This window comes from Halomonas sp. WWR20 (assembly GCF_054602495.1).
Genome location: NZ_JBTRHR010000002.1, coordinates 567,652 through 623,679 on the forward strand (window position 1 = coordinate 567,652; position 56,028 = coordinate 623,679).

Here is a 56,028-nt window from a genome sequence, read left to right on the forward strand (position 1 = left end):
CCGAACAGGACGTGAGTGAGGTCCACGCTACTGCCGCGCAGCGACACCAGCATGACCCCGGCGGCCAGCGAGATCAGATAGAAGCTGGCCATCGCCGAATCCTCGCGATGGCCGGTCATGCGTGACACGCTGCCCGCGAGTCCTGCCACCAGCAGCCCCGCGACCAACCCACCCAGGCTCATCGCCGGTAGCGAAAAACCGGCCAGTACGAAGCCCAGCGCCACGCCGGGGAGAATGGCGTGTGCCATCGCGTCGCCGACCAGACTCATGCCGCGCAGCATCAGGAATACGCCCAGCGGCGGAGCCGCCAGCGACAGCGCCAGGCCGGCGATCAGTGCGCGCCGCATGAAGCCGAAGTCGGTCAGCGGCGTGATCAGTAACTCGGTGAAGGGGAAACTCAATAGCTCGAACATGGCGGGACATCGCGAAGTTGCAGCGGAAGGAAAGGCGCATGCAGGTGCGGGCGTGCCGGGGCGTGGTGACGCGTCTCGATGGCGTCCGGCGTGGTCCACTGCGCGTGCCCCGAGGCCAGCACCAGCACGCAATCGGCGAGCCTGGCGACCTGTTCGACATCGTGCAGTACCACGATGATCGTCGCGCCCTGGTCGGCCATGTCGCGCAGCGTATCGCCGAGGATACCCACGGTGTGCGCGTCGACATTGGCGAACGGCTCGTCGAGCAGCAGCAGCTCCGCTTCCTGCATTAGCGTACGGCCGAGCAGGGCCCGCTGACGCTGACCCCCCGACAGCTCGCCGAGTGGACGGTGAGCCAGCCCGGATAATCCCAAGCGAGTCATCACCGACTGGACGCGGCGGTATTGCGGCGCGCCGTAGCGGCGGAAGGCGCCATGCGTGGGCCAGCAGCCGGTGAGGATCAACTCCTCGACGCTCATGGGAAAGGTCAGATCCAGTGCCAGTTGCTGGGGCAGCCAGGCGCGGCGCTCCTTGGGTACGCTGCAATGCACCTTGCCACGCAGTGGGGTGAGCAGGCCCATGATGGCCTGGATCAAGGTGCTTTTGCCTGCGCCGTTGGCACCGATCAGTGCAGTGATCGCGCCATCCTGGAAGGCGCCGTTGATATCCTCAAGCACTGTGCGCCGGCCCTGGGCCAGGGTCAGTTGCTCGAGTGTCAGCCGGGCTGTCATTGCCAGGCTCCCACCGCCCAGGCCACCGCCAGCCACAGTACGGCCAGGGGTGCCAGAGACAACAGCACACGCCGCCCGGCACCGAGCGACATCAGTGAAAAATGACAAGGCCCGTCGGGGCGATGACGGTGTGCCATGCGTAGCGATCCTCACGTTGCGGTTGAAAAGGTTATAACATAACAAAACAGATGGAGGCTACCGCTTCGTGAAAAGCGAGCCCCACTCGGTGGCCGGACATGATAGCCGCAGGGCGGGAGCGGGGAAACGTCCCTCTGGATATTGTCGTGCTTGCCAGGCAGGCCTCATGCAATCCCCGCGATTCCCTCTACGCTAATAGCCAAGAGTGGCGCGCCACGGATAAGCTTACCCCCACCCTGCTGTCTTTACCGGCTGGCGCGATGATGCGCGAGTGGGTTGCGCAGCGCCTGATCCTTCATCCGAACACTCAGGGACCGATATGAGCCCCCAGGACAATAACGACACCTCAACGCAGGACCGTCTCAATCCAGCGGTTTTCTACAGTTCGGTGGTTGGCATCGTCGCCTTTTCGCTGTGGACGATGCTGGCCACCGAGCAGGCCAATAGCGTGATCAATGCTATCCTGGGTTGGATTTCCCATACCTTCGGTTGGTACTACTTTCTGACCGTGGTGATCTATCTGGTATTCGTCATCGGCGTGGGGCTGTCGCGCTTTGGCAAGATCCGTCTCGGCCCCGAGCATTCGCGTCCCGATTTCAACATCTTCTCGTGGGCGGCGATGCTGTTCTCCGCGGGTATCGGCATCGGCGTGATCTTCTTCGCGCTGGCCGAGCCGGTGACCCAGTTCTACAACGCCCCCGAGGCGCCGGACGACCCCGTCGCCGCGGCACGTCACGCCATGCAACTGACCTTTCTGCACTGGGGTCTGTCCGGCTGGGGCATCTATACGCTGGTGGGCATGTCGCTGGCCTTCTTCAGCTATCGCTACAACCTGCCGCTGACCATCAGCAGTGCGCTGTACCCGATCTTCGGCAACAAGATCTACGGCCCGATCGGCCATGTCGTCGACACCGCAGCGGTGTTGGGCACGGTGTTCGGCATCGCCGCCAGCCTGGGCATCGGCATCATCCAGCTCAACTTCGGGCTGGAATACATGTTCGGAATTCCCGAGAGTGTCTGGACGCAGGCCGTCCTGGTACTGGCCATCGTCCTGTTCGCGACCATCTCGGCGGTGACCGGGGTCGAGCGCGGCATTCGCCGGCTGTCCGAGTTCAACATCCTGCTGGCCGTCGCGCTGCTGCTGTTCGTGCTGTTTGCCGGCAAGACCATCTTTCTGCTCAACGCGCTGGTCATGAACATCGGCGATTATCTCTCCGGTTTCGTGAGCATGTCGTTCAATACCTATGCTTTCGACCCGCCGACCGACTGGCTCAATGCCTGGACGCTATTCTTCTGGGCCTGGTGGGTCGCCTGGGGACCGTTCGTGGGGCTGTTTCTGGCCCGCATCTCGCGTGGGCGCACCATCCGCACCTTTGTCTTCGGTACTCTGACGCTGCCGATCATCTTCATGATGCTGTGGATGTCATTATTGGGAAACAGCGCCATCGACATGGCCATGAACGGGGCCACCGACTTCGGCACACAGATCATGGCCAACCCGCCATCGGGCATCTATCTGTTTCTCGAGCAGTATCCCGCGCCGATCTTCACCACCCTAGCGGTGAGCCTGTTGGCGGTGGTGTTCTTCGTCACCTCGGGGGATTCCGGCGCATTGGTGCTGTCGAACTTCACCTCGATTCTCAAGGACGTCAACAGCGATGCCCCGATCTGGATGCGGATCCTGTGGTCGGCGGTGATCGGTGTGCTGACACTGGCCCTGCTGCTGGCCGGCGGGCTGACCACGCTGCAGAGCGCGGTGGTCATCACCGGGTTGCCGTTCTCGATCGTGCTGTTCTTCATGATCGCCGGGCTCTACAAGGCGCTCAAGCTGGAGGCCTTTAAAGAGGACAGCCGTCGCGCCAGCCTGTCGGGACAGCTCTCGGGGCGCACCAACGCCAGCGGCGAGCGCGGCGATTTACGCAACTGGCAGCAGCGTCTCAAGCGTGCCATGAGCTTCCCCGATCGCAAGGCGGCGCGGCGGTTTTTGGAGCAAACCGGCAGGCCGGCGATGGAGTCCGTACGCGACTCGCTGCGGGAGGAGGGCGTCAATGTCGAGGTCCAGCAGGGCACCCAGAACGGTGATGATTACCTGTCGCTCAATGTCGATTTCGAGAACGAGCAGAACTTCACCTACCAGATCTGGAGCCAGGGCTTCACCACGCCGGGGTTTGCCCTGCACACGCCGCATGCTTCGGAGCGTTATTATCGCCTCGAGGTGTACCTGCTCGAGGGGAGCCAGGGCTATGATCTGATGGGGTATACCCGTGAGCAGGTGATCGGCGACATTCTCGACCAGTACGAACGTCATATGCACTTCCTGCATCTCAACCGGGTGGAGCCGGGCCATATCAGCATGCCCGACAGCCCCGAGCAGCCGCCGGCCTGAGTCGGTTAACCCGGGGCTGATTGAGATCCTCCCACGCCCCCGGTCGCGAATTGCGGCCGGGGGCGTTTCAAAACAGGCGATATCGATATTTGAGAATGATTGTCATTTATATTGACATGCCGGAAATCGCCTTCTAGAGTCTTTAATACGAATGATAATTTTTATCATATTTGGCGCATCCAGGAGGCTAGCATGTCTTACCGCATCAATACCGGACTTAAAGGGACCAACCCGACACTGCAGATCTTCGACGCTTCCTCCGGCTCGGTGAGGCTGGCCTGGGAATACCCCAGGCACGATCCCGCGCTAGCGGAGGAAGATCCGCACCTACTGGCTCTGAAGCGCGAAGCGGCGCTTCATCAACTGTTCAGCCGCCTGTTCCTGCTCACGACAGAACAATACCTCAAAGGCGAAATTACCGAGCCGGAGGAGGACGGTTTCTCATTATGCCATCATGGTTGAGCAGAGCGCCGGGAGCGGTGATAACGCTGTTCCCGGAGCAATGGGGCGCTTAATGCAATGCGCTAGCGAACCGCTGCGATGCTCAATGTGCCGTTCATAGTTTGTTCTCAAGGATGATACCCCTCTCACGCAGGCTTCATTAGTTTGTTAGCTGCCGCCCAGGCAGCTTAGAAGCGGCAATTATGAACCTACTGTCGTCTCCCCCTCAGTACGTCATCGTCAGCGAGACGGTCGCGCTGGGCACGATGGTGTCTCTGGCGAAGTCGGGTTCGGTAGCGCGCAGGTCATGATCACGCGCAAGGACATCCACCTGGCCGACGACACTCCAGTGGCCGTAGCGGGAGGGGACGAAGTTCAGCGGGGTGCTGGCCGAGACGCCGACATGTGCGTAGCCGGCCGTGCCGCTGCCGTCGCCGTAGTAGCCGTCGAAGCCCATGCCGATTTCCAGGGGGAAGGTGAGCGTGACCGGGCGGGTGCCGCCGAGCTCGGTTTGCGGCGAAAGGCCGGCGGAGGCGAAGACGCCGTGAGCGTCGTGGTTGGCGAAGGGCGCGGCCAGCTTGAATTGCGGGTTCAGGCTGCCGGCCAGGTTGTCGCCGGCGTATTGCGCGGCGATGGCGGCTTCGTGGCTGGCGTCGGAGCTGTCATCCGTCGGCACGGTATAGGCCGTATAGGTGAGACTGCCCAGCCAGTCGGCGCCCAGGCGACCGGCCAAGCCGGCGTACCAGTTGCTCTCGTACCAGTGGCCGTCCTCGTCGAGCGCGGGGCGTTCGTTGTCGCTGGCGAAGTTGTTGGCGGTGCCCAGGCTCAGGCTGAGGTCGGTGATCGGCCCCTGGCCGCCGCGCATCAGCTCGAGGGTAGTGCTCAGACCGGTGGTGAAGGCGATCGGGTCGAGTTCCTCTCGCACGTTATCATAGGCGCCACGGAAGTAATCGCTGGTGGTGATGCCGAGCGAGCCTTGAAAGTGTGCCCGGCCGGAACTGGCGGACGTGAAGGTGCCGACGCCGCCGGTCAGGGTGTTGGCAATGACGTCTCGCTGGGAGCTGCCTGTCTGGGCGAGTGCGGCGGAGGAGCACGCGGCCGTGGTCATCAGGAGCCAGGCCGCAGTAGTGCGATGATGGCGTTGCATGTGGTTCTTCCCCTGTCGTCTGCTTCTCCTGACAGACTAGACCAGAGACGGCGTTGTGCCTGCCGCGCGGGGGCGATTGTACGGATCGTGGCGCAGATACCGGCTCCGCTTGCCAGAAGCGGATTGGCGAGGTTGGCGAACCTGGGCGACCCTGAAGAGAAAACGTCTCAGTGGCCAATGGCTGGCCTGCACGAGGCGTGGCGGATCAACCGAGCGAGGTGTGGAGACACGGTATGAGAGACAGGGGAACACGCACGATGAAGACACTCCTTCCGATTCTCGGGCTGGTGATGCTGGGTGCCTGGCTATCGGGCTGCGCCGAGCCGCGCCCCCCGCAGGTAACGCAGACAGATCATGGCGAAGCGCTGCGCTAGTGGCCGGCGCCATCCGTCTTGCCCTTTGGGTCGGGAGGATAGTGAGGAGGCGATATGAACACGCCGGCGATGAATCTGCGCATCGGCACGATGGTCAAGGCCGAGACGCCGGACCTCAAGGGCTATGTGCAACGGCTCGCGGAGCATGGTTTCGAGAGTATTCAGCCATTCTTCTACCGTACGCTGGGGGATGCCGATCTGCCGCGCTTGGCGGATGAGCTTCACGAAGCGATCGGCACTTCGGGAATGCGCATTAGTGCGTTGGGGCTCTACGGCAATCCGCTCGAGAGCGGCGACCTGGATCGTCAGAGTCTGACCGGGCTGGAGGCGTTGATCGATCAGGCGCATCTGTTCGGGACGGATATCGTCTCGGCCTTCACCGGACGGCTGCGCGATCAACCCATCGAGGCGAGCCTGCCGTCTTTTCGCCAGGTGTGGGGCGAGATGGCGCGTCGTGCGGCGGACAAGGGGGTACGAATCGCCTTCGAAAACTGCCCGATGCACGGTAGCTGGCAGCGCGGCGACTGGAACATCGCCCACAATCCGGCGGCCTGGGAGCTGATGTTCAACGAGCTGCCCGACGACAACCTGGGGCTCGAATGGGAGCCGGCGCACCAGCTGTTCTATCTGATCGATCCGGTCGCACAGCTCCGGCAATGGACGCCGAAGATCTTTCACGTGCACGGCAAGGATGCCCAGGTGAACTGGGACGTGATCCGCACCCACGGCATTCATGGCCGCGAGACGTTCGCCTTCCACCGCTTCCCCGGGCTGGGCGACAGCGACTGGCGGCGCATCCTCGAGGCGCTGTGGCTGAACGGCTATCGCGGCGCGATCGAGATCGAGGGCTGGCATGACCCGGTCTACCGGGACGCGCTCGAGATGAGTGGTCAGGTCGGTGCGTTGCGGCATCTCCAGCGCTGCCGCGGACACTTCGTGGCCAACCCTGAGCCGATCTGAATCAGTCGTCCTGTTCCTGCGGCTCGAAGGAGCGCTTGTCATCCGGCAGACGCACGGTGTCGCCGAGTTCAAGCTTGCCGTGCTGCTTGAGGCGTTCGCCGCTATGCGGGTCGATCAGCGCGACCACTTCGCCGATGCTGACTCCCTCCTTGTAGGCTTCCACCTTGACTCGGGCGATCTTGCCCTGATGCCGGGCCGAAAGAACCAGCCCCGGATAGGGCGCGTTGTGATGTTTCTTGTCGTCAGAGTAGTACTGGCTGACGCTGGCCTGCCCGGGCGTGTCCCATTCGATATTGCGATGCATGCTGGCTCCTGTCGTGTTTGTTTCCTTGGGTTTGCCTCACAGCATAGACGCAACCGATTGATAACGCTGCCGGCGTAAACGCTGACCGGCGTGCTGCTGGGTCACATCGCTTATCGGCTCGTGACATTCACGTCGCGAGCCGCGTGGGGCCTCAGGCGGTCTGCCGCTTGAGCTGCGGGTGAGTCCAGTTCTCCAGGCAGTGGACGATGCGCTCGTAGGCCTTGCCGTCGCCCTGAAAATCGTTGGCCTGGGCCAGCTGCTGGTAAGCGCTCTGGTCGCTGAGCAGATATTCCACTTCGGCGATGGCTCGTTCGCGGTCGTCTTCGATCTGCTGTAGCGGCGTGTTGTCGAGGATGACCTGCGGCTCGGGGATGTTGCGCAACACCAGCAGTGGCTTGCCCAGCGATGGCGTTTCCTCGTGGAGGGTATCGCTATCCGAGAGGATCAACGTGGCCCGATCCAGCAGGTAGACGAATTCCGCGTAATCCAGCGGGGGGAGTAGCTGTACGTTGGCGCGGCCGGCAAGGTGCTGGAATATCGGGCCGCGCACGTCGGAATTCAGCGGCACGGGGTAGGCGATACGCAGTTCAGGGTGACGGTCCGCCAGGTGGGCCAGGGTCTGGCAGAGGCGCAGGGTGCCTTCATCGAAACTGCAGCGCGGCGTATTGACCAGCAGCAGCGGGCCACCGACCGGGCGGCGCGCGGCCAGAGCGGAAGTTTCCGGCGGTTGCCAGTGATTGTTACGCAGACGCTGACGTGCCCACTGCAGGGCGTCGCTGAGGATATTGCCGGTGAGCACGATCCGCTCTGCTTGGATACCTTCGTCGATCAGGGCATCGCGGGCTGCGGCGTTGGGAGCGAAATGTACGCTGGCTAGGCTTCTCGCCAAGCGCCGGTTGGCCTCTTCCGAACGTGACAGGGGTGGGAGCGTGGACCGCGTTCCGGCTTCCAGATGAGCGACCGGAATCTGACGATGAAAGGCTGCAAGGGTCGTGACCAGGCAATTGGCCGAGTCGCCATGCACCATGACCATGTCCGGGGCTTCATCGGAGAGTACCTCGTCGAGGCGCGGTAGCAGCGTTGCGGTGTGCTGATTAAGCGACTGGGGCTGACGGGCCAGTGTCAGATGATGCTCCGTCTCGAGATCGAACGGGTCCAAGGCATGGTCGAGCATCTGCTGCTGTTGGCCGACGGCGAACACGCGCGCCTCGATCTGCGGATGCTGGCGCAGCGCGCAGATCAGCGGTGCGGTTTTGATGGCTTCGGCACGTGAGCCGAAGGTCAGCATGATTCTGTATGCAGACATTCCCTTGTTCTCCTTATCCGTTCTGATCCGCCCTTACGTAAGGGGGCTGGGGCTTCGAGTTTTTTTATGTAATTTATTTGATCCTTGCGTTATCAGTTTGACGCAGAAAAGCGCCGAGGCGGGATGGTTGTTATCCTGATTGAGGTGGGAATTTTTCCGCTATCGAGACAGAGTCGAAGGATGACGCGCATGGTCCTTTATAGGCAATATAGTCTCGACTGACGTTAAGCGCAGTGACGGGAAACAGGACGGTACACAGCGAAAAAGCCCGCCAATGGCGGGCTTTGTAGTGCTACGAGCAGCTTGGCCTCAGTTCTTGCTGGCGCGCTTACGCTCGTTCTCGGTCAGGTGCTTCTTGCGCAGACGGATAAAGCTGGGAGTGATTTCCACCAGTTCGTCATCGTCGAGGAACTCGATTGCCTGCTCGAGGCTGAAGCGTACCGGGGGCGTAAGAACGATGTTCTCATCGTTGCCCGAGGCGCGCATGTTGTCGAGCTTCTTGCCCTTGGTCGGGTTGACCACCATGTCGTTGGCGCGATTGTTGATGCCTATCAGCATGCCTTCGTAGACTTCGGTGCCGTGATCGATGATCAGCTTGCCGCGCTCTTGCAGGGCATACAGCGCGTAGGCCAGCGCCTTGCCGGGAACCATCGATACCAGTACGCCGTTACGCCGTTCGATGGCGGCATCCGGCTTGAGCGGGCCGTAATGGTCGAAGCGGCTGGTGAGGATGCCGGTACCCGAGGTCAGCGTCAGGAACTGACCGCGGAAGCCGATCAGTCCGCGTGCGGGGATGATGAAGTCCAGACGCACACGGCCTTTGCCGTCGGGGTTCATGTTGGTCAGCTCGCCCTTGCGGTAACCGAGCTCTTCCATCACCGCGCCCTGGTGCTGCTCCTCGACGTCGATGATGACCTCTTCGTAAGGCTCCTGCTTGACGCCGTCGATCTCCTTGATGATGACCTCGGGGCGGCCCACGGCCAGCTCGAAGCCTTCACGGCGCATGGTCTCGATCAGCACCGACAGGTGCAGCTCGCCACGCCCGGAGACCTTGAACTTCTCGGGCGATTCGCCCTGCTCGACACGCAGTGCCACGTTGTGGATCAGCTCCTGTTCGAGGCGATCCTTGATGTTGCGGCTGGTGACGTATTTGCCGTCCTTGCCGGCGAACGGCGAGTCGTTGACCTGGAAGGTCATCGACACGGTGGGCTCGTCGACCGACAGCGGTGGCAGCGCTTCGGGAGCGGCCGGGTCGCAGATGGTGTCGGAGATGCCCAGGTCGTCGATCCCGGTGATACAGATGATATCCCCGGCGTCGGCCTGGTCGGTCTGCACACGCTCAAGGCCCATATGGGTCATGACCTGGCCGATCTTACCCTTGCGGGTGGTGCCGTCGACGTCGATGATCGTGACCTGCTGGTTGGGTTTGACGCTGCCGCGCTTGATGCGGCCCAGGCCGATGACGCCGACGTAGCTGTTGTAGTCCAGCGCGGAGATCTGCATCTGGAACGGACCGTCGAGTTCGACGTTGGGCGGCTCGACGATGTCGACGATGGACTGGAACATGGGGTCCATGTTGTCGGCCATGTCATCCGGGTCCATGCCGGCGATGCCGTTGAGCGCCGAGCAGTAGATGATCGGAAAATCGAGCTGCTCGTCGGTGGCGCCGAGGTTATCGAACAGGTCGAAGATCTGATCGACGACCCAGTCGGGACGCGCGCCGGGACGGTCGATCTTGTTGACCACGACGATCGGCTTGAGGCCCTGGGCGAAAGCCTTCTGGGTCACGAAGCGAGTCTGCGGCATCGGGCCGTCGACGGCATCGACCAGCAGCAGTACCGAATCGACCATCGACATGACGCGCTCGACCTCGCCGCCGAAGTCGGCGTGCCCTGGGGTGTCGACGATGTTGATGTGATAGACCTGATCGGTGTCGGGAGCCTGCCAGCGAATCGCCGTGTTCTTGGCCAGGATGGTGATGCCACGCTCCTTTTCCTGGTCATTGGAGTCCATGATGCGCTCCTGCCCCTCGGCCTTGCGGTCCAGCGTGCCGGACTGGCTCAGGAGTTTGTCGACCAGGGTGGTTTTACCGTGGTCAACGTGGGCGATGATGGCGATGTTGCGAAGTTTCTCGATCACGACGGGATCCTGCTAGGAAAATTGGGGCGCATTATAGGGGCGGGCCATGACAGCTTCCACCACTGGCGGCGCGGATTGGCGAAATCACACCCAGGCCTGGCGCCGGTTCCGACGAGGAGGCGGGTTTCGCTAAATTCAATGATTACTACGATATCAAGAGGATAGCGGGGTGCGGCGGAAGCATGGGGGACTAAACCGCCACCGGCGCAGGCACAAAAAAATAAATGTCAAAGGCGGTTGAATGACTCGATTGCGATGCAGATTTCTGATATCAGGACGCGCAACAGCACTCTATAAATGGCCGATCAGCCAATCATACAGGCGTCCGGGGCTGTTGGCGATAGGCTGCGAGATAGGAATGCGTGGCAGGGCCAACGGGGCATCCTGGGGCGATATCCAGCCGATGCCGCTACTCAGGGCTTCGCGCACGCCACATTCCTGGGCTATGCGCTGCACGCGCGGCGACGCAATGCTGTCGCCATAGGCGAAAGTGGCCAGAGGGTCGCGGCATACGGCCGCGAGTTCACGCCGGGAATTGCGGATCTGCTGGCGAATGGCGGCATCCTCCAGGGCTTCAAGAGGCTGTCCGAGCACGCCGTGAGCACCGAAGCGGATCAGCCCTCCGGATTCGAGACGCCGAATGCTGAAGGCGTCCAGGGCATGCGCCAGGTCGAGCCGGGCATGCAATTCGGCGGTGACGTCGAGCAGGACTCGGGGCGGGGACTGACGCAGCATCTCCAGATAGCTCAGCAGGACTCGGCTGTAAGCCTTGTCTGGCAAGGCGGGGGGCATCGGCGGAGTGGGCAGGCCGGCGTCGCCCAGCACATCACGCACGCGTGCAGGGCTGCGCTGCTGCCATAGGGCGTCGCCGATCACTGCCCACCAAAAACCGCACGGCTGACCGAGCTGGCCGGGGGGCAGGAAAATACTGGCGGGTAGCGCCAGATGATCGAGAATGGGGGTGGCAACTTCGGCGCTGTCGCGCCAGCCACCGTCGAAGGTCAGCGCGATACGTGGCACCGGGTCGCGATGCAGCCGACGAGCCTGGCGCAGGCTGGTGATATGGGTATGTTCGGCGAGGCTCTTGATCAACTGGCGAAAGCTGTCAGGCCCCAAGCAATAAGGGGCGTTATGCGGCAGGCGCGCGCTGTCTTCGTCGGGCAGTATGCGATGCAGCACCAGAATGGCGCTGCGCCCCCATAAGGGTTCGGCAAGACTTCTGCGCCAATGGCCGCGCAGACGCTGAACGAGATCCGGTGCTTGGAACAGATGCGGCATGTCCCCCTCCTTGGCGCTTATCACGTCGTGTGTCACCTCGATCCATGCGGCCCGGTCCCTGTCGCGACATCCTGTCGAGGCGTATCGGGGCGCATACCAAAAGCATACTGCGTGGTCTTGTTTTGGCCAGGATGTTGGCGCAGAAAAGCTCACCCGGCGTGATAGGCGAGACGCGTCATGCGCACTTCATCAGTTCCGCATCCCATGCGCCGATATCAACACCAGCCGTACGCGACACTGGACCAGGCGCAGGGCGAAGTCGGTGTCGGCTGTGTCGTCGAGGTTCATGTCATGGCCCCCGAGACGCTCGAAGCACTCGCGTCGTATCGCGAGATTCCCTTCGGGATTCCCCTGGCCGGGGCGTGTAGCCCGTGTATATAAAAATCGCCTCCAGCGTCGGCTGAGTCCCGACAGGCGCAGATGCGCATGCTGCGTCAGGATCACGGCATCGGCGCGCTGCTGGATGAAGGCCTGATGTACCGCCAGCCACCATTTTTCGGTGGCGATGAAGCTGTCGTCCAGAAACACCACGATCTTGCCTTGCGTCAGGCGAACGCCGCGATGACGCCTGGCGCCCTGTGTCAGGGGATAGCCAATCGCCATCTGCGCACCATAACGCAGGGCAATTGTTCGCAGCTCTTGCACGTCCCGGGCGAGCACCAGCAGTTGGGTGGGTTCGACGTGACACGCCAACGTCCTTACGAGCGCGGCAAGGCAACGCTCGAGATGGTCCGAGGTCTGGCGTGAGTCGATCACGAAACTGTACATGGTGAGCCATATTGGGTAGCGGTAACGTCGCGTAATGAAAGGAAATCGTAAGCGCGTGACACAGAACGTGGCAATCGTGCCGGTGTGTGGTTTTTCTAGCCTTGGCAAGGCTTAACCGATTAAACGTGACGGTCAGCGAGCGGCAATTCAGTACAGGGGTTGAGCGATGCATCATTAAGGTGCATAAGGGCGTTTTAGTGCTTTGTTATGGTGCATTCCAATACCCGCAGCACTAAAATGATGCGGGGAAGCGTTATGCTGGTGCCGGGTGGGACGAGAGGAGCGGAGGACTTTTAGCTTTTCTATCATTCGGTTAGGGGTGAGTCGGTAGCCATGCTCAATAAGTTGGCATAGCTTCTGCATTATAATCGTCAATTTCGTGCTCCCCATGGGCAGAAGCTGCGGGGCATGCTACAAACGACGCTGGACACGCTAGTCAACATCCGAGCTTATGTGCTCATAGTGGAGGACAACATGGCTGAGAAGACCCTCGCCCTTATCGAAGAACACGACGTCAAGTGGATAGATCTGCGCTTTACCGACACCAAGGGCAAGGAGCAGCACGTCACGATTCCGGCCCACGCGGTGGATGACGAGTTTTTCGAAAATGGTCAGATGTTCGATGGCTCCTCCATTGAAGGCTGGAAGGGCATCAACGAGTCCGACATGATCCTGATGCCGGAAGATGGTACCGGTTTCCTCGATCCGTTCACCGAAGATTCCACGCTGGTGCTGCGTTGCGACATCATCGAGCCGGCCACTATGCAAGGCTATGAGCGCGATCCGCGTTCCATCGCCAAGCGTGCCGAAGCCTACCTGAACTCCACTGGGCTGGGCGATACCGCATTCTTCGGTCCGGAACCCGAATTCTTCATCTTCGACGAAGTGCACTGGAAGGCCGACATCCAGGGCGCGATGTACAAGATCACCTCCGAAGAGGGCGCCTGGTCCACCGACGCGACGCGTCTCGAAGGCGGCAATCTGGGCCACCGCCCGCGCGTCAAGGGCGGCTACTTCCCGGTACCGCCGGTGGATTCCTTCCACGACATCCGCAGCGCGATGTGCAACACCCTGGAAGCGATCGGCCAGTCCGTGGAAGTGCATCACCACGAAGTCGCCAACGCCGGCCAGAACGAGATTGGTGTGAAGTTCAACACGCTGGTCAAGAAGGCCGACGAAGTTCAGGAGATGAAGTACGTCATCCACAACGTGGCGCACGCCTACGGCAAGACGGCGACTTTCATGCCCAAGCCGCTGGTCGGCGACAATGGTTCCGGCATGCACGTTCACCAGTCCTTCTGGAAGGATGGCGTGAACATGTTCGCTGGCGATGAGTACGCTGGGCTGTCCGAGACCGCGCTGTACTACATCGGCGGTGTCATCAAGCACGCACGCGCCCTGAACGCGTTCACCAACCCGGCGACCAACTCCTACAAGCGTCTGGTACCGGGCTTCGAGGCGCCGGTCATGCTGGCCTATTCCGCGCGTAACCGCAGTGCCTCGATTCGCATCCCGTACACGGCCAGCCCCAAGGGCAAGCGTGTCGAAACGCGTTTCCCCGACCCGGCCGCTAACCCGTACCTGTCGTTCGCGGCACTGCTGATGGCGGGAATCGACGGTATCAAGAACAAGATTCATCCCGGCGATGCGATGGACAAGAACCTGTATGACCTGCCTCCGGAAGAGGGCAAGAAGGTTCCGACGGTCGCCAGCAGCCTGGACCAGGCGCTGGAAGCGTTGAACGCGGATCGTGCCTTCCTTACCGAAGGCGGTGTGTTCACCGACGACATGATCGATGCCTACATCGAGCTCAAGGGTGAGGACGTCGAGCGCCTGCGCATGACGACGCATCCGATCGAGTTCGACATGTACTACAGCTGCTGATAGGCATTTTGTGAGCGTCATGCTCGCGAAACGATACGACACAGGCCCCGCCAATCGGCGGGGCCTGTTTGTTTGGGGCCAAGCAAACCCTATCTCGCCGCAAGCTGCCGGCCATCGGCACATGCTTCGCTGGCGGATACGCGCTGTCGGCTGCGGCTGTCTCGCCCTGTTGGCTGGCGAGGTGCTGGCGGCCCCCGCCTATCGTGTTATCGATGCCGGCGGCAGCGTGACCTTCGGCGATTGGTCAATTGTCGGCAATGCGTGCCTCGAGGTTCATGCGCAGCCATCTGGTCGAGGGCTGACATCTCCTGCGGGCAGCGTCTGTCGATAGCGCAGGCGTCATGCACCAAATGAGTGCGGCGATGATATTTTATGTGCAGCATGATGCCATGCCGGTGATGAATAAAGACAAAGCGCCTTGACCGGCTCGCCCTGACAAGGGCCTTGATAGCTTCTCATGGTGAAGCCGGGAGACGCTGTTTTAAGGAGTCGATTCAGGAAATCGAGAGCATTTTCTTCCCCGGCCATGAGAGGGCACGGACTGGCGCGCTTCTTGCAGTGCAAGGGGACGAGGGAGGAGCACCATATTGGAACGGGCCATGTATCAACGCTTGCTGGAACATCTTACGACCGCCGTGGTGCTACTGGACGGTGAGTTGCGTGTGCGCTGGCTGAATCCGGCGGCGGAGGCGCTGCTGTCATCCAGTTGCGCGCGGGTGGCCGGACAGCAGTTGGAGTGTCTCGACGGGGTCGAGGGCGCGGTGGCCGAGGTGTTGTCCAAGGCCCTCAAGGAGTTTCATCCTTTCACTCAACGCGAGGCGTCGTTGCTGGTGCCGCCCGGTGAAGTGATCACCGTCGATTTCAACGCCACGCCGCTCTCCGAGGACGAGCTGCTGCTCGAGATCGAGCCGCGTGACCGGTTGCTGCGTATTTCCCGCGAGGAGGCGTTGATCGCCCGCCAGGAAACCATCAAGGTGCTGTCGCGTGGGCTGGCCCATGAGGTGAAGAACCCGCTCGGCGGGATACGCGGCGCGGCACAGCTGCTCGAGCGTGATCTTCCGGACCCGCAACTTGCCGAGTTTACGCGCATCATCATCGAAGAGGTCGACCGTCTGCGTGACCTGGTCGATCGCATGCTGGGTCCCAATGCCTTGGTCCATCATGAGCCGCTCAACATCCACCGTGTGCTGGAACGGGTCCGTGCGCTGCTGGAGGCCGAGCACCATCGGGTCACGTATATCCGCGACTACGACCCCAGCCTGCCGGATCTGGTGGGCGACGAGGCCCAGTTGATTCAGGCGGTGCTGAATGTTGCACGTAATGCGGTCCAGGCCATGGAGGAGAACGCCACGGACCAGCCGCAGCTGATTCTGCGCACCCGGGCGCGACGGCAATTCACGCTGGGCGCCGAGCGCCACCGGCTGGTGTGCGAGTTGGCCATTGTCGATAACGGCCCGGGCATTCCCGCTTCGCTGCGTGAGACGCTGTTCTATCCCATGGTGTCCGGACGTGCCGAAGGCAGTGGCCTGGGCCTGTCTATCGCCCAATCGATCCTGCATCAGCATCAGGGGCTGATCGAATGCGACTCGCAGCCCGGGTGTACCGAATTTCGTTTGCTGATACCGCTGGAGTGCCATCAATGATGGTCGCTGCAGTCTGGTCAATAATCCGCTGGAGGCCTCATGTCTGACATTGCCCGTATCGTAATTGTCGATGACGACCGCGCGATTCGCTGGGTGCTGGAGCGCGCCCTGGCGCAGCCCGATATCGAGGTGAAAAGCTACGAGCGCGCCGACACGGCGCTCGAGCAGGTACTGCGTCAACCTCCCGATGTGCTGGTGACCGATATCCGCATGCCGGGCCTCGACGGGCTCGACCTGATGGCCCGGGTACGCGAAACCCACCCCGACCTGCCGGTCATCGTCATGACCGCGCATTCGGATCTCGACAGTGCGGTCGCCTCCTACCAGGGCGGCGCCTTCGAGTATCTACCCAAGCCCTTCGATGTCGATGATGCCCTGGCCCTGGTGCGTCGCGCCATCGCCCATGCCCGCGAACGCCGGGCGCCGGCCGTGGTGCCCGAAGGGCTGTCGGCGGAGATCATTGGCGAAGCGCCGGCCATGCAGGAGGTGTTCCGCGCCATCGGCCGGTTATCGCAGTCGCATATCACCGTGCTGATCAACGGCGAGTCGGGAACCGGCAAGGAGCGTGTGGCCCAGGCGCTGCATCAACATAGCCCGCGCAAGGCCCATCCGTTCATTGCGCTGAACATGGCGGCGATTCCCAAGGATCTCATGGAATCCGAGCTGTTCGGCCACGAGAAGGGCGCCTTTACCGGCGCCACGGCTCAGCGGCGCGGACGTTTCGAGCAGGCCGACGGCGGCACGCTGTTTCTCGACGAGATCGGTGACATGCCGCCCGATACCCAGACGCGTCTGCTGCGCGTACTGGCGGACGGTGAGTTCTATCGTGTCGGTGGCCACGTCTCGGTGAAGGCCGATGTGCGTATCATTGCCGCCACTCACCAGAACCTCGAACGGTTGGTCGAGGATGGGCGCTTCCGTGAGGACCTCTTTCATCGACTCAATGTCATTCGCGTCCATCTGCCCAAGCTGGCCGAACGCCGCGAGGATATCCCGCGTCTGGCTCAGCATTTCCTGGCCGAGGCGGCCAAGGAGCTTTCCGTCGAAACCAAGGTGCTGACCAAGGATGCCGAGACGCACCTGACACGGCTGCCCTGGCCGGGCAATGTGCGGCAACTGGAGAATACCTGTCGCTGGCTGACGGTGATGGCGTCCGGGCGCGAGGTGCTGGTCGACGATCTGCCTCCTGAGCTGCGCGATGTCGAAGGCACCGAGGCCGCCAGCGGCGATTGGCGGGCGGCGTTTCGCGAATGGGCCGACCGGGCCCTCGCTTCGGGGCATACGCATCTGCTGGAGGAGGCGGTGCCCGACTTCGAGCGCATTCTTATCGAGACCGCGCTCAAGCATACCGGCGGGCGCAAGGGCGAAGCCGCCGAGCTGCTCGGCTGGGGGCGTAACACCCTGACCCGCAAGCTGAAGGTACTGTTGCCGGCGTTGGCCGACATGGATTGAAAACCGTTACGATCCGCCATTTGGCAATGGGCGACAGGAAGTTTTTCTGCAGGCGATGGTAGGATGTGGCCAAATTCGAGGAGATCGCGATGGCCATGCTGACCTGGGACCGCCTGCTGGACCCCACCCGGCTTAATGACAAGCCGAGCGGCTCGCGCGGGGAAATCGGGCGTAGCCCTTTCCACAAGGACCATGATCGGATTGTCTTTGCCGGTTCGTTCCGCCGTCTGGGGCGCAAGACCCAGGTACATCCGCTGACCGACAATGATCATATCCACACCCGCCTGACCCACTCGCTGGAGGTGGGCTGCGTGGGCCGCAGCCTGGGGATGATCGTCGGCGAGAAATTGCGTGACAGCCTGCCGGCCTGGATCACCCCGGCGGATCTCGGCGTCATCGTGCAAGCCGCCTGCCTGGGCCACGATATCGGCAATCCCCCCTTCGGCCATGCCGGCGAGTACGCCATTCGCGACTGGTTCACGCGTGCCGCGAACAATGGCAGTGGGTTTCTGGACGGGCTGACGGCGTCGCAGCGTGAGGATCTACTCACCTACGAAGGCAACGCCCAGGGCTTTCGCATCGTCACCCAGATCGAGTACAACCAGTTCAAGGGCGGCATGCGTCTGACCGCGGCCACACTGGGAACAATGCTCAAATATCCCTGGACGGTGGAGCGGGCCACACGAGCCGGCAAGTTCGGCTGTTACCAGACGGAAAGGCACCTGCTCGCCGAGGTAGCCGAGCGGCTAGGGCTCAAGCCGATCGGCGATCATGCCTGGTGTCGTCATCCCCTGGCCTATCTGGTCGAGGCGGCAGACGATATCTGCTACGCCCTGCTGGACCTTGAGGATGGTCTGGAGATGGGCATCCTGCGCTTCGACGAGGTCGCCGAAGTGCTGATCCAGATTGCCGGCGGCATCCCTGCGGATTATGCCGCCATGCGCGATGAGGGCGTCTCGCAGCGCCGACGCATTGCCGCCCTGCGCGGTGCCGCCATGGAGCGGGCCGTCAACGAAGTCGGTGAGGTGTTCGTGCAGCACGAACAGACCCTGCTGCAGGGCACGCTGCAGGCGAACCTGCTCGAGCTTTGCCATCCGGATCTCGACTGGGGCGTGACGGCGGCCAAGCAGTTGGCCCGCGAGCGCATCTTTCAGAACGAACGCAAGGCGAAGCTGGAGATTGGCGCCTATACCACGCTGGGCATCCTGCTCGAGGCCTTTATCGGCGCGGCCCATGAATTGCACCACACCGGCACTTCCACCTTCAAGCATCAGCGCGTCCTGGCATTGATCGGCGAGAATACGCCACGTGCCTCATGGGACCTCTACGCCAGCTATCGGCGCATGCTCGATTTCATCGGCGGCATGACCGACCACTACGCCGTCGATCTGGCCCAGGAGATGGGCGGACGTCTCAAGGGCGACTGAGTCACGTCCGTGTATCGGGCGCTCAGCCGGTCAGGCCGAAGCGCGGCTGGCCGGTGGGGCCCATGTCATCCAGGATATTGACCTGCCAATCTTCGGAAAGAGCACCCAGTCGGCACGCGCAATCTCGTCAAGATGCGCTTACCATGCGCTCGGGCTTGATGTAGCGCACGCCGAATAGCGCCTGGGTACGGAGGGCATCGAAGCCGATCAGATTCATGGCGTCGTGGTAACGCCTCGCAGAGCCATAAATCGCGCAGATCACTATCGTGCTACATGTCTGCTGCAAACATTTCCTTATGGCGAGGTGTTTGCCTTGGAATAATAAAACCCGTTATTCAATGATGCATCATTGTTTGGCTCGGTTAGTGTTGTCCTATCTCTCGACGGTTTTAAGGCGTACCGTTATTTAACGCTGCGCTTCGCATGAAATTCTTCCGTGTTCGGCACTATGCTGAGACAAGAGTGTCCGTGGTGGCCCGCCGTGTCCCTGCTCAGGATCTCAGGCACGAGGCCGCGGAGCGGGAAAGCACCGGTTCGGTGAAGTTGACGTTCTGTTTAAAAGAACTATTTTTCTTCTAGAAAGCGCACTTAATGATGAAGTAAATGGAAAGTAGTTAAAGTTCGTAGCGGTAAACTTGATTTAACATTTTGCTACATGGAGGTTGTCGAAATGGCTGATCCTGAAAATCGTGTGACTCCTGGAGTAGCGTCATCCACGCAACCGTCTGCTCACCCGCCGGGAGAGAGCTCCCCGAGTGCAGGTTCTTCTCAGGGCTCTGACACCAAAGGCAAGGCCAAGGAGCAGACGGCGGATGCCAAGGCGCAAGCCAAGCAGACGGCCAGCCGGGCGAAGGAGCAAGCCAGGGAATATGCCTACCGTCAGGCGGATGAGGCGCGTCATCAGGCGACGGGGTTGTTTGATCGGCAAAAAGGCATGGCGGCCGACCAGGTAAGCAATTTTGCCAACGCCTTCCATAGCATGGCCGATCAGTTCGATGAGCAGGGGCAAGCGAGTTGCGCTCAGTACACGCATACCTTGGCCAACAACATCGATCAGTGGTCGGGCACCCTGCGTGACCAGGATATCGATACCCTGATGACTCAGGTAAAAGACTTTGGCCGTCGTCGGCCGGCGCTCTTTTTAGGAGGCGCCGTGGCTGCGGGTGTTCTGCTTTCGCGGTTCATGAAAAGTTCCAGCGAGCGTACTTGATCGTTTGGCCGGCCGAGGAAGGCGGGGCTGAACATGAATCGCCCGATTCGTTGCGATTCATGGGCGGACAGTGGGTTTAATCAGCGATATTGATCCATGGCTGGGGCGTAGTGGATATGCCCGATGCTGTCGATAGGCATGATTGGCGATAAGCAAGGAGGCAACACTGCATGGAGTCTAACAATCGAACCAACAAGACGGAGTCGTCGTTTGGCACGCTCATTTCCAGCCTGACACACGACATGACGACGCTGGTCCGCCAGGAAATCGATCTGGCCAAGGCCGAAATGTCGCAGAACCTGAAGCAGGCCATGGCTGGCGTCGCGTCCATTGCCATAGCGGGTGCGGTGCTGATGAATGGCTTTCTGGTGCTGCTGTTCGCCGCGGTATATGCCCTGAGCAATGTGCTGGCGCCTTGGCTATCGGCGCTGATCGTGGCTGTCGTCGTCATGTTGATCGGTTTTGCCATGCTGCAGAGCGGACGTAAGAAGCTCAAGGCCCAGAGCCTAATGCCGAGCCGTACACTCAGCAGCGTACGACGCGACGAAAGGGTGGTTGAACAACATGGAAAGGGCGCTAAGGAGCAGATGAAATGAGCAAGCACGACGATAGCCGTGATAATCGCAATCCGGACGAGATCGAGTCGGAAATCAAACAGACCCGTTCGCATCTCGACGAGACGCTGAACGACTTGCAGCAGATGATCGATCCCCAGTCGATCATGAACAACGCCTACGATTATGTGCGGCGTGGCGGAGCGAATGAATTCGCCTCCAATCTGGGGCGTACCATCAAACAGAACCCTGTTCCCACGTTGCTGATAGGCATTGGGGTGGGTTGGTTGATGTTCGCCTCCAACCGGGATTCCAAGGCCTCTCGCGATTCCTCGCGTAACTTGCCGGTTCCGGTGGACCAGACGGCGAACACTTCCGCCATGCCCGGCAGTGGCATGTCGCACGAGCCTAGCGTGACTGATCCCGCCGGCAATAGCGTTGCCGATCCCAGCATTGTGGCGTCGCCCGGTACCAACGAGCATGTCCACACAGGGACTGAACGCAAGAAGGATTTTCTCGAGCCCAGCAGTACCCGAACCGGAAGTGAACGCAAAGACGACTTTCTCGAGCCCAGCAGTACCCGCAGCGGTAGTGATCCCAAACGCTGAAATCGAGCTTGAGCCAGCATTCGCGACTTGGAGATTGTCCAGATGGCTGATCCGGAAAACCGCGTAACACCAGGAACGCCTTCTTATACGGGGGAGTCGAATCGGCCCCCGCAGGGACGCTCTGCGGCGGACGCAGGTGCTGATGCAGCACCCCGGACGCGTACTACCCGGCATGACGCTGCGGGTACGCGCGAGAAGGTGAAGCAAACGGCCAGCGAGGCAAGGGCCCAGGCCCAGGCGTATGCGCATCGTCAATCCGGTACGGCCCGCAATCGGGCAGCAGGTATGGCCGACCGGCAAAAGCACGTGGCGGCCGAACAGGTGGGCGGTTTTGCCAATGCGTTTCATCGCATGGCCGACCAGTTCGACACACAAGGTCAGACCGCGTGCGCGCATTACTCCCACGCCTTGGCAGGCAATATCGATCATCTTTCCAGCGCGCTGCGCGAGCAGGATGTCGATACGTTGGTCGCGCAGGCCAAGGATCTGGGACGTCGTCGGCCGGCACTCTTCGTCGGCGGCGCGTTTGCCGCAGGGGTGCTGCTTTCACGCTTCATGAAGAGTTCTCGTGACTACGGTTGATCGGTGGCGGGAGGGGGCGGCGCCACGGCGTCAGCCCCAACTTGACTTAAGCCCTGACCGACTGCACCCAAATGACTGCATGGTTTAAGTAATCGCTCGGCAATAAACAAGGAGGCAAAACAGTATGGATACGGATAATCCCAACGGCAGAAACGACTCATCGATTGGCTCGGTAATTTCCAGTCTGACCAATGACATGACGACACTGGTCCGCCAGGAAATCGATCTGGCCAAGGCCGAGATGTCGCAGAACATGAAGCAGGCGATGGGTGGCATTGCGGCCATTGCCGTGGCCGGTGCCGTGCTCATGGGCGGCTTTCTGGTGTTGTTGTTTGCGGCGGTATATGCGCTGAGCAACGTGCTGGCGCCGTGGCTCGCGGCGTTGATTGTTGGCGTCGTGGTGATGGTGATCGGCTTTATCATGGTGCAAAGCGGGCGTAAGAAGCTCCAGGCGCAAAGTCTGATGCCAAGCCGGACGATGAGCAGCGTAAAGCGTGACGAGGATACGGTCGAGCGACACGCCAAGGGCACCAAGGAGCAGATGAAATGAGCAAGGACGACACTCGCGATAACCGCAGCCCCGAAGAGATCGAGGCGGATATCGACAGGACCCGCTCGCATCTGGATGAGACGCTCAGCGATCTGGAACAGCGTATCGACCCTCAGGAATGGGTCCATGATGCCTATGACTATGTGAGCCATGGCGGGGCGAATGAATTCGTCTCCAACTTGGGGCGCACGATCAAGCACAATCCGGTTCCCTGCGTACTGCTGGGGGTCGGCTTGGGTTGGCTGATGTACTCCAGCTCCGCAAAGCGCAAGTCCTCTCGCCATGACTCGTCGCGCAATCTACCGGTGCCTATGTCGCAGACCGTTCCGGGAGCCGCTGGCGGTATACCGCATGGATCGAGCGTGGCCGACCACCCGAGTACCGTGACGCATCCGGGCACTAACGATTACGTGCGGGCCAGTGAAAGGGCCGATGCCAATACCGGCCCGGGAATCGACGTCGCGGCAGGCACCCGCAGCCACAACACACCCCAGGGCGCTTCGGGGGAACGTGACTATCCCGGCATTGCCACGCACCTGGGCACTCGGGGACAGGCAGACACTCGGCCGCGTCCCCTGGCCTCAGGCATGGCGGGAACCGGAAGGGCCGAGCCTCTTACGGCCGAGTCGAATCTGCCCGCGTCCGACATGGGTGGCTATCAACAGAGCCGCCATGGCAACCAGCGGGGACGTATGGACGCTGTAAAAGGTCGCCTGGGTGCCGCGAAGGGGCGCATGGGCGACACGACCAGCAAGTGGGGTGACAAGCTGCGGGGGACGCGTGGTCAGGCCCAGGGTCTGGCAGGGGGTATGCGTGACAAGGCGCGCCAGCGCCAGGAAGAGATGAAAGCCCGGAAGGAACGGAAGCAACACCAGCGAAAGGGAGCACGTTTTTCCATGAATAACATGTCTCAACGAACTCAAGGGGCCAAAGGTCAGATGGCCAGTTTCGTCCACGAGCATCCGCTGGTGGTCGGCGCACTCGGCATTGCGCTGGGTGCCGCCTTGGGCGGTATGCTGCCCTCCACGCGTGCCGAGGACAGGACCATGGGCGCCAAGCGCGACCAGGCAATGAACAAGGCCAGCGAAGCCGGACAGCAGCAGGTCGAGAAGGCGCGCGCCGAGGCGATGGAAAAAGCTGCCGATGCGGGGCAGCAACAGGTCGATAGCGTCCGCGCCAAGGCCGATCAGGCCAAGCAGAACACCGAGACGAACGACTCATCAGATCAGCAGACGAATGGCCGCAATGCATAGCAGCGTGGGTCTGTAACTCCAGGGATATGCCATGGCGGCTGCCAGGAGGTATCAGCGGGTTGGTCGTGTTCTGCGGCTCACTACAATGTTGAATACTGGCTGGGGCCGCTTTTGGCCGGAGGTTGCCTTCCATCATTGCGGAGGACGAGACAATGGGAATCGACGATAAGCGCGGCAAGACGACAAGCCAGACGGGTGAGAGTGAGAGAGCCGCGGATACAAACGCACGCGAGAAAGCCGAGCAGGTCATGAAGAAGGACCAGCCGGATGAGGCGCCGGAGAGGACGGCGGACGATCGCAACGACGTGTATCGCCCTGATGAAAACATCGACGATCAGAAGCACAGTACGACGCAGCCTGGACATAACACGACCCTAGACAAGGCGCCGATGCCGGGCAGGAAGACGCACGATGAGTCATCGCAGAAAGATGAAATCAACGAGGCTGCGCGCGACGAAAATACGCCGCGCCACAATGGTTGATGCGTATTCGCTAGTCGTCTATCTATCGTCATCCGTTAGGCGGCGCGTCATAGAGGAGCCAGAGGTCATCGCCTCTGGCTCCTTTTTTCTGTGCCTTCGCCGTAATTCGTGCCAGCGCCGCAATCCCGGCCGCTCTGAAAACCCTGCTAATCTGTTAATTACATAGCGCTCATGGATGAGGAGGCGGGATGTGAGCAGCTTCACGGTGTGGGATACGGTGGTGATGGTGGGGTACGTACTGCTGATTGCCGCCATCGGTGCAGGCTTCGGACGCGGCCAGCACAGCACGCAGGATTATTTCCTTGGCGGTCGCAACATCCCGGCCTGGGCCATCGGTCTGTCGGTGATGGCCACCCAGGCCAGCGCGATCACCTTCATCGGCGCACCCGGCTGGGGTTACGAGGGGGGCCTTGAAAGGCTGATCATGTTCCTCAACGTGCCGCTGGCCATGGCCTTTCTGATCGTGTTCATCGTGCCGGTCTTCCACCGTGCGGGAATCTACAGTATCTATGAGCTTCTCGAGCGCCGCTTCGGCCCCGCGACCCGGACCTTGAGTGCGTTGTTGTTTCTGATCGCCCGCGGGCTGGCGACCGGCGTGGTGCTCTACGCCCCGGCGCTGGTGCTTTCCGTGGTGACCGGGTGGGATGAGAACCTGACCATCGTTCTCATGGCGGTGATTGCCGTGAGCTACACCGTGCTTGGCGGTATCCGCGCGGTGATCTGGACCGATGTCATCCAGATGGGCGTCTTGTGGATGGGCGCGCTGGTGAGTATGGGGATCATGGTCACCAACCTTGATGGCGGCTGGCGCGATGTCATCACCCATGGTAGCGCCAATGATATGCTCGGCTCGCTGGACTTCTCTCTCGCGCCGTCGGTGACCTACAGCGTCTGGGCGGGCCTGATCGGCGGTTTCTTCCTGCATGTGGCGTATTTCGGCACCGATCAGAGCCAGATCCAGCGCGTATTGACCAGTCCGACCATCGGCGAAGGCCAACGCTCGCTGACGTTGGGCGGCTACCTGCTGATTCCTCAGATGCTGCTGTTTCTGTTTATCGGGGTGATGCTCAGCGCATACTATCAACAACATAGCCTGGCCACGCCCGACAACCTCAACGAGCTGTTTCCGCGGTTCGTGGTCGAGCATTTTCCCACCGGGCTGGCGGGGTTGGTGATCGCCGGCGTGTTTGCCGCCGCGATGTCGAGTCTGGATTCGGCGCTCAACTCGCTCTCGGCGGTGACGGTGCGCGATTTCTATGCTCGTTATGTACGTCACGAGGCAAGTGATGCGCACTATCTCAAGGCTTCACGCGTGGCCACGGTATTCTGGGGGATCTACGCGACGTTGTTCGCCTTCTTCGCCGCCAACCTGGGGCCGGTCATCGAAGCGGTCAACCGTATCGGCTCGTGGTTCAACGGCGCGCTGCTGGGGACCTTTCTGCTCGCCCTGCTGGTACGCCGAGCCAATGCCCGCGGCGCCCTGAGCGGCTTGATCATCGGAATGCTGGCGGTGTGGGCAACGACGCGGTTTGCCGATATCTCCTGGCTCTACAACAATGTGATCGGCGTCGTGGTGTCCGGCGGCGTGGGGTATCTGGTGAGTCTGAGCGCGCCATCACCGCATCCCGACAAGCTCAGGGGAATCTCGTGGTACGAGATAGCCGATGACATGGAAGCCGTACTGACTGAGCGAGCCAGTCGTGCCGTGCCGGTCACATTGGAGGCGCGGCGTACCAGGCGCCGGTGTATAGGTTTGGTGAGCTACTTCGTGCTCGTGATGATGGCGCTGGGGGCGTTGCAGTGGTTGACGCGGCTGGCATGAGTCGCGCCGGCCATGAGCGGCCTTGCCGTTTGCCGCTCAACATCGGCCGGACCGAGGCCGAGCGGCGCATGGCCCACCTGGGCGCAAGCACGATGGAGCTGCTGGCCTTGCCGTTGTGGGCCTTTGCCTTGCGTGATCCTGGCGGCCACATACCGGCCCATCTTCTGACGCAGCGCTCGGTCGCTCGGGTCCTGTTGTGGCCGCAGGCGCTGTTTGACGATGACGCATGGCAGACGCCGGCGACGCGGTTGCCCGAGACGGCCGCGCCTGCGCCTGACAGGGTGGCCCGTGCCTGGCTGTGGGAGCGCCTGGCGCAACCTCGACATTGGTCATTGCGCCTCGACAGGGGGGCCGCCGTTCGAACCGTGCATCTGCCGCTATGGCTCGGCTACCGGCCCACCCGCCGCGGGATGCGAACGCTGGTCGTCAGCGGAGTGTCGGGCGAGCTGTTGCCTTCGTTGAAACCCGCGGTGCTGGCCGGGCTGTCAGCTGCGACCGTCAATAGTGCGTAGCGCTCAGGGAGGAGTGAGAGATCGGGAAGCCCGAATCGCCTCGAAGCGCTTGAGACGGTCGGCGAGCGCCTGGACGACACGTTGATGGCAGGCGGCGTCCAAGCGACGCAGTGGTGTCGCGTCGAGCTTATCGGCCAGAGCGCTGCCATCGGTCACCATAATGTCGGGGGGAGCGGATTCGATGTCGATCTGCCAGCCCGGCAGTACCAGTACGCCGCGCACTGGCACATCGACACCACATTCTCGGGCCAGCCATTGACGTAACCAGGCTGCCGAGAGGCGCGCCTTGCGCAGCGATGCCCGCTCGCTCCAGCCTGGAAAGCGCAGGCGCTGGTTTTCCACCGCCACCTGCATCTGCGGCTGACCGGCCGGATCGTAGGGGAAGGAGCGGGCATGGGTCTGAACCACGAACAGGCCATGCGGCGTGACGACGACATGATCGATGGTATAGCTGTCGGTGGGGACGTCATGAAAGACGAAGAACGGATGGGCTTCGGGGCGGATCAGGCGTTCGAGCTCCTGGCCCACCGCCAAGTCGCAGGCCAGCCCCAGCTTGAGGCGGCGGATCCGTTGAGCGTCGCGCATCAGCACGAAGCAGCACGTCATGGCGAATAGCGTACTCAGCAAGCCATAAAGGGCCCACTCCAGCCAGCTGTGATGGTCGGCGAAGAGCATGCGTCCCATACCGTATACCAGCGGCATCATGGTCACGATGGGCCCCAGCGCGGCATTGAGAAACAAGCCGGAGAAGGCCCGATCGAGCCGGTCCCTCAGACTCTGCCCCGATTCACGCAATAGACGGCCATCATACGGTGAATTCAGGTGGCTATCTTGAAGGTTGCGTAGGCCTATCACTACCATCGCCATGGCGCCCAAGGGGGCCAGAAAGATCAGGGGCAGTACGTATTCCAGCCAGACCATGGAAAGTTCCTTGCCTTCGCCACAGCGAAAAGCTTTATTTTAGCCAAGCCGGTGGGAAAAGGACCATGCGACCCATGGCCAATTTGGCGCTTTGCGAACGTTGGCAAATCAGAGGGGTCGAAACTGCCCGGCGCCGAGACATCGACGTCTTGCATTAGCGGATCATACCGTAGCAGCTACGTGAGGACACCTTAACGCATGAGCGGACTTTCTTCGACGGCTCCCTCCCTGACAGAGCCGACTTCCGCGCAGCTCGCCGACAAAGGAACGAGGCACGAAAGCCCGGCCGATGCACATCTTCGCCTACAGGATTTTATGGCGCGCCATCCGCGCCTCTTCGTGCTGACCGGCGCAGGCATCAGCACCGACTGTGGAATCCCCGACTATCGCGATGCCCGCGGTGACTGGAAGCGACCGCCGCCTGTACAGCACCAGACGTTCATGGCTAGCCGAGCGGCGCGTCAGCGCTACTGGGCACGCAGCCTGGTAGGCTTTCGCACCCTGGCCGAGGCACACCCCGGTGCGGCGCACCGCGCCCTGGCACGCCTGGAGGCGCACGGCCACGTCGAGCGACTGGTCACCCAGAACGTCGACGGCCTGCATCAGCGCGCCGGCTCGCGTCATGTCATCGATCTGCACGGGCGTGCCGAGATGGTCCGTTGCATGAGCTGCGCCGCGATGCGCATGCGCCACGCGGTGCATGCCGAGCTGGCCGAGTCCAACCCCGACTGGACGGGGCTCACCGCCAGGGTCGGGCCGGATGGTGATGCCGATCTCGAGGGCTACGACTTTTCCCGTTTCCACCTGCCGCGTTGCCACCGCTGTCGGGAAGGGATTCTCAAGCCCGATGTGGTGTTCTTCGGTGACAGCGTTCCCCGAGCTCGTGTGGAGGCCGCCTTCGCGGCGCTTGAGCGTGCCGATGCGGTGCTGGTGGCGGGGTCGTCGCTGATGGTCTATTCGGGATTTCGCTTTGTCCGCCAGGCGGCCCGGGCCGGCAAGCCGATCGCCTGCGTCAACCTGGGGCGGACCCGCGCCGACGATCTCTACTCGCTCAAGCTCGAGGCGCGGGTAGGCGAGACGCTGCAGGCACTCGCCGGGGGACTGTGACGTCGGGAGCCTTAAAGTTTTCCCGGGCAGGGTCGTTATGGATTGGAGCCGGTCGCCACGCTGCCGGCCTACGATAACGACTCACGCTAGGGAATTTCATGCGAACTGTACACAAGGTCATTCTTGTCGGTGCCCTGATGGCATTGGCTTCTCCGGCGGCAACGGCCGCCACCAACCACTGGTCGGTAGGGGCCGGCGTCGGCACTACCGGCTACGGGGGGAGTCTGAGCTACCGCTTTCACGACACCCTGGCCGTGACGGCGGGGTACAGTGGCTTTACCTATGACGGCATGGACTACGAGAGCGACGATGCCGACTACGAGGGCGACTTCGATATCGATGTCTACGGTCTGACGCTGGACTACTTTCCCTTCGCTGGGCGTTTCTTCCTCTCCGCCGGCGCGGTGCGCCCGGATATCGCCATGATAGTGGTGGGACGGCCCAAGGCCGGCCAGACCTACGAATTCAATGGCACGACGTACACCCGCGAAGAAGTCGGCAATCTGCACGGCGACGTGAGCCTGGGCGACTCGATCCAGCCCTACCTGGGTCTGGGCTGGCGCGGCAGTCACAAGAGCGGCCTGGGCGTGTTCAGCCAGGTGGGCGTGTTCCTGACCGATGCCGAGGTCAACCTTAGCGCCACCGGTGCGGCCAATGACCCGCGTCTGCGTCAGGATCTGCAGCGCGAAGAGGACGACCTGCAAGATGACGTCGACAAGCTGAGCGTCTATCCCGTCGCCGTGGTCGGCATCGAGTATACGTTCTGAGTCTGAGGTGACGGCTCCTCTCTATGACAGCGCCCGGCCACGATCGAGCGTGGCCGGGCGCTGTCATGCCTGTCTCAAGGCCCGAGGCGGCTAAACGTCTCGCGTCGGCGGCGCCATGAACTCGGGACCCACCGGGTCCGTGACGTGTTCATTGACCAGACGTTCGATCTCGTCCATGTCATCGCTGCTGAGCTGCCAATCGGTAATCCGCTCGATGGGCTCCATCTGCTCCGGCTTGCGCGCGCCCCACAGCGCGATACCGTTGGCGTGACGGTCGAGCAGCCAGCGTACCGCCAGTTCCAGCACGTGCTTGCCGTGACGCTGTTCGGCGAAGCGGTCCAGGGCATCAACCGCCGCCAGGTACTGATCGAAGCGTGGCGACTGGAACTTGGGGTCGACATTGCGCAGGTCGTCACCGTTGAACTGCGTGTCGCGGCGCATCTTGCCCGACAGCAGGCCGCGGCACAGCGCGCCGTAGGTCAACATGGCCAGGCCTTCACGCTTGGCGTAGGGAATGATGTCGCGCTCGGCGTCACGCTCGAACAGGTTGAGCGGCGGCTGGATGCTGTGCAATGGCGCCACCTCGCGAAAGGCGTCGCACTGCTCGGGAGTGAAGTTGCTGACGCCAATGGCGCGGATCTTGCCATCACGGTAGAGCCGCTCCATGACGCGGGCGGTCTCCTCCATCGGTACCTTGGGGTCGGGCCAGTGGACCTGATAGAGATCGATGACGTCGGTGCCCAGCCGGCGCAGCGAGTCCTCGACTTCCTGCTCGATACGTGCGGCGGTGGCATTGCGCACCACACCCTCGAAACCTTCGCCCCACTCCAGCGCCACCTTGGTGGCGATGACCAGGCGATCGCGCTGACCGTATTCGGCGATCGCCTTGCCGACGACCTCCTCGGAGTGGCCGAAGCCGTAGGCCGGGGCGGTATCGATCAGGGTGATGCCGCGATCCAGTGCCGCATGCAAAGTGCGGATGGCCTGCGCATCGTCGGTACCGCCCCACTGCTTGCCGCCCATGGCCCAGGTGCCGAGCCCGATTCGCGAGGCGTTGATGCCGGTCCCGGCGATCTCCAATGTCTGCATGCTGCACTCCATGGCGTGATGAGATGACGTTCATAGCGTGGTCGCAGGGACGGGTCCTGACAAGTGATCATGACAAGGGGGCAGAGCAAGGGTGAAGCGCGAGACGCGATCGACGCTAGCGGTTTACACGCTCGACGGGGATGCGGATCGCGCCCTGGGACGCCTCGCCGGTGAATGCCGGCACGGGCTTGTCGGTGGTATACAGGCGCTGTCCCGCGTGACGAATTTCCGCTTCCAGTCCATAGCGCCGGCCGGAATCGACGGCATTGCGGTCGTACCGCAGTAGCACGGGAATCGGCCCTTGCCTCAGGCGGGTATAGCGGCCCTCGGCGATCAATTCTTTCCCGCCTCGCGTCTGCTCTTCCAGGCGTACGCTGAGTTCGGCATTGGGAGGCAATGCCAACGGCTCGGGCGTGACCACGACTGCTTCGAGATTGGCGAAGCGCGGCCCGGTCATGCAACCACTCAGCGTCATCACAATCACCAGCCAAAGCAGGAAGTGGCCGGGATGCCAGCGTGGATAGTGACGTAACATAGGCTTTCCTTGTTTTAAAGCTGGGTTTAGCTGGCGTCGGCTAGCGCCGGCGCTTACAGGCAGCCCCTGCTTCTAGCCACCGGCCAGCTTGACGGTATAGCCGCGGGTTTCCAGTTCGTCCTTGAGCACTTGGCGATGATCGCCTTGGATCTCGAGGATTCCATCCTTGACGGCGCCGCCCGTACCGCAGCGTTTCTTGAGCTGCTTGGCCAGTGTTTTCAGTTCGGCGTCGGTGAGCGGTATGCCACTTACCGTCGTGACACCCTTGCCCTTGCGCCCGCTGGTCTCGCGGCGAATGCGCACGATACCGTCGAGGCTCGCCAGGCGTTCGGCTTCCGCCTGTTCGGCGCAGACGCAGTCATCAAGGGGCCGTCGACAGTCGGGACAGGTCTCGCCGTGCTCGGTGGAATAGACGAGACCGCTGAGCTGGTCCTTGAGGGAGGCCATATCGAGCTCCTGAAAAGTGCACTGAGGCCCACCATTGTCACGCCTCATGCCGAGGGCGCCAAGGGTAAGACGATAAGCGCGGCGACGTGTCTGCCGGTCAGGTTATCCACATGCGGTTGCCTGCTTCGGGGTGTGGATAACCAGGCGGTCAAGGCAGTACGCGTTCGCGTTGGGCGAGGCGTTCGACCAAGGCCGGCAATTGCGTCATATCATGCAGACTAATGGCGCCTTCGGGTGTCGCCTCGGAGTCGGCGAAGCGATTGATGTGCACGACACGCATGCCTGCGGCCAGGCCGGCGGCGACGCCCACTGCGGCATCGTCGATCACCACACACTGCTCGGGTGCATAGCCCATCGTCTCGGCGGCATGCAGGAACAGGCCCGGCTCGGGCTTCCAGGAATTGACCGTATAGGCACTGAACAGGCGATCTTCGAAATAGCGGCGCAGGCCGGTGGTATCCAGGGCGCGCTGGATCTTGTACTCGGGGCCGTTGGAGGCGACACAGCGCGGATACTGCCCGAGCGCTTCCAGGGTGGCATGAATGCCGGGAATGGGTAGCAGATCCACGGCCATGCGCTCCTGCATGGCCTGGCGCATCTGCGCTTCGGCCTCCGCCCTGATCATCGGATCCAGTGCACCATGACGGCGTTCGAGTTCGGCGACGATCTGCGCGAAGCGGATGCCACGGAACTCCTGCATGTAAATGTGCGGCGCAAAGGGCAGCCCCACCCGGGTCAGCGTATCCGTCATGACCTCCGCCAGCAGCGGTTCGCTGTCCACCAGCGTACCATCGCAGTCGAACAGTAGACAAAGCGCGTGTGACATCACCTGCTTCCTTCCCGCTCAGGGCTCGAATGGCTTTATGACATAAGTCTTACAGATATCGGCACGACGCGCCTGCAATTAAAGGTGGTTGGCGGCATTTTTTTGAACAGTGTTCTATAAACACTTGAAGGAAGACGATAACGATGGAAGGACGTCGAGGCTGCAAAAACGGCGGGACGGAGCGACCAGTGGCGGATTAACGCTCAGCCGAGGCCAGGCAGAGGGCAAGGATGCCGGTGCGATATACGATTGCTGCAATGGGAACAGAGCGCTTGTCTGTACGAGCAGGTATCATCCTGCTCTGTACATAGGGTGGCTTTACGTTGATGTGTTAAGTAAAAAGCCCTGGCGTGCCAGGGCAAAGGAACCTATCGCGAGCAGTGCATTACTTAGAAGCTGTACATCACCATTCCCTGAACGCGTACGGCGTCGCCTTCTTCGCCATTGACGACTTCACGGCTATGGAGGCCGGCTTCGATACCGTAAGTGATGCGTTCGACCGGCGACCAGATGTAGTTAAGATAAATGCTCTCGTAGGTCTCGTCCGTGTGAGGATCGATGCCACCCATGTCAAAGGCATCATCCAGGTCGATAGCCGCGATGCTGTAACTGAGGTTGACGGCACCGGGGCCGGCCTTCAGGCTCATGCCCACGGTTCCGCCCGTTCCCTTGACGGTTTCCAGGTCGCCTGAAGCATCGATATACGCGGGTGCGCCAGGCTGAGTGTCATAGGCGCTGACATTGAGGTAACCGCCGATTCCGTCACCATGGGTGACGACACCGCGCAGGGTGAAGATATCGGTCAGGGCTGCTTCTGCTGCGAGTGACGCGCCCCACCCGAAAGCGCTTTCCTCGTCATCGGTGACCTGATTGTAATACTCGAGCTGGCGCAGTACCGCTGAAGCGCTGTATTTCAGCATGCCGGTGCTGGCGCCATAGCGCAGAGTCAAATCAGGCAGCCCGCTTTTCTCTGCTTCGCTTTCGCTATCGTTGACCGATATGGTTCTTCCCAGGGTATCCGGATCTTCCAGCGCCACCGAGAAGCCACCCGTGGTATAGCGCAACTGGGGTTGACGCGCCGTATGGGCGGTACCGCCAACGCCCGTGAAGTCCACGGTTGGGGTCAGGCCGACGGCACCACTGAAGTTGGTCCAGGTCTGACCGGCAAGGAGTCCGTTCCACTCGCCATAGGCATGACGCAGACGGAAGTTATTGCCGCTGCCATAGAAGTCACCCTCAAAGTTGGTCTTGAGTACGCTGTTACCCAAGGGCGTGGCGGTCTGGAAGCCGATACGGCTCTGGTAGGCATGCAGGTTGGTATGGCCTTCGGCATGATTTTCGCCATCCAGGCTAATGGCTGAATGATTGACCGCATTGCCCATGTCGTCATCGACGTCATAAATCATATCAAGCTTGGCATAACCACCGATCCTGATGTCAGTGTCGCCAGCCTTTAATTCAAAAGCATTGGCAGAGCCAGCGATCGCCAGTGCCAGCGCCGATACTGTAAAGATGGAGCTGGCTTTAAGATTATTATAGTGATGCATTATTACGTTCCCTTATTTAGCTTGCTATTCTTTTCGAGTCTGTCTGGGCGATAGTGAATCGCTTGTTTTAATTTGATATTAAATGCCAGCCCGGACATTAATCGCAGCATAAACTTTAGGCAATAATTTTAATGAGCATTCAATCGAAAGTATAAGGGAAGGGTTTGCTTGGCTATTGAATGGTTGAATATAACACTATTGCCTATTAATTCTTTCAACGTTTTCAATGTGCTTTTTGTCCGTATTGCGAACACTTGGTTTCGTGCTTTCTTATTTATAGTAAAGGGTATTAAAGCTCGGCTTTAATTTTATGTCTTATAGCCATTATGTAATTTGCCTGAAGGAGGTATTTATGCTTGGCCAGCATTGAACGAAAGAAGGGAATAGCTGCCTCCAAGAGCTGTCATGACATGTGAAGGCATAAAAAAACGGCAACTGCGATAAGCTGCCGTTTGCGGGTGGTCTGGTAGGCCCATGCTCCTCGTTGAGGTGAGAGCAGCGCGCCGCAGCGCTTTCGTATCGGCGGCGCTTTACGACAGCAGATCGCGGAGTTCGCTGGCCTTGTGTTGCAACGTGGGCAGGATAGTGTGGTGTAACTCTTCCAGAGAGATACGGTTGGCATTGGTCGAGACGTTCATCGCTCCCACCAGGCGCCCGCCTCGGGTGTAGACCGGTACGGCAACGGAGCGAAGCCCCAGGTCGAGTTCCTGGTCGAGAATGCAGTACTGATCGCGGCGCACCTGCTCGATGCGTTCGCCTAGCGCCTGGCGATCCACCAGACTATGAGGTGTATGCGCCTTGAGTTCGACGCGCTCGAGGAAGTTTCGGCGCTCTTGCTCATCGAGGTTAGCCACCAGCACACGCCCCATCGAGGTGTAACCGGCGGGCAACCGGGTCCCGACCGACAGGGCGATGGCCATCAGCCGGTGTCTTGCGGCCGAACGAGCCACGTACACCACATCATCGCCGTCGAGGATGCCCAGCGATGAGGATTCATCCAGGGTCTCGGTGATCTCCTCCAGCGTCTGCTGCAGGATAGAATGGTAACCGTTGGCGGAGAGAAACGCATAGCCCAGGCGCAGCACGTGAGGAGAGAGTTCGAACTGCCGCTGGCGTTTGCGCACGTAGCCCAGTGCATGCAGCGTCAGCAGGAAGCGGCGCGCCTTGGCGCGGTTCATCCCGGTCTTTGCGGCGACTTCGGTCAATGTCATGCGCGGATGGTCATGGTCGAAGGCCTGGATGACCTCCAGTCCCGAGGCCAGTGCCGTGACGAAATCCCGGCTGTCGGGCGACAGCTTGTCATCTTGCCTGCCCTCTTGTGAGTTCTGCTCCATCAGCAATCACCCCTATCCTAATATTTATCATTTGGCCTACTATAATGGGTTCGCAAAGCGAACAAAAGTACGCAATATGAACCTTTAGTATGAGGTTATCGCGCTATGTACGCAGAGTTAGTCAATTATCCCTTCATGGGCCAGAGCGGGCTGAAGGCCTTCCAGGCCGAGGACCTGGTCCGGGCCATGCTGACCTTCGAGCTTGCACTGGCCGAGACGGAGGAATCGCTGGGGCTGCTGCCATCGGGCAGTTACCCGGCGCTACGCAACCACCTGGACGCGCATGTATTCGACGTGGCGGGACTTGCCGAGGGGGTGGGCCAGGGCGGCAACGTGGCGATTCCCTTCGTGGCACAGGCCAAGTCGGCCCTGCCGGAAGCGCTGAGGGGGGCGTTTCACAAGGGCGCCACCAGCCAGGACGTGCTCGACAGTGCGCTGATGTTACTCCTGCAGGAGCGTCTCGACGGGCTATGCAGACAGATGACGGCAGTGCGTGAGGCGCTGATGCCATTGATCGAACGCCACCGCGACACGCCGATGATCGGCCGCTCCCTGCTGCAGCAGGCCCTGCCGACTACCTTCGGCCTGCGTGCGGCGCAATGGGCGCTGAACTTCGACCAGGCGGCACAACGCCTGGCGACATTGTGCCGTGAGCGGTTGCCGGTCCAGTTCGGCGGTGCCGTGGGGACCCATGCCGGGCTGCAGGATGCCGAGGGCAACAACCTGGGGCTGAGGGTGATGGCGCAACTGGCTGAACGTCTCGGGCTCCAGGCACCGCTGCTGCCTTGGCATACCAACCGCCAGCCGATTCACGTGCTGGCGTCGGCCTTCGATGCCCTGGTTGGGGCAGGTGAAAAGATTGCCACCGATATCGCCCTGCTGGCGCAGAACGAGGTGGCGGAAGTCAACGAGCCGGCCGCACCGGGAATGGGCGTCTCCTCTTCCATGCCCCACAAGCGCAACCCGGTACGTTGTGCGCTGATCCGCACCGCGGCCCGCCGCTCCCATGGTCATCTATCGGTAATCGCCAACGCCCAGGCTCAGCCGCTGGAACGGGCACTGGGTGAGTGGCATGCCGAATGGACCCCACTGGTGGAGATGGCGCTGCTGAGCGAGGGGGCGCTGGCGCAGCTGACGGTTCTGTTGGAGGGGCTGGAAGTCTTTCCCGATACCATGCGTCAACAGCTGGCCCAGGCCAAGGCCGATAGCGAGGTAGACATTGGTAGTAGCCATGAACAGGTCGATAGAGTGCTCGCGCATCTTAAAACTTCTTTTTATCAATAAGTTGAAACCAATACACGGCCGTTGAGCCGGGCCATGATCGCCACCGCCGTCAATTGACGCCAAGCGGCACTGCCGCTAGCGTGTTCGTATTGCAAATATAAGTTCGCTATACGAATAGAGGCGAAACAGTCTATGGCCGAATTTCTCAGCCTGCATGACGCGGTGGCGCGCTACGTCGAGAACGGCGCCACTGTGGCCATGGAGGGCTTTACCCACCTGATTCCCTTCGCCGCGGGTCATGAAGTCATTCGCCAGGGCAAGCGTGACCTGACGCTGATCCGCATGACGCCCGACCTGATCTACGATCAGTTGATCGGTGCCGGCTGCGCGAAGAAGCTGATCTTCTCCTGGGGCGGCAATCCCGGTGTCGGTTCGCTGCATCGCCTGCGCGACGCCGTGGAGCGCGGCTATCCGCACAAGCTCGAGATCCTCGAGCACAGCCATGCGGCGATGGCCTGCGCCTATGAGGCTGGCGCTGCGGGGCTGCCGCTGGCAATCCTGCGCGGCTACATCGGCAGCGACCTGCCCAAGGTCAACGACCAGATCAAGTTCATCGAGTGTCCCTTCAGCGGCGAGAAGCTGGCCGCCATTCCCTCGATCCGGCCCGATGTCAGCGTGATCCACGCCCAGCGCGCCGATCGTGCCGGTAACGTGTTGGTGGAAGGCATTATCGGCGTGCAGAAGGAGGCGGTACTGGCCGCCAGGCGCAGCATCGTCACCGTCGAGGAAGTGGTCGACGACCTCGGCGCCGGTCCCAATGCCTGCGTGATTCCGGGCTGGGCGATCAGTGCCGTGGTGGTCGCCGAGAAGGGCGCCTATCCGTCCTATGCGCATGGCTACTATCCACGCCACAACCGCTTCTACAAGGAGTGGGACGCCATCGCCCGGGATCGCGAAGCCTTCGAGACCTGGCTCAATGACCATGTGCTCAATGCAGGAGAGGCCTGATGAGTGAGCGTTACACCTCCTCGGAGATCATGACCGTCACCGCCGCGCGTGCGCTGGAAAACGGCATGACCTGCTTCGTCGGTATCGGCCTGCCCAGCGAGGCGGCCAATCTGGCGCGTCTGACCCATGCACCCGACGTGGTGCTGATCTACGAGTCCGGCACCCTGCAGACCAAGCCGGACGTGTTGCCGCTGTCGATCGGCGACGGCGAGCTGTGCGAGACCGCGCTGACCACCGTCTCGGTGCCCGAGATGTTCCGCTATTGGCTGCAGGGCGGCCATATCGACGTGGGCTTTCTCGGTGCAGCCCAGGTCGACCGCTTCGCCAACCTCAACACCACGCTGATCGGGGATTACCAATCGCCCAAGGTGCGCCTGCCGGGCGGCGGTGGGGCACCGGAGATTGCCACCAACACCGGTGAAGTCTTCATCACGCTCAAGCACTCCAGGCGTACCTTTGTCGAGGCGGTGGATTTCATCACCACCTTGGGCTTTGGTCGTGATGGAAAAGGGCGCGAAGGCGTGTCCAATATCGGCAAGGGGCCGACCCGCGTGATCACCGATCTCTGCGTGATGCGTCCCGATCCCGAGACGCGCGAGCTGGTCGTCACTTCGCTGCACCCGGGCGTGACCCGCGAGCAGGTGCAAGACGCCACCGGCTGGGAGATTCGTTTCGCCGACCCGCTCGAGACCACACCCGAGCCGGAGGATCACGAGCTCGACGTCCTGCGCGACCTCAAGGCGCGTACCGATCGCCACCATTCTGGAGAAGCTTCATGAACGATGTATACCTATGTCACCCGGTACGTTCGGCTGTCGGCAAGTTCGGCGGTGCCCTTTCCACTATCCGGCCCGACGACCTCGCCGCACGTATCTTCGAGGCGCTGCTCGCACGTGCGCCGGACCTCGACCCGAGTGCCATCGATGACGTGATCATGGGCTGTGCCAACCAGGCGGGGGAGGACAACCGTAACGTGGCGCGCATGGCGCTGCTGCTGGCCGGGATGCCCACTGCGGTCCCCGGCAGCACCATCAACCGTCTGTGCGGTTCGAGCATGGACGCCATCGGCACCGCCGCGCGGGCGATCCGCTCCGGCGAGGCCGAGCTGATGATCGCCGGCGGCGTCGAGTCTATGTCCCGTGCCCCGTATGTGCTGGGCAAGGCGGGGACGGCGTTCGCACGCAACCAGGTGATGGAAGACACCACCATCGGCTGGCGCTTCATCAACCCGCTGTTGAAGAAGCAGTACGGCGTCGACTCGATGCCCGAAACCGCGGAGAACGTTGCCGAACAGTTCAATATCTCCCGTGAGGATCAGGACCAGTTCGCCTACCACTCCCAGCTCAAGACCAAGAAGGCTCAGGACAACGGCCGGCTGGCGAAGGAGATCGTGCCCATCGAGATTCCGCGGCGCAAGCAGGAGCCGCTGATCTTCGACAAGGATGAGCATCCGCGCGAGACGACGCTAGAGAAGCTCGCCACGCTGCCCACGCCGTTTCGTGCTGCCGGTTCCAGCGTGATGGGCTCGGTGACTGCGGGCAACGCCTCGGGCGTCAATGACGGGGCGGCAGCGGTGATCGTCGCCAGCGAAGCCGCTGTAAAACGCTACAACCTGGTACCGATGGCGCGCATTCACGGCATGGCCACTGCCGGCGTCGAGCCGCGCATCATGGGTATCGGCCCGGTGCCGGCCTCGCAGAAGCTGCTCAAGCGCTTGGGGATGAGTCTCGATCAGCTCGATCACATCGAACTCAACGAAGCTTTCGCCTCGCAGTCGCTGGCCTGCCTGCGTGAACTCGGGCTTAAAGACGACGACCCGCGCGTCAATCCCAACGGTGGTGCCATCGCGCTGGGCCACCCGCTGGGCATGTCCGGAGCGCGTATTCTCACCAGCGCCATGCATGAGCTGCAGCAGACCGGCGGACGCTACGCGCTGTGCACCATGTGCATCGGCGTGGGACAGGGCATCGCCACCGTGATCGAACGCGTCTAGGAGGCACCATGGCATTCATCGACGTCGCCGGGCGCAGTATCAGCTACCGGCTGCTGGGCTCAGAGGCGGCACCGCTAGTGATCTTGGCGCATCCGCTGGGCATGACCCAGGCAGTATGGGACGACTTGCTGCCGGCACTGCTGGGACATTACCGGATATTAACCTGGGACCTGCCCGGACACGGCGCCAGCGCGCCCTGTTCCGGAGCAACCCATGCCGCGGATCTGGCCCGCGAGGTGCTGGCGCTGGCCGATCACGCCGGTGCCACGCGCTTTCATTTCGTCGGCACCTCGATCGGTGGTGTCATCGGCCAGCAGCTGTTGATTCAGAACCCCGAGCGTTTGTGCTCGGCGGTACTGACCAATACCGGCGCCGTCATCGGGGCGCCGGAGAACTGGCATGCCCGGGCCCAACGTGTGCGTACGGAAGGCTGGGCACAGCTGGCGGGGGAGATCGTGCCGCGCTGGTTCTCGCCGAGCTTCCTCGAGCAGCACGCGGCCACCCGGCCGGGCTGGGAGATCCAGCTGTCGCGTACCGACACCGAAAGCTATGCGCGGCTGTGCGAACTGCTCGCCGCCGTCGACAACCGCGGCAAGCTGCGCAACGCCTCCCTCAAGGTGCGTCTGCTGGGCGGCGGCGATGATCTGTCCACCCCGCCGGAGACGCTGGAAGCGCTGGCCGCGCAATTGGCGGACTGCTCGCTGGAAATTCTTGAATCCGTCGGACACGTGCCTTCGCTGGAGTGCCCCGAGGTACTTGCCAAGCGGTTGCTGCTGTGGCTTCCCGCCGAGCGCGATACCATCGGTGAGCGGGGCGTGAGCTACGCCGAGGGCCTCGAGACGCGCAAGCAGGTGCTGGGCGCCGAACATGTCGAGCGCGCCAGTGCCAACGCAACCTCTCTGGATGCGCCGTTCCAGCAGATGATCACCCGTCTGGCCTGGGGCGAGCTGTGGAGCAACAACGACCTGACCCGCGCCGAGCGTAGCATGATCACCCTGGCGGTACTGGCGGCACTGGGTCGCGATGGCGAGCTGGAGCTGCATCTCAAGACCGCCAAGCGCATTGGCCTGAGCGAAGCTCAGCTGCGCCAGGCGCTGATGCACGTGGCGATCTATGCGGGAGTCCCGGCGGCCAACCACGCTTTCGCCATGGCCAAGCGCCTGGGCTGGGGCGAGTCATAGCCCAACGGCATCGATAGTGACGCAGGAATCGGCCGTCATCGCGCCGCGGTGACGGTCAGAGTGCATGGCGCATTGCGAGCACTGCGCGCCGCGCTTCATAAAACAACAGGGGAACCCTTTCATGAAACACGCTCTCACCCAATGCCTGCTCGCCCTGTCCGTGGCGGGCCTGTCCGTCGCAGCCAATGCCGAGACCACGCTGCGCATGTCGCACTTCTGGCCGGCCGAGTCGAAGATCAACAAGGAGATCTTCAATGCCTGGGCCCAGGCCATCGAGGAGGAGTCCGGCGGCGAGCTCAAGGTGCAGAACTTCCCTTCGCAGACGCTGAGCAAGGCGGATTCCGCCTACCAGGGCACGGTGCGGGGCATCTCCGACATCGCGATTACCGCCCAAGGCTATACCGCAGGGCGCTTCCCGATCTCGCAGATCGTCGAACTGCCCGGTGTGGCGACCAGTGCGCCGCAGGGGGCCTGCGTGCTGCAGACGCTTTACGACGATGGGCAGATTGCCCAGGAATATGACGATTCCCACGTACTGTTCATGTTCACTACCGGTCCGGGCTACATCCACACTCAGAACACTGATGTGCAAAAGCCCAGCGACCTGGAAGGGCTGCGCATTCGTCGTCCCACCGCCGTGGCGGGTGAAATGCTCGAGAACATGGGCGCGCAGCCGGTAGGCATGCCGGCGCCGGACATCTACACCTCCATGCAGCGCGGCGTCATCGATGGCCTGAGCTTCCCCTGGGAGGGCATGAAGGTCTTCGGATTGAACGAACTGGCCAACTACCATACTCAGGTTCCCTTCTACACACTGGCTTTCGTCGCCACCATGAACGAGCGCACCTATCAGCGCCTGTCACCGGAGATGAAGCAGGTCATCGATGACAATAGCGGCATGAAGTGGGCCGAGAAGGCCGGCCAGGTCTTCGCCGAGCTGGATTTGGCCGGCAAGCAACAGGCCGAAGAAATGGGCGATACCATCCGCGTCATCGACAATCCGCTGCAAGACCCCGAGTGGTCCAAGCCGCTCAAGGCCGGTATCGAACACTATCTCAGCGACCTGGAGTCGCGGGGTGTCGAGAATGCTCACGAAATCTATTATTCCGCCCTGCAGGCCGCCAAGTCTTGCAGTGCGCAGTAACCGGATGAACAAGGAGTCCTTATGCAGGGGCTGATGACGCTTAGCACGCGGCTGGCGCAGGTTTGTCGCTACTTCTCGGGGATTGCTCTGATAGGCGTGTTAACGGTCACGGTAGTCGATGTGGTGACGCGCTATCTGTTCCGTGCCACCTCGGGGGCCTCGAGCTTTACCGTGACCGGCAGTGTCGAGCTGGTCAGCTACCTGATGCTGTTCGCCCTGCTGGCGGCCATGGCCGCCAACGTCGAGAAGAGCCAGGTGGTGGTCGAGGCTTTCTCGCATGGTCTCAAGGAGAGCATCAAGCGACGTGTCGCCGGCTTCTATCTGCTGGCCTTCATGGTGCTGGGATTCGTGCTGGCCTGGGGCCTGTGGGAAGAGGGTTCGAGCGCCGCCGAGTTCGGCGAAGTCACCCAGGACCTGGGAATTCCGATGGGGCCCATCTACCAAGTGGCAGCCGTAATTTGTGTGTTTCTGGCGGTGCGCTGCCTGATCCATGCATTTCTGGGAATGGTTTATGCCGTAGGCGGGGAGTCGGCTGATGAGCTCTGAAATAATAGGCGGTGCCGGCCTGCTGTTTCTGCTGGTGCTAATGGTCCTGCGGGTGCCGGTAGCACTGAGCATGCTGATAGTGGGGGTGGCGGGATTCGCCCAGGTGATCAGCTGGGATGCGGCCGTAGCCATGGTCAAGTCGGTGCCGGTCGAGGTGCTGTCGAATTACAGCTTCAGCGCTATTCCCATGTTCATCTTCATGGGCGTGCTGGCGTCATACTCGGGGATGGCGAGTAAGCTATTCATGGCGGCCAAGACCATGTTCGGTGGCTGGCGGGGTGGCATGGCATTGGCCGCGGTCAGTTCCTGCGGAGCCTTCTCGTCGATTTCCGGCTCGTCGCTGGCCACGGCCAGCACCATGAGCCGGGTGGCGCTGCCGGAAATGGAGCGCAACGGTTACGCTCGTTCGCTGGCCACCGGCGTGCTGGCGGCAGGTGGCACGCTGGGGATCATGATCCCGCCGAGCATCGCACTGCTGCTTTATGCCATTCTCACCGAACAGTCGGTGGGGGACATGTTCATGGCAGGTTTGCTGCCTGGGCTGATGGGGCTGTTGTTCTACGCTCTGACGGTGGCCATCGTGGTGCGCATCAAGCCTTCGCTGGCCTCGGCGTCCGAGCCCAACAGCTTGAAGGAAAAGCTGCTGGCGGGGATGGGCCTGTTGCCATTTCTGGGCGTGTTCCTGGTCATCGTGGTGGGAATCTATGGCGGTTACTTTACGCCGACCGAAGCCGCGTCCATCGGGGCCTTCGTGACCATGCTCTACGCCATCGCCAAGGGCGTGCGTTTCAAGGGACTGCGCGATGCGGTGTTCGAGACCCTGGCGCTCTCCGCCGTGGTGTTTTTCATGATCGTCGGCGCGGAAGCCCTGGGGTACTTTATCTCGGCGTCGCGCATCTCGTTCGAAGTGACCAACTATGTCATGGGGCTGGGGCTCTCGACGTTCGGCGTGCTGCTGTGCATCCTGGTGCTGTATTTCGTGCTGGGCTGCTTCATGGACTCCATTGCCATGCTGCTGCTGACGGTGCCGGTGGTCTACCCCATCATCTCGTCGCTGGGGGTCGATCCGATCTGGTTCGGTATCATCACCGTGCTGACCGTGGAGCTGGGGCTGATTACCCCACCGGTGGGAATGAACGTCTTCGTCATCAAGGCAACCGCGCCGCACGTGGGGCTGGGCGAGATATTTCGCGGCGTTACCCCGTTCATCGTCTCCGATTTCGTGCGCCTGGCCGTGTTACTGGCCTTCCCCGCCATCGTCACCTATCTGGTGTACTGAGCGTCGGTTGCTGAACGTACGATGTGTTGGAGCCCAGTTCCGTGCCGGAGGCTGGGCTCTTCGCTGCTTGTGTCTCGATAGAGGAAGAGGAGAAAGATTTTCATTACTGTTGCGTCACTTCTGACAATGTAAAAAACCACTCCTAGTGAGGTAGAAATGCACAAGAATAAATTCGGCGCCCTGATCGCCGGTACGCTGGCTTGCGTTGTCTTTCCCGCCTATGCCGATGCCGCCACGTTGCGCCTGGCGCACGTCTGGCCGGGTGGCTCCAAGATCGATACGCAGATCTTTCAGGCTTGGGCCGACAGCGTGGAAGAAGCCTCCGATGGCCGTCTGGAGGTTCAGGTGTTTCCCAGCCAGACCCTGGCCAAGGCCGACAGTACCTATGAGGGGGCCGTCAAGGGCATCGCCGATATCGGCGCCACCGCTCAAGGCTACAGCGCGGGGCGTTTTCCATTGACTCAAGTGATCGAGTTGCCCGGCGTGTCGAACAGTAGCCGTGAAGGCTCATGCATCCTGCAGAAGCTTTACGATGAAGGCGACCTGGATCGTGAATATCGCGATTCCCATGTGCTGTTCATGTTCACCACCGGGCCGGGCTATCTGCACGCCAAGGGCAAGCAACTCGACGAGCCCAGCGATCTCGAGGGCATGCGCATGCGCCGCCCCACGCCGCTGGTCGGTGAGATGATGACCAAGCTGGGCGCCCAGTCGGTGGGCATGCCGGCACCGGACATCTTCACCTCGCTACAGCGCGGCGTGGTCGATGGGCTGAGCATCAACTGGGAGGGCGCGAAGACCTTCCGCGTCAATGAACTGGTCAACTATCACACCGAAATCCCGCTCTATGACCTGTCGCTGATCGCCACCATGAATCAGCGGACCTACGATCGGCTTCCCGACGATTTGAAGGCCATTATCGATGCACATAGCGGTATGGAATGGTCGATGAAGGCGGCGCGTGTCTACGATGAGCTGATCGCTGCGGGCCGCCAGGAAGCGGTGGACGCCGGCGACGAAATCGTCACTATCGACAACCCGCTGGAACACGAACAGTGGGGGCCAGTACTCAAGGACACCATCGACGGTTACATCACTTCTCTGCAGGACCAGGGACTGCCCGGCGCCGAGACCTATGACAAGGTCATGACGCTGAAGGCATCCTGCGAGAGCTAGGCTGTCTTCACGGCTTAGCAGGCAGACAACGCCGCATCGGAGGCTTCCGGTGCGGCGTTCGTCGTTTCCGAAGCGGATTCATCCCGTGGGGTAGGGGTGATGCTCGCCGATCGCCTCGACAATGCTGGCGCAGAACCAACGCTGAGCGGCCGAGCGGACGCCCTGCGCCTGCCAGTAGAGCGCCACCTCGAAGGCGGGTACCGTAAATGGCAATTCCAGTACCTTCAGGCACGAATGGCTGGTGAAGGTGTTGGCGATCTGCAGCGGCAATATCACCAGCAGATCCGACTCCTGCAGAATGCGAGGCAGCACGGAAAAGTGCGGCACGACCAGGCTGACCTTGCGCTGGATCTCCAATGCATTGAGCACCTCCTCCGCCAGTCCGTGTCCCGACGCCGGGGCAATCACGGCATGCCGTTCAGCGACGAACTGCGCGAGGCTCAAGCTATCGCCGATCCTGGCGTGATGCTGACGAAGCAGGCATACGTAGCGATCATTGACCATCGGACGCCGCTCCACACCCGGGCCGGTGATAGGGCGGCTGCAAATCACCGCATCGACCTTGCCGGTGGCCAACCACTCCTCGACCTTGTCGATCTCCAGCGGCACCACCTCGAGTTCGACGTCGGGAGCCTGGCGTTGAAGATGCTTCAAGATCGAGGGCAGCAGTGCCATCTCGCCGAGATCCGTGAGCGCCAGACGAAAACGCCTTGCCGAGCGTGACGGGTCGAAGTGACGGCTATCCTCGATGGTGCCTTCGATGCGTGCCAGCGACTCCTGAAAGGTGGCGTAGAACCGGATGGCGGCAAAGGTCGGCTGCATGCCGTTGCGGGTACGTGTGAAAAGCCGGTCGTCGAGTAGCTCGCGCAGCCTTGCCAACGCATAACTGACCGAAGGCTGGGTGACGTGCAGACGCTCGGCCGCGGCGGTCACGCTGCGGGTCTGATAGAGCGTCACGAAGGTACGGATCAGATTGAGGTCGATGTGCGCCATTGAATATAGATGATGTTTATTTTTGATAGAAAAATTATTGATTTGCTGCATGGTAGCGCAAGCCGCTAGCGTGTGGCTAAGCCTACGAATCTGCCAATACGAGACGCTAGCGATGCCAACCGTACATTCCGCGACCTATCAGTTACTGAGCCGCCAGGGGCTGACCACCGTATTCGGCAACCCTGGCTCCAACGAGCTGCCGTTTCTGAAAAACTTCCCCGAGGACTTTCGCTATATCCTTGGCTTGCATGAGGGTGTGGTGGTCGGCATGGCTGATGGCTTTGCCCTGGCCAGTGGCAAGCCGGCGATGGTCAATCTTCATGCCGCGGCGGGTTCGGGTAATGCCATGGGGGCGTTGACCAACGCTTGGTATTCCCATTCGCCGCTGATATTGACCGCCGGTCAGCAGGCACGCTCGATGATTGGCGTCGAGTCGATGCTCGCCAATGTCGATGCGCCGCAACTGCCGCGACCGCTGGTCAAGTGGAGCTATGAGCCGGCTTGCCCCGAAGATGTACCGCGGGCTCTGAGTCAGGCGATCCATACCGCCAATCTACCGGCACGCGGCCCGGTCTACGTCTCGATTCCTCACGACGATTGGGCGCAGGAAGTCAGTGATGAAACCGTCCTGTTGAGCGAGCGTGAGGTAGCCAGCGCCGGGCTGCCCTCCGAGGCGCAGCTCGACGCCTTGGCCGCGCGCCTCAACGAGGCTGAAAAGCCCGTACTGGTACTCGGCCCCGATGTCGATGCCTACCGCGCCAACGATCTCGCTGTAGCACTGGCCGAGCGGCTTCGCATGACGGCCTGGGTCGCGCCGTCGGCCTCGCGCTGTCCCTTTCCGACCCGGCACCCTTGCTTTCGCGGCGTCTTGCCAGCAGCGATCCAGGGCATCTCCAGCCTGCTGGCCGACCACGATTTAATCGTGGTGATTGGTGCGCCAGTGTTTCGCTATCACCAGTATGCGCCGGGCCGCTACCTGCCCGCCGGTGCCCATCTGATCCATCTGACCTGCGACTACCAGGAGGCGGCGCGTGCACCGATGGGCGACGCGCTGGTCGGTGATATCGCCGCGACCCTCGAGGCCGTACTGCCACGCATCAGGCAGAGCGAACGTGCCATGCCCCAAGCGTTACCCATGCCGGAACCGCAGCGCGATCCGGAGGGCATGCTGACGCCGGAGACGGTATTCGACGTGATGAACGACCTGGCCCCCGAAGACGCCATCTACGTCAAGGAGTCGACCTCGACGGTGACCGCGTTCTGGCAGCGCGTCGAGATGAAAACGCCCGGCAGCTACTTCTTCCCCGCTGCCGGCGGGCTTGGTTTCGGCCTGCCTGCCGCCGTGGGCGCGCAATTGGCCCAGCCAGAGCGCCGCGTGATCGGGGTGATCGGCGATGGCTCGGCCAACTATGCCATCACCGCGCTGTGGAGCGCTGCACAGTACCGGATTCCGGTAGTGTTCGTGATCCTCAAGAACGGCACCTACGGTGCATTGCGCTGGTTCTCACGCATGCTCGAGGCCGAGGATGCGCCGGGTCTCGATGTACCGGGCCTGGATTTCTGCGCCATCGCCAAGGGCTATGGGGTCGAGTCGGTGATGACCGACAGCCGCGAGGCGTTCGAACGCGCCTTCGCCGCGGCACTGGCCGATACCTCCAAGCCGATCGTCATCGAGGTACCGACCACGACCATCGAGCCCTGAACCCGACGGTTCGGAACAAGGAGGTTACCCCTGTTCGAGGTTACTCGATGCCATATCTCATCAACTGAACCGACGCATGCCAATACAACGATAAAAGAGGCCACTCATATGAGACATGCCATTTCACGCTGTCTGCTCGCGGTCGCTGTCGCGGGGCTTTGCGGTACCGCTAACGCTGCCACCACGCTGCGTGTCTCCCATCCCTGGCCGGCACAATCCGCGATCAATCAGGATATCATCGAGGCCTGGGCGAGCCGGGTAGAGGAGGCCTCCAACGGGGAGCTGCAGGTGCAGGTTTTCCCCTCGCAGACGCTCAGCAAAGCCGACAAGGCCTATCAGGGCGCGGTCAACGGGATTTCCGACATCGCGGTCACGCTGCAAGGCTACACGGCGGGCCGATTCCCGCTGTCGGAGATCGTTCAATTGCCCGGCGTCTCCTCCAGCGCGCCGCAAGGCGCCTGTATCCTGCAGTCGCTTTACGATCAGGGATATCTCGCTCAGGAATATGCCGATTCGCATGTGCTGTTCCTGTTCACTACCGGGCCGGCGTCGCTGCACACTCGCGATACCGAGATCCGCACACCCGCCGATCTGAAAGGGTTGCGCATGCGCACGCCCAGCGAGGTCTCCAGCAAGATGATGGACAGCATGGGGGCTCAGCCGATCAGCATGCCGGCACCGGACATCTATGCCTCCTTGCAGCGTGGCGTCATGGATGGCCTGAGCTTTCCATGGGAAGCCATGAAGGTCTTTCAGATCAATGAATTGGTCAATTACCACCTAGACATTCCCTACTACACCGGGGCGATCCTGGCGACGATGAACTCGCAGCCCTATGAGCGACTCTCTCCGAAGATGCAACAGGTCATCGACGAGCACAGCGGCATGCCGTGGGCGCGGAACGCTAGCCAAGTCTTTCAGCGAATGGACGCGGAAGGTAAACAGCAGGCCATCGATCAGGGCGACACGCTCCATGCGGTGAGTGACCCGCTGAACGATCCCCAGTGGTCGGGTCCTCTGGAAGAAGGAACTCGACACTATCTGCAAAGCCTGCAGGAACGTGGTATCGACAATGCGCAGGAGGTGTACCAGGCCGCTCTTGAGCTGCGTGATGCTGCCTGCAAAATATAAAGAGGCATGGCCGTTTGGCCTGGTGCCGCGACTAGGCGAACGTCTCGCAAGGACCCATGCAGTAGTCGGTAAATATCCTTTGATGACATGCAACTAATGATGGCATTGCAGTTGCATATTGGTGAGCATCGGCTGACACGATCATGTCTAGACAACAACTGGAACGCGGAAAGAAACGGCCATGGAAAACATTGAACTGTTGATCGCGGGCGCAGAGCGCCCCGCTGAAAATAGCGCCACCTTTACCCGCTACAACCCTCTGAGCGGTGAGGCGGTAACCGAAGCCGCCGCGGCTTCGGTTACCGATGCGCGTGCCGCCGTCGATGCTGCCCAAGCGGCTTTCGACGAATGGTCGGCACTGGGGCCGGGCGAGCGGCGTTCGCGGTTGCTCAAGGCCGCCGATGCCATGGAAGCCCGCCAGGCCGAATTTGTCGAGCTGATGGTTAACGAGATCGGCGCCACGCCGGGTTGGGCCGGATTCAACGTGATGATCGCCGCCAAGATGTTGCGCGAGGCGGCGTCGCTGACCACTCAGGTGGGCGGCGAGGTGATTCCCTCCGACGTGCCTGACAGTCTGGCCATGGGCATCCGTGTGCCCTGCGGCGTGGTGGTGGGCATCGCACCGTGGAATGCGCCGATCATCCTCGGCACCCGGGCACTCGCCACACCGCTGGCATGTGGCAACACCGTAGTGCTCAAGGCCTCCGAGCAGTGTCCCGGGGTGCATCGTTTGATCGGGACGGTACTCAACGAGGCCGGGCTGGGCGCAGGCGTGGTCAACGTGATAACCAACGCCCCGAAGCAGGCGCCGGAGGTGGCCGCGGCGCTGATCGAACATCCTGCGGTCAGGCGTATCAATTTTACTGGCTCCACCCAGGTCGGGCGCATCATCGCCGAGACGGCGGCCCGCCACTTCAAGCCGGTGCTACTCGAACTCGGCGGTAAGGCCCCCTTCGTAGTGCTCGACGATGCCGATCTCGACGACGCGGTGTCGGCGGCGGCCTTCGGCGCCTTTTTCAATCAGGGGCAGATCTGTATGTCCACCGAGCGACTGGTCGTGGTGGAAAGCGTGGCCGACGCCTTCGCCGAGAAGCTGGCTGTCAAGGCCAAGAGCCTGCGCGCAGGCGACCCTCGCGAGGCGGGCATGGCTCTGGGCACGCTGGTCAATCGTGAGTCGGTGGACAAGCTCAACGCGCTGATCGACGACGCCACGGCCAAGGGCGCGCGCCTCGCTTCGGGCGGGAAATCGGACAGTGTGATCGTGCAGCCGACCCTGCTCGACGGCGTCACACCGGAGATGCGCCTCTACGGCGAGGAATCCTTCGGTCCGGTGGTGGCGATGATACGCGTCAAGGACGAGGAGGAGGCAATCCGCGTCGCCAACGATAGCGAGTATGGCCTGTCGGCGGCAGTATTCAGCCGTGATCTGGCGCGTGCCCTGCGCGTAGCACGACGGATAGAGTCGGGGATCTGTCACATCAATGCGCCCACGGTGCACGACGAGCCGCAGATGCCCTTCGGTGGTGTCAAGGCCAGCGGCTACGGACGCTTCGGCGGCAAGGCGGGGATCGCCGAGTTTACCGACCTGCGCTGGATCACGATGCAGACAGGACCGCGCCACTATCCCATCTAACCCACAAGAAGTGGATCAACATGTCTCAAGAAAGCGTCGTGGTGACCGGCGGTGCCAGGAACATCGGTCAGGTCATCGCCCTGCTGCGGCGCATAGGCCAGCCGGACGACGCGGCGCAGGCCGTCAGCTTCTTCTGCGACGCGCGAAGCGGCTTCATCACCGGACAGACCCTGTTCGTCTGCGGCGGGGCGACGTTCGGGCCGGCGCCGACCTGAGGCTGGTCTGCAAGCCCGGTGCGGGTGATGAAAAAAAGCGGACATGGCGTGCCCTCGAGTACGCCATGTCCGCTTTGCTTGCGACGGTAACGGGAAGTCGGCTATGCCAAGGAACCAGCTCGTTCAGCGATCATCCTCGTGAATGGAGGAGGGATGGCGACACAACGGCCTGACGCCGATTTTCATATAGGGAAAGAGCGGCAGACCGCTGATGAGTTCCTGCAGTTCGGCATTGTCCTCGACATCGAAGATACTGACATTGGCGTAACTGCCGGCGATGCGCCAGAGATGGCGCCACTTTCCCTGCCGTTGCAGTTGTTGAGCATAAGCCTTTTCGCGGGCCTTGATTTCGTTGGCCTGTTCTTGGGGCATGTCGGGCGGAAGCTGGACGACCATTTCGACGTGAAACAGCATATTGACACCTGTAGGAGCGGGTCGCCGAGGGAGACGTCTCCCTCGGCCACTATAGAAAGCTTTGTCCTGCCACGTAGGCCTTGCGCCAACGGACGATCTCGATTCTGTCGAACAGCCCGGCCTGATGGAAGGGATCCGCTTCGATGAAGCGTCTCGCTTCCTCACGTGACTCCACGTCCACCAGATAGAGGCCACCCGAGGCATGGGTGCTGTCATCCGAAAGCTTGGCGCCGCAGGCGATCAATAGCGCCTTGTGACGATCCAGATAGGCGAGATGTTCGGGACGAGTCTCGAGTCGCAAGTCGTGCTGTCCCGCCCTGTCGAATGTCTCGATCATGAACGGCATGTTTTTCCCCTCGCTGGAATGGAAACGGTAATACCGCCCAACCATCGGGCGGTATGCGCAGCGGGCGTGCCCGGTCAGGCGGAAAGGTAACCCCAGATCAGGATGGCCGAGCCGAAGATGATGCCCAAATAAATAAGAATCAGGACCATGTAACCCATGACATCGCGCAGCTTCAGTCCGGAGATGGCCAGGACAGGAAGTATCCAGAAGGGCTGGATCATGTTGGTCCACTGATCGCCAATTTGGACCGCAAGGGCCGTGGCAGCGTGAGAGGCATGCAACTCGGTGGCCGCTTGGACCATGACCGGGCCCTGTACGGCCCATTGGCCTCCGCCCGACGGGGCCAGGATATTGATGAGGCCGCCGCTAATAAAGGACCAGATCGGCATGGTCTGCGCCGTGGAGATATCGACAAAGAGATTAGCGAACGATACGACAAGCCCTGAGCCGACCAGTATTGCCATGATTCCCGAGTAGAAGGGATATTGCACGATAATACCCGCCACGATTCTGACGCCATCGGCCAGTGCCGCAAGATACTGGCGTGGTGAGGCAAAAAGCAGGATCCCCAGAAAGACGAAGATGAAGTTAACGGTGTTGAGATTCAGCGAGCCGCCATCGGCGAAATAAAGCGCGACGTAGGCAATACCCATCAAGCCGATGATGATGCCCACCGCCTTACTGTCATTGAGCTTGTCCGCTATGGTCCGGTGCTGCCCTTCGGGCATGTCCTGCGTGGGGATTGCCACCGTGGCGGGATCGATCTCCTGAATTTCGTCTCTGTTCTTGGGGTGCAGCCAGGCATTGAAGAAGGGCAGCGTCACGATGATGAACAGGGTCGTTATCAGCAGGATGGGCGAGAAGATGGTATCGGTAAGCGGAACGAGACCTATCTCGTCCTGAAGGAAATGGCCTTCCGTGGCGATCAGCAGCGGAACGCTGCCGGAGAGGCCGATGCCGTAAAGGGAAAACCCCGAATAGGCGGCCGCGATGACGAGAGGGTAATGCAGCCCTCTCACGTTGAGCGCCAGTTTCTGCGCGACGATGCTGCCAATAACCAGGCCAAAGCCCCAGTTAAGCCAACTGCCTATCGCGCCGACCAAGGTCGCCACGACAATCGCCATGAAGGGCGTCTTGACGTAACTGGCGATGCGATTGAGCGTGCCGTCGACGATTGGGGTCTTGGCCAGGATGTAACCAGCCAACAGGATGACTGTCATCTGCATGCTGAAGGCCAGCAGATTCCAGAAGCCATCGCCCCAATAGCGAATGGCTTCGGTGGGCGAGGTGCCTTCCAGGGTAATTGCCAGAATGACCGTCAATAACGTCAGCAATATCGCGATGACCAACGGGTCAGGCATATACCTGCTGATCATGCGTGTGAAGAAGTTGGCAAGAGCGTTCATGGAGGCCTCATTTCGTTAGCGCGTTGCTTGCACGTTGTCCGCAACGCGTACTATTGTTCGTATAATGTTTTGATGTTTGCTTGATAATCAATGGCCCGCAATAAGACATTGGTCTCAGCGTTTCGTTAATTAAAAAATATCTTTAAATCGATGGTTTAGAGAAAATAAAGATAATAACTAAGATAAAGCGATGGGGTTGTTTCTGACAGAGTTTTCATTTTTTTGTGAGCGAAATAATTGGAACGTCAGAGATGCAAGGAAAGACAAATAATGAGGGAATCTCGCGATGACTGAATGGAGACGCCGCCCCGAAGGAAGTAACTGGGGCGAGTTCGGGAATGACGATCAGCGCGGACGGATCAACTTGATTGGCAAGGCACAAGTACTGAAAGGTGTACAGGAGGTCAGGGAGGGAAAAACGTTCTGTCTATCCTTGCCCTTGAACATTCCAGGGGGGAATCTGCTCAATCCGAGGCGCTTCCCTCCCAAGCTTTTTCCCACTGTGCTCGGGAAGGATAAGTACATTAATTTCGCCTTGGCCAATAATGAGCCAGGATTACAGGATGTGATCAGTGATGATCAAGTGCTCTTGTCGATGCAGTACTCCACTCAGTGGGACTCACTCGCTCATGTCGGTGCCTTGTTCGATGCTGACGGGGACGGTGTCCCCGAGAGGTGCTATTACAACGGCTACCTCGCGGAACAGGACGTTCTGAGTTTCAATGAGGGTGAAGAAAGACCGCACGGTTCCTATGCAGCGAAGCTGGGCGTCGAAAATATGGCCGAGCATGGGATGCAGGGGCGCGGCGTCCTAGTGGATCTCAAGGAAGTCTACGGCGCTGGGAGAACCGTCGTGGGCTACAAGGAGCTTTCCACCGCTCTGGAGACGCTCGGGATCGCGGTGGAGCCGGGCGACATGCTCGTCATACGTACTGGGTTTGCGGAAGCGCTACTGGACATGGGCGGACAGCCCGACGTGGCGACACTGAGCCGGACGGGAGCGGTGCTCGATGGAACTGACAGGGAATTGCTTGATTGGATCAGCGCAAGCGGTATTGCAGCGATTTGTGCCGACAATTATGCAGTGGAGAACCTGGATCGGGAACTGGAACCTGATTGTTGCTCCAAGCTGCCCCTACATCACCATTGCCTGTTCAAGCTAGGGCTGCCTCTTGCCGAACTGTGGTATCTCAAAGATCTCGCTGACTGGCTTAAAGGCCATCAGCGCCATCGCTTTCTACTGACGGCCCCACCGCTTCGTCTTCCGGGAGCTATAGGATCTCCGGTGACACCTATCGCCACCGTGTGAACCTGAACATAGCTTAGGCCGTGCCGTGCCGTGCCTTGCGTGGCAAGAGACGGCAACTATGCTGACGACAAACATCGTGTCGTGCGCCGCCCGGTGCGCGGCTTGTCGTTTCCAACGCGCCATGCGCAGTGCATTGGCGACTAGGAGTGGTCATGGAGAGCAAGCATAAGCGCAAGTCGCCATCGCTGGGCCGGTTGGCGCTGTTCGGGGCAGCGGCCTGGGTCGCGTACAGTGCCTATCAGAAGAAGCAGGCACTGAACGCGCGTCGCGACAACCGTCGGTTGCCCGTGGCGCCAGAGCTGTCGCGCAGCGCCCTGATCGACGGCATCGTCATGCGCTGGGAAGAGCACGGTTCGCAGGGGACCGAGCATCCTCCTCAGCGGTTTGAACGCGATGCCGAGCGGCCGCCGGTGGTCATGGTGCACGGTATTCCCACCAATCCGCGCATCTGGCGCTACGTTATCCCGCAACTGGAGGAGGCGGGAACCCGTTGTCTGGCGTGGGAACTGGTGGGCTTTGGCCATTCGATCGACGAGGGGCTGGGGCGCGATATCTCCATTCCCCGGCAGGCCGAATATCTTGCCGCCTGGCTGCAGGATCAGGGTATCGAGCGTGCCGTTTTCGTCGGTCATGATGTCGGAGGTGGCGTGGTGCAGGCGCTGCTGGCCGCGCGCCCCGAATTGTTTGCGGGCCTGGTGTTGACCGATGTGGTGGCCTTCGATAATTGGCCGGTGGCGTTGATGAAAGCCGCCAAGAAGATGAACGGGGCGATAGAACATCTTCCGCCAGCAGTGGTGATGCAGCTTTTCCACGCCGGCATTCGCAATCTGGGGCATGACGACCCGCAGTTGGGGCTGGAGTCGGCCACGCTGCTGTGGGAGCCCTACAATCGTCCCACCGGACCGGCGGGTTTTGCCAATCAGGTCCGGCACATGAGTGCGCAGGACACGCTGGACGTCGCCGCCCGCATGCCTGGCAGGCTCGAGTTTCCCGTGCGCATCGTATGGGGCGAGAAGGATCCGCTGAGCCTCGAGTCGGCCGAGCGGCTGGCGATGCTGCTGGGGGCACCGCCGGTGCGCTGCATTCCCGGCGCGCGTCATTTCAATCCCGAGGATCACCCGGAACTCATTGCCAATGAGATCCACGACGTACTGGACGAGACGTCCCGGTGGGTCTTGCGCTAATCCTTCGCAGACGTAAGACCAATTGACAGGGGCAAGCGTGACGGGGAACGTTAGCGGCCTATAAATGATTGCCCAGGCCGGCGGCACTTGTCTGCCTGGGTGCGTTTCCTTGCCGCTGACAGAAGAATATTCCATGGCCGATTCCCTGACGCACATGCCAGAGTCGACGACTCACCCTGAGACCTCACGCCCGAGTTCGTCGCTGCCGGTTTACCTGTTGCTGTGGGGGCTGGGTTTCTATCTGCGTCTGGGAGTGCTGGTCGTTCCGCCGCTGATTCCCCAACTCAAGGGAGAGCTGGGCTTCACCAACAGTGAACTGGCCATTGCCACCAGCCTGCCGCTGCTATGCCTGGCCGGAGGCGCGCTACTGGCGGGGGGACTATTGTCGCGGTTGGGGACGCTGAAGACCCTGGGCTGGGGACTGGCGATCATGGCGCTGGGTAGTGCCCTGAGGGTATGGCCGGAGGACATCATCGGTTTTCTGGCGATGACCACGCTCATGGGCATTGGGTTGGCGCTGCTGCAGACCGGTGTCCCGGTGTTGGCCAAGCAGTGGCTACCGGCGCACATCGGACGCGCCTCGGCGGTCTACACCAACGGTCTGCTGGCCGGTGAGCTGCTGGCGGCAGGCTTGACCGGGCCGTTGGCAGCCCACTGGCTGGGCGCGCAGTGGCAATGGGCCTTCGCCCTTTGGATGCTGCCGGTACCGCTCTTGCTGTTGGCGCTGCTGCGCTGGCGTGCGTCGGCCACGTCGATACCCGGCCCAGTCGTATCCCCTTCGCCATCGCGTGCCTGGCCCGAGTGGCGCGATCCTCTGCTGTGGCGCCTGTCGATACTGCTGGCATGTGCCGGCGGGCTGTATTTCTGCGGCAACGTCTTTCTACCGCCGATTCTCGAAGCGCATGGTCGGCTCGATCTGCTTAATGCCAGCCTGGCGGCTCTCAACGGCGCGCAACTGGTCTCCTCGGGACTCCTGGTGGTGTGGGCGGATCGCCTGGTGGGGCGGCGCTGGCCGGTCGCCGTCCTGATTGTGGTGGCCGTGGCGCTGATTCCCGCGCTGCTGTGGCCGGTAGGCTGGGGGGTGGTGGTGGCTGCCGCGACGTTCGGCTTCATGACCAGCTCGCTGTTGGTGTTCGCCATGGCCCTGCCGCCCTGGCTGGTCTCGGCCGAGCGCGTGCCGCGGATGATGAGCGGGGTGCTGTGCCTG

General features: G+C 61.4%; 54 protein-coding genes (2 of these 54 cut by a window edge). 34 read left to right on the forward strand and 20 right to left on the reverse strand.

Annotated features, from left to right (window positions below):
• The 3 genes in view from ACW4DH_RS06000 to ACW4DH_RS06010 are tightly spaced (each overlapping or abutting the next) and all read right to left on the reverse strand, a layout consistent with a single transcriptional unit that may run on beyond the window.
• On the reverse strand, window positions 1–413 hold the 5' portion of the coding sequence (locus tag ACW4DH_RS06000) for a metal ABC transporter permease (protein WP_459635446.1). Its footprint begins 493 nt before the window's first position; only the first 413 of its 906 coding nucleotides appear in the window; its start codon is at window positions 411–413; its stop codon lies off the left edge, out of view.
• On the reverse strand, window positions 398–1,144 hold the full coding sequence (locus ACW4DH_RS06005; protein ID WP_459635447.1) for a metal ABC transporter ATP-binding protein: 747 nt from the start codon (window positions 1,142–1,144) through the stop codon (window positions 398–400). Before ACW4DH_RS06005 ends, ACW4DH_RS06000 begins: the two co-directional genes overlap by 16 nt.
• A complete protein-coding gene (locus ACW4DH_RS06010; RefSeq protein ID WP_459635448.1) occupies window positions 1,141–1,281 on the reverse strand; it encodes a hypothetical protein in 141 nt (46 codons plus the stop codon). Before ACW4DH_RS06010 ends, ACW4DH_RS06005 begins: the two co-directional genes overlap by 4 nt.
• Window positions 1,282–1,601: 320 nt before the next feature.
• On the opposite strand from ACW4DH_RS06010, the gene betT reads away from it, so the two are divergent.
• Complete coding sequence (betT, locus tag ACW4DH_RS06015; RefSeq protein WP_459635449.1) at window positions 1,602–3,668, forward strand: choline BCCT transporter BetT; 2,067 nt, start codon at window positions 1,602–1,604, stop codon at window positions 3,666–3,668.
• Between the two features lie 192 nt (window positions 3,669–3,860).
• Window positions 3,861–4,130, forward strand: a complete 270-nt coding sequence (locus ACW4DH_RS06020) for a hypothetical protein (RefSeq protein ID WP_459635450.1) — start codon at window positions 3,861–3,863, stop codon at window positions 4,128–4,130.
• 205 nt (window positions 4,131–4,335) lie between these two features.
• Here ACW4DH_RS06020 and ACW4DH_RS06025 read toward each other — a convergent pair whose 3' ends face one another.
• Window positions 4,336–5,256, reverse strand: a complete 921-nt coding sequence (locus ACW4DH_RS06025; RefSeq protein ID WP_459635451.1) for a hypothetical protein — start codon at window positions 5,254–5,256, stop codon at window positions 4,336–4,338.
• Between the two features lie 428 nt (window positions 5,257–5,684).
• Between ACW4DH_RS06025 and ACW4DH_RS06030 the strand changes: the two genes are divergently transcribed.
• Window positions 5,685–6,590, forward strand: coding sequence for a sugar phosphate isomerase/epimerase family protein (locus ACW4DH_RS06030; protein ID WP_459635452.1), 906 nt, complete (start codon window positions 5,685–5,687; stop codon window positions 6,588–6,590).
• A 1-nt stretch (window position 6,591) separates the two neighbouring features.
• Here the strand turns inward: ACW4DH_RS06030 and ACW4DH_RS06035 are convergent, their stop codons facing one another.
• The 5 genes from ACW4DH_RS06035 to ACW4DH_RS06055 form a co-directional block, all read right to left on the reverse strand.
• Window positions 6,592–6,894 (reverse strand): hypothetical protein, encoded by a 303-nt coding sequence (locus ACW4DH_RS06035; RefSeq protein WP_459635453.1) that lies wholly within the window; start codon window positions 6,892–6,894, stop codon window positions 6,592–6,594.
• Between the two features lie 151 nt (window positions 6,895–7,045).
• Complete coding sequence (gene wecB, locus ACW4DH_RS06040) at window positions 7,046–8,200, reverse strand: non-hydrolyzing UDP-N-acetylglucosamine 2-epimerase (protein ID WP_459635454.1); 1,155 nt, start codon at window positions 8,198–8,200, stop codon at window positions 7,046–7,048.
• 309 nt (window positions 8,201–8,509) lie between these two features.
• Entirely contained in the window at window positions 8,510–10,339 is a 1,830-nt protein-coding gene (gene typA / locus ACW4DH_RS06045) for a translational GTPase TypA (RefSeq protein WP_459635455.1), read from the reverse strand.
• A 291-nt stretch (window positions 10,340–10,630) separates the two neighbouring features.
• Window positions 10,631–11,617 (reverse strand): polysaccharide deacetylase family protein, encoded by a 987-nt coding sequence (locus ACW4DH_RS06050; protein ID WP_459635456.1) that lies wholly within the window; start codon window positions 11,615–11,617, stop codon window positions 10,631–10,633.
• A 189-nt stretch (window positions 11,618–11,806) separates the two neighbouring features.
• The gene (locus tag ACW4DH_RS06055; protein ID WP_459635457.1) at window positions 11,807–12,373 is read right to left on the reverse strand and encodes a glycosyltransferase family protein; all 567 of its coding nucleotides are present in this window, start codon (window positions 12,371–12,373) and stop codon (window positions 11,807–11,809) included.
• 486 nt (window positions 12,374–12,859) lie between these two features.
• Here ACW4DH_RS06055 and glnA point away from each other — a divergent pair, with 486 nt between their 5' ends.
• The 13 genes from glnA (at window position 12,860) to ACW4DH_RS06120 (ending at window position 26,364) form a co-directional block, all read left to right on the forward strand.
• A complete protein-coding gene (gene glnA, locus ACW4DH_RS06060) occupies window positions 12,860–14,269 on the forward strand; it encodes a glutamate--ammonia ligase (RefSeq protein ID WP_459635458.1) in 1,410 nt (469 codons plus the stop codon).
• A gap of 599 nt (window positions 14,270–14,868) precedes the next feature.
• Window positions 14,869–15,912 carry a nitrogen regulation protein NR(II) gene (glnL, locus tag ACW4DH_RS06065; protein WP_459635459.1) on the forward strand — a complete coding sequence of 348 codons (1,044 nt, stop codon included), beginning with the start codon at window positions 14,869–14,871 and terminating at the stop codon, window positions 15,910–15,912.
• Between the two features lie 39 nt (window positions 15,913–15,951).
• Entirely contained in the window at window positions 15,952–17,364 is a 1,413-nt protein-coding gene (gene ntrC, locus ACW4DH_RS06070) for a nitrogen regulation protein NR(I) (protein WP_459635460.1), read from the forward strand.
• Between the two features lie 89 nt (window positions 17,365–17,453).
• Window positions 17,454–18,791, forward strand: a complete 1,338-nt coding sequence (locus ACW4DH_RS06075) for a deoxyguanosinetriphosphate triphosphohydrolase (RefSeq protein WP_459635461.1) — start codon at window positions 17,454–17,456, stop codon at window positions 18,789–18,791.
• Window positions 18,792–19,461: 670 nt separating this feature from the next.
• Complete coding sequence (locus tag ACW4DH_RS06080; RefSeq protein WP_459635462.1) at window positions 19,462–20,001, forward strand: hypothetical protein; 540 nt, start codon at window positions 19,462–19,464, stop codon at window positions 19,999–20,001.
• 170 nt (window positions 20,002–20,171) lie between these two features.
• The gene (locus ACW4DH_RS06085) at window positions 20,172–20,597 is read left to right on the forward strand and encodes a phage holin family protein (RefSeq protein WP_459635463.1); all 426 of its coding nucleotides are present in this window, start codon (window positions 20,172–20,174) and stop codon (window positions 20,595–20,597) included.
• Entirely contained in the window at window positions 20,594–21,163 is a 570-nt protein-coding gene (locus tag ACW4DH_RS06090; RefSeq protein WP_459635464.1) for a DUF3618 domain-containing protein, read from the forward strand. Before ACW4DH_RS06085 ends, ACW4DH_RS06090 begins: the two co-directional genes overlap by 4 nt.
• A 198-nt stretch (window positions 21,164–21,361) precedes the next feature.
• A complete protein-coding gene (locus ACW4DH_RS06095; protein ID WP_459635465.1) occupies window positions 21,362–21,745 on the forward strand; it encodes a hypothetical protein in 384 nt (127 codons plus the stop codon).
• A 124-nt stretch (window positions 21,746–21,869) separates the two neighbouring features.
• Window positions 21,870–22,295 (forward strand): phage holin family protein, encoded by a 426-nt coding sequence (locus tag ACW4DH_RS06100; protein WP_459635466.1) that lies wholly within the window; start codon window positions 21,870–21,872, stop codon window positions 22,293–22,295.
• Window positions 22,292–23,548, forward strand: coding sequence for a DUF3618 domain-containing protein (locus ACW4DH_RS06105; protein ID WP_459635467.1), 1,257 nt, complete (start codon window positions 22,292–22,294; stop codon window positions 23,546–23,548). The genes ACW4DH_RS06100 and ACW4DH_RS06105 overlap by 4 nt, the downstream gene beginning before the upstream one ends.
• A gap of 152 nt (window positions 23,549–23,700) precedes the next feature.
• Window positions 23,701–24,030, forward strand: a complete 330-nt coding sequence (locus ACW4DH_RS06110; protein ID WP_459635468.1) for a hypothetical protein — start codon at window positions 23,701–23,703, stop codon at window positions 24,028–24,030.
• Between the two features lie 190 nt (window positions 24,031–24,220).
• Window positions 24,221–25,852: a sodium:solute symporter family protein gene (locus ACW4DH_RS06115; RefSeq protein WP_459635469.1), complete on the forward strand. Its 1,632-nt coding sequence runs from the start codon at window positions 24,221–24,223 to the stop codon at window positions 25,850–25,852.
• Complete coding sequence (locus ACW4DH_RS06120; protein WP_459635470.1) at window positions 25,849–26,364, forward strand: hypothetical protein; 516 nt, start codon at window positions 25,849–25,851, stop codon at window positions 26,362–26,364. Before ACW4DH_RS06115 ends, ACW4DH_RS06120 begins: the two co-directional genes overlap by 4 nt.
• A gap of 3 nt (window positions 26,365–26,367) precedes the next feature.
• Here ACW4DH_RS06120 and ACW4DH_RS06125 read toward each other — a convergent pair whose 3' ends face one another.
• Complete coding sequence (locus tag ACW4DH_RS06125) at window positions 26,368–27,285, reverse strand: nuclease-related domain-containing protein (RefSeq protein ID WP_459635471.1); 918 nt, start codon at window positions 27,283–27,285, stop codon at window positions 26,368–26,370.
• Between the two features lie 198 nt (window positions 27,286–27,483).
• Here ACW4DH_RS06125 and ACW4DH_RS06130 point away from each other — a divergent pair, with 198 nt between their 5' ends.
• Entirely contained in the window at window positions 27,484–28,392 is a 909-nt protein-coding gene (locus ACW4DH_RS06130; protein ID WP_459635472.1) for an NAD-dependent protein deacetylase, read from the forward strand.
• A 98-nt stretch (window positions 28,393–28,490) separates the two neighbouring features.
• Complete coding sequence (locus ACW4DH_RS06135) at window positions 28,491–29,159, forward strand: hypothetical protein (protein ID WP_459635473.1); 669 nt, start codon at window positions 28,491–28,493, stop codon at window positions 29,157–29,159.
• Between the two features lie 90 nt (window positions 29,160–29,249).
• Here ACW4DH_RS06135 and ACW4DH_RS06140 read toward each other — a convergent pair whose 3' ends face one another.
• The 6 genes from ACW4DH_RS06140 to ACW4DH_RS06165 form a co-directional block, all read right to left on the reverse strand.
• A complete protein-coding gene (locus ACW4DH_RS06140; RefSeq protein WP_459635474.1) occupies window positions 29,250–30,248 on the reverse strand; it encodes an aldo/keto reductase in 999 nt (332 codons plus the stop codon).
• A gap of 115 nt (window positions 30,249–30,363) precedes the next feature.
• Window positions 30,364–30,783, reverse strand: a complete 420-nt coding sequence (locus tag ACW4DH_RS06145) for a YbaY family lipoprotein (RefSeq protein WP_459635475.1) — start codon at window positions 30,781–30,783, stop codon at window positions 30,364–30,366.
• 72 nt (window positions 30,784–30,855) lie between these two features.
• Window positions 30,856–31,230, reverse strand: coding sequence for a translation initiation factor Sui1 (locus ACW4DH_RS06150; RefSeq protein ID WP_459635476.1), 375 nt, complete (start codon window positions 31,228–31,230; stop codon window positions 30,856–30,858).
• Between the two features lie 148 nt (window positions 31,231–31,378).
• Window positions 31,379–32,056 carry an HAD-IA family hydrolase gene (locus ACW4DH_RS06155; RefSeq protein ID WP_459635477.1) on the reverse strand — a complete coding sequence of 226 codons (678 nt, stop codon included), beginning with the start codon at window positions 32,054–32,056 and terminating at the stop codon, window positions 31,379–31,381.
• Window positions 32,057–32,445: 389 nt separating this feature from the next.
• On the reverse strand, window positions 32,446–33,603 hold the full coding sequence (locus ACW4DH_RS06160; RefSeq protein ID WP_459635478.1) for a DcaP family trimeric outer membrane transporter: 1,158 nt from the start codon (window positions 33,601–33,603) through the stop codon (window positions 32,446–32,448).
• 530 nt (window positions 33,604–34,133) lie between these two features.
• Window positions 34,134–34,937 (reverse strand): IclR family transcriptional regulator domain-containing protein, encoded by an 804-nt coding sequence (locus ACW4DH_RS06165; protein WP_459635479.1) that lies wholly within the window; start codon window positions 34,935–34,937, stop codon window positions 34,134–34,136.
• Window positions 34,938–35,042: 105 nt separating this feature from the next.
• Between ACW4DH_RS06165 and ACW4DH_RS06170 the strand changes: the two genes are divergently transcribed.
• The 9 genes from ACW4DH_RS06170 to ACW4DH_RS06210 all read left to right on the forward strand — a co-directional run bounded on the left by ACW4DH_RS06170 (window position 35,043) and on the right by ACW4DH_RS06210 (window position 44,488).
• Window positions 35,043–36,221: a lyase family protein gene (locus ACW4DH_RS06170; protein WP_459635480.1), complete on the forward strand. Its 1,179-nt coding sequence runs from the start codon at window positions 35,043–35,045 to the stop codon at window positions 36,219–36,221.
• A 132-nt stretch (window positions 36,222–36,353) separates the two neighbouring features.
• On the forward strand, window positions 36,354–37,169 hold the full coding sequence (locus ACW4DH_RS06175) for a CoA transferase subunit A (protein ID WP_459635481.1): 816 nt from the start codon (window positions 36,354–36,356) through the stop codon (window positions 37,167–37,169).
• Entirely contained in the window at window positions 37,169–37,948 is a 780-nt protein-coding gene (locus tag ACW4DH_RS06180) for a CoA-transferase subunit beta (protein WP_459635482.1), read from the forward strand. Before ACW4DH_RS06175 ends, ACW4DH_RS06180 begins: the two co-directional genes overlap by 1 nt.
• Window positions 37,945–39,162 carry a 3-oxoadipyl-CoA thiolase gene (pcaF, locus tag ACW4DH_RS06185; protein WP_459635483.1) on the forward strand — a complete coding sequence of 406 codons (1,218 nt, stop codon included), beginning with the start codon at window positions 37,945–37,947 and terminating at the stop codon, window positions 39,160–39,162. The genes ACW4DH_RS06180 and pcaF overlap by 4 nt, the downstream gene beginning before the upstream one ends.
• 8 nt (window positions 39,163–39,170) lie before the next feature.
• On the forward strand, window positions 39,171–40,343 hold the full coding sequence (pcaDC, locus tag ACW4DH_RS06190) for a bifunctional 3-oxoadipate enol-lactonase/4-carboxymuconolactone decarboxylase PcaDC (protein ID WP_459635484.1): 1,173 nt from the start codon (window positions 39,171–39,173) through the stop codon (window positions 40,341–40,343).
• 121 nt (window positions 40,344–40,464) lie between these two features.
• Window positions 40,465–41,487 carry a TRAP transporter substrate-binding protein gene (locus ACW4DH_RS06195; protein WP_459635485.1) on the forward strand — a complete coding sequence of 341 codons (1,023 nt, stop codon included), beginning with the start codon at window positions 40,465–40,467 and terminating at the stop codon, window positions 41,485–41,487.
• Window positions 41,488–41,508: 21 nt separating this feature from the next.
• Window positions 41,509–42,033, forward strand: coding sequence for a TRAP transporter small permease (locus ACW4DH_RS06200; RefSeq protein ID WP_459635486.1), 525 nt, complete (start codon window positions 41,509–41,511; stop codon window positions 42,031–42,033).
• Window positions 42,023–43,312 carry a TRAP transporter large permease gene (locus ACW4DH_RS06205; RefSeq protein WP_459635487.1) on the forward strand — a complete coding sequence of 430 codons (1,290 nt, stop codon included), beginning with the start codon at window positions 42,023–42,025 and terminating at the stop codon, window positions 43,310–43,312. The genes ACW4DH_RS06200 and ACW4DH_RS06205 overlap by 11 nt, the downstream gene beginning before the upstream one ends.
• A gap of 156 nt (window positions 43,313–43,468) precedes the next feature.
• On the forward strand, window positions 43,469–44,488 hold the full coding sequence (locus ACW4DH_RS06210; RefSeq protein ID WP_459635488.1) for a TRAP transporter substrate-binding protein: 1,020 nt from the start codon (window positions 43,469–43,471) through the stop codon (window positions 44,486–44,488).
• Between the two features lie 78 nt (window positions 44,489–44,566).
• Here the strand turns inward: ACW4DH_RS06210 and ACW4DH_RS06215 are convergent, their stop codons facing one another.
• Window positions 44,567–45,481, reverse strand: coding sequence for a LysR substrate-binding domain-containing protein (locus ACW4DH_RS06215; RefSeq protein WP_459635489.1), 915 nt, complete (start codon window positions 45,479–45,481; stop codon window positions 44,567–44,569).
• A gap of 112 nt (window positions 45,482–45,593) precedes the next feature.
• Between ACW4DH_RS06215 and mdlC the strand changes: the two genes are divergently transcribed.
• The 4 genes from mdlC (at window position 45,594) to ACW4DH_RS06235 (ending at window position 50,162) form a co-directional block, all read left to right on the forward strand.
• Entirely contained in the window at window positions 45,594–47,183 is a 1,590-nt protein-coding gene (mdlC, locus tag ACW4DH_RS06220; RefSeq protein WP_459635490.1) for a benzoylformate decarboxylase, read from the forward strand.
• Window positions 47,184–47,291: 108 nt separating this feature from the next.
• Complete coding sequence (locus ACW4DH_RS06225; protein WP_459635491.1) at window positions 47,292–48,314, forward strand: TRAP transporter substrate-binding protein; 1,023 nt, start codon at window positions 47,292–47,294, stop codon at window positions 48,312–48,314.
• Window positions 48,315–48,495: 181 nt separating this feature from the next.
• Window positions 48,496–49,947: an aldehyde dehydrogenase gene (locus ACW4DH_RS06230; protein WP_459635492.1), complete on the forward strand. Its 1,452-nt coding sequence runs from the start codon at window positions 48,496–48,498 to the stop codon at window positions 49,945–49,947.
• A gap of 20 nt (window positions 49,948–49,967) precedes the next feature.
• Window positions 49,968–50,162: an SDR family oxidoreductase gene (locus tag ACW4DH_RS06235; RefSeq protein WP_459635493.1), complete on the forward strand. Its 195-nt coding sequence runs from the start codon at window positions 49,968–49,970 to the stop codon at window positions 50,160–50,162.
• Between the two features lie 123 nt (window positions 50,163–50,285).
• Here the strand turns inward: ACW4DH_RS06235 and catC are convergent, their stop codons facing one another.
• From catC to ACW4DH_RS06250, 3 genes are all read right to left on the reverse strand, one after another.
• Complete coding sequence (gene catC, locus ACW4DH_RS06240) at window positions 50,286–50,576, reverse strand: muconolactone Delta-isomerase (protein WP_459635494.1); 291 nt, start codon at window positions 50,574–50,576, stop codon at window positions 50,286–50,288.
• Window positions 50,577–50,625: 49 nt separating this feature from the next.
• Complete coding sequence (locus tag ACW4DH_RS06245) at window positions 50,626–50,922, reverse strand: YciI family protein (RefSeq protein ID WP_459635495.1); 297 nt, start codon at window positions 50,920–50,922, stop codon at window positions 50,626–50,628.
• 74 nt (window positions 50,923–50,996) lie between these two features.
• A complete protein-coding gene (locus ACW4DH_RS06250; RefSeq protein ID WP_459635496.1) occupies window positions 50,997–52,328 on the reverse strand; it encodes a short-chain fatty acid transporter in 1,332 nt (443 codons plus the stop codon).
• A gap of 286 nt (window positions 52,329–52,614) precedes the next feature.
• Here ACW4DH_RS06250 and ACW4DH_RS06255 point away from each other — a divergent pair, with 286 nt between their 5' ends.
• The 3 genes from ACW4DH_RS06255 to ACW4DH_RS06265 form a co-directional block, all read left to right on the forward strand.
• A complete protein-coding gene (locus ACW4DH_RS06255) occupies window positions 52,615–53,637 on the forward strand; it encodes a cyclase family protein (RefSeq protein ID WP_459635497.1) in 1,023 nt (340 codons plus the stop codon).
• A 152-nt stretch (window positions 53,638–53,789) separates the two neighbouring features.
• Window positions 53,790–54,821: an alpha/beta fold hydrolase gene (locus ACW4DH_RS06260; RefSeq protein WP_459635498.1), complete on the forward strand. Its 1,032-nt coding sequence runs from the start codon at window positions 53,790–53,792 to the stop codon at window positions 54,819–54,821.
• A 133-nt stretch (window positions 54,822–54,954) separates the two neighbouring features.
• Window positions 54,955–56,028 carry the 5' portion of an MFS transporter gene (locus ACW4DH_RS06265; protein ID WP_459635499.1) on the forward strand. 150 nt of this gene lie beyond the right edge of the window, so the window shows 1,074 of its 1,224 coding nt (coding positions 1–1,074); it begins with the start codon at window positions 54,955–54,957; its stop codon lies off the right edge, out of view.

What these genes read in the sequence shown, in the direction of transcription:
- ACW4DH_RS06005 (WP_459635447.1), bottom strand. Translation starts at nt 1,144, where the DNA reads ATGACAGCCCGGCTGACACTCGAGCAACTGACCCTGGCCCAGGGCCGG.
- ACW4DH_RS06010 (WP_459635448.1), bottom strand. Translation starts at nt 1,281, where the DNA reads ATGGCACACCGTCATCGCCCCGACGGGCCTTGTCATTTTTCACTGATG.
- betT (WP_459635449.1), top strand. Translation starts at nt 1,602, where the DNA reads ATGAGCCCCCAGGACAATAACGACACCTCAACGCAGGACCGTCTCAAT.
- ACW4DH_RS06020 (WP_459635450.1), top strand. Translation starts at nt 3,861, where the DNA reads ATGTCTTACCGCATCAATACCGGACTTAAAGGGACCAACCCGACACTG.
- ACW4DH_RS06025 (WP_459635451.1), bottom strand. Translation starts at nt 5,256, where the DNA reads ATGCAACGCCATCATCGCACTACTGCGGCCTGGCTCCTGATGACCACG.
- ACW4DH_RS06030 (WP_459635452.1), top strand. Translation starts at nt 5,685, where the DNA reads ATGAACACGCCGGCGATGAATCTGCGCATCGGCACGATGGTCAAGGCC.
- ACW4DH_RS06035 (WP_459635453.1), bottom strand. Translation starts at nt 6,894, where the DNA reads ATGCATCGCAATATCGAATGGGACACGCCCGGGCAGGCCAGCGTCAGC.
- wecB (WP_459635454.1), bottom strand. Translation starts at nt 8,200, where the DNA reads ATGTCTGCATACAGAATCATGCTGACCTTCGGCTCACGTGCCGAAGCC.
- ACW4DH_RS06050 (WP_459635456.1), bottom strand. Translation starts at nt 11,617, where the DNA reads ATGCCGCATCTGTTCCAAGCACCGGATCTCGTTCAGCGTCTGCGCGGC.
- glnA (WP_459635458.1), top strand. Translation starts at nt 12,860, where the DNA reads ATGGCTGAGAAGACCCTCGCCCTTATCGAAGAACACGACGTCAAGTGG.
- glnL (WP_459635459.1), top strand. Translation starts at nt 14,869, where the DNA reads ATGTATCAACGCTTGCTGGAACATCTTACGACCGCCGTGGTGCTACTG.
- ntrC (WP_459635460.1), top strand. Translation starts at nt 15,952, where the DNA reads ATGTCTGACATTGCCCGTATCGTAATTGTCGATGACGACCGCGCGATT.
- ACW4DH_RS06075 (WP_459635461.1), top strand. Translation starts at nt 17,454, where the DNA reads ATGGCCATGCTGACCTGGGACCGCCTGCTGGACCCCACCCGGCTTAAT.
- ACW4DH_RS06080 (WP_459635462.1), top strand. Translation starts at nt 19,462, where the DNA reads ATGGCTGATCCTGAAAATCGTGTGACTCCTGGAGTAGCGTCATCCACG.
- ACW4DH_RS06085 (WP_459635463.1), top strand. Translation starts at nt 20,172, where the DNA reads ATGGAGTCTAACAATCGAACCAACAAGACGGAGTCGTCGTTTGGCACG.
- ACW4DH_RS06090 (WP_459635464.1), top strand. Translation starts at nt 20,594, where the DNA reads ATGAGCAAGCACGACGATAGCCGTGATAATCGCAATCCGGACGAGATC.
- ACW4DH_RS06100 (WP_459635466.1), top strand. Translation starts at nt 21,870, where the DNA reads ATGGATACGGATAATCCCAACGGCAGAAACGACTCATCGATTGGCTCG.
- ACW4DH_RS06105 (WP_459635467.1), top strand. Translation starts at nt 22,292, where the DNA reads ATGAGCAAGGACGACACTCGCGATAACCGCAGCCCCGAAGAGATCGAG.
- ACW4DH_RS06110 (WP_459635468.1), top strand. Translation starts at nt 23,701, where the DNA reads ATGGGAATCGACGATAAGCGCGGCAAGACGACAAGCCAGACGGGTGAG.
- ACW4DH_RS06120 (WP_459635470.1), top strand. Translation starts at nt 25,849, where the DNA reads ATGAGTCGCGCCGGCCATGAGCGGCCTTGCCGTTTGCCGCTCAACATC.
- ACW4DH_RS06125 (WP_459635471.1), bottom strand. Translation starts at nt 27,285, where the DNA reads ATGGTCTGGCTGGAATACGTACTGCCCCTGATCTTTCTGGCCCCCTTG.
- ACW4DH_RS06130 (WP_459635472.1), top strand. Translation starts at nt 27,484, where the DNA reads ATGAGCGGACTTTCTTCGACGGCTCCCTCCCTGACAGAGCCGACTTCC.
- ACW4DH_RS06135 (WP_459635473.1), top strand. Translation starts at nt 28,491, where the DNA reads ATGCGAACTGTACACAAGGTCATTCTTGTCGGTGCCCTGATGGCATTG.
- ACW4DH_RS06140 (WP_459635474.1), bottom strand. Translation starts at nt 30,248, where the DNA reads ATGCAGACATTGGAGATCGCCGGGACCGGCATCAACGCCTCGCGAATC.
- ACW4DH_RS06145 (WP_459635475.1), bottom strand. Translation starts at nt 30,783, where the DNA reads ATGTTACGTCACTATCCACGCTGGCATCCCGGCCACTTCCTGCTTTGG.
- ACW4DH_RS06150 (WP_459635476.1), bottom strand. Translation starts at nt 31,230, where the DNA reads ATGGCCTCCCTCAAGGACCAGCTCAGCGGTCTCGTCTATTCCACCGAG.
- ACW4DH_RS06155 (WP_459635477.1), bottom strand. Translation starts at nt 32,056, where the DNA reads ATGTCACACGCGCTTTGTCTACTGTTCGACTGCGATGGTACGCTGGTG.
- ACW4DH_RS06160 (WP_459635478.1), bottom strand. Translation starts at nt 33,603, where the DNA reads ATGCATCACTATAATAATCTTAAAGCCAGCTCCATCTTTACAGTATCG.
- ACW4DH_RS06165 (WP_459635479.1), bottom strand. Translation starts at nt 34,937, where the DNA reads ATGGAGCAGAACTCACAAGAGGGCAGGCAAGATGACAAGCTGTCGCCC.
- ACW4DH_RS06170 (WP_459635480.1), top strand. Translation starts at nt 35,043, where the DNA reads ATGTACGCAGAGTTAGTCAATTATCCCTTCATGGGCCAGAGCGGGCTG.
- ACW4DH_RS06175 (WP_459635481.1), top strand. Translation starts at nt 36,354, where the DNA reads ATGGCCGAATTTCTCAGCCTGCATGACGCGGTGGCGCGCTACGTCGAG.
- ACW4DH_RS06180 (WP_459635482.1), top strand. Translation starts at nt 37,169, where the DNA reads ATGAGTGAGCGTTACACCTCCTCGGAGATCATGACCGTCACCGCCGCG.
- pcaF (WP_459635483.1), top strand. Translation starts at nt 37,945, where the DNA reads ATGAACGATGTATACCTATGTCACCCGGTACGTTCGGCTGTCGGCAAG.
- pcaDC (WP_459635484.1), top strand. Translation starts at nt 39,171, where the DNA reads ATGGCATTCATCGACGTCGCCGGGCGCAGTATCAGCTACCGGCTGCTG.
- ACW4DH_RS06195 (WP_459635485.1), top strand. Translation starts at nt 40,465, where the DNA reads ATGAAACACGCTCTCACCCAATGCCTGCTCGCCCTGTCCGTGGCGGGC.
- ACW4DH_RS06200 (WP_459635486.1), top strand. Translation starts at nt 41,509, where the DNA reads ATGCAGGGGCTGATGACGCTTAGCACGCGGCTGGCGCAGGTTTGTCGC.
- ACW4DH_RS06205 (WP_459635487.1), top strand. Translation starts at nt 42,023, where the DNA reads ATGAGCTCTGAAATAATAGGCGGTGCCGGCCTGCTGTTTCTGCTGGTG.
- ACW4DH_RS06210 (WP_459635488.1), top strand. Translation starts at nt 43,469, where the DNA reads ATGCACAAGAATAAATTCGGCGCCCTGATCGCCGGTACGCTGGCTTGC.
- ACW4DH_RS06215 (WP_459635489.1), bottom strand. Translation starts at nt 45,481, where the DNA reads ATGGCGCACATCGACCTCAATCTGATCCGTACCTTCGTGACGCTCTAT.
- mdlC (WP_459635490.1), top strand. Translation starts at nt 45,594, where the DNA reads ATGCCAACCGTACATTCCGCGACCTATCAGTTACTGAGCCGCCAGGGG.
- ACW4DH_RS06225 (WP_459635491.1), top strand. Translation starts at nt 47,292, where the DNA reads ATGAGACATGCCATTTCACGCTGTCTGCTCGCGGTCGCTGTCGCGGGG.
- ACW4DH_RS06230 (WP_459635492.1), top strand. Translation starts at nt 48,496, where the DNA reads ATGGAAAACATTGAACTGTTGATCGCGGGCGCAGAGCGCCCCGCTGAA.
- ACW4DH_RS06235 (WP_459635493.1), top strand. Translation starts at nt 49,968, where the DNA reads ATGTCTCAAGAAAGCGTCGTGGTGACCGGCGGTGCCAGGAACATCGGT.
- catC (WP_459635494.1), bottom strand. Translation starts at nt 50,576, where the DNA reads ATGCTGTTTCACGTCGAAATGGTCGTCCAGCTTCCGCCCGACATGCCC.
- ACW4DH_RS06245 (WP_459635495.1), bottom strand. Translation starts at nt 50,922, where the DNA reads ATGCCGTTCATGATCGAGACATTCGACAGGGCGGGACAGCACGACTTG.
- ACW4DH_RS06250 (WP_459635496.1), bottom strand. Translation starts at nt 52,328, where the DNA reads ATGAACGCTCTTGCCAACTTCTTCACACGCATGATCAGCAGGTATATG.
- ACW4DH_RS06255 (WP_459635497.1), top strand. Translation starts at nt 52,615, where the DNA reads ATGACTGAATGGAGACGCCGCCCCGAAGGAAGTAACTGGGGCGAGTTC.
- ACW4DH_RS06260 (WP_459635498.1), top strand. Translation starts at nt 53,790, where the DNA reads ATGGAGAGCAAGCATAAGCGCAAGTCGCCATCGCTGGGCCGGTTGGCG.